The 56319-nt window shown below is 71.4% G+C and carries 53 protein-coding genes (1 of these 53 only partly in view); 17 read left to right on the plus strand and 36 right to left on the minus strand.

The genetic code is table 11. The features are described from left to right. The first annotated feature begins 174 nt into the window (after positions 1–174). Positions 175–1053: an alpha/beta fold hydrolase gene (locus ACZ4Z5_RS01855; protein WP_468255120.1), complete on the plus strand. Its 879-nt coding sequence runs from the start codon at positions 175–177 to the stop codon at positions 1051–1053. A gap of 46 nt (positions 1054–1099) precedes the next feature. Here ACZ4Z5_RS01855 and ACZ4Z5_RS01860 read toward each other — a convergent pair whose 3' ends face one another. Continuing rightward, entirely contained in the window at positions 1100–1990 is an 891-nt protein-coding gene (locus ACZ4Z5_RS01860; protein WP_468255123.1) for an NYN domain-containing protein, read from the minus strand. Between the two features lie 278 nt (positions 1991–2268). Here ACZ4Z5_RS01860 and ACZ4Z5_RS01865 point away from each other — a divergent pair, with 278 nt between their 5' ends. Then, entirely contained in the window at positions 2269–2421 is a 153-nt protein-coding gene (locus ACZ4Z5_RS01865; protein ID WP_468255126.1) for a hypothetical protein, read from the plus strand. Positions 2422–2528: 107 nt separating this feature from the next. Here the strand turns inward: ACZ4Z5_RS01865 and ACZ4Z5_RS01870 are convergent, their stop codons facing one another. The 4 genes from ACZ4Z5_RS01870 to ACZ4Z5_RS01885 form a co-directional block, all read right to left on the minus strand. Beyond that, on the minus strand, positions 2529–3134 hold the full coding sequence (locus tag ACZ4Z5_RS01870; protein WP_468255129.1) for a MarC family protein: 606 nt from the start codon (positions 3132–3134) through the stop codon (positions 2529–2531). A gap of 185 nt (positions 3135–3319) precedes the next feature. After that, positions 3320–4186: a PHP domain-containing protein gene (locus ACZ4Z5_RS01875; RefSeq protein ID WP_468255132.1), complete on the minus strand. Its 867-nt coding sequence runs from the start codon at positions 4184–4186 to the stop codon at positions 3320–3322. Between the two features lie 109 nt (positions 4187–4295). Then, a complete protein-coding gene (locus tag ACZ4Z5_RS01880; protein ID WP_468255135.1) occupies positions 4296–4931 on the minus strand; it encodes a DUF6758 family protein in 636 nt (211 codons plus the stop codon). A gap of 408 nt (positions 4932–5339) precedes the next feature. Continuing rightward, the gene (locus ACZ4Z5_RS01885) at positions 5340–5924 is read right to left on the minus strand and encodes a suppressor of fused domain protein (RefSeq protein ID WP_468255138.1); all 585 of its coding nucleotides are present in this window, start codon (positions 5922–5924) and stop codon (positions 5340–5342) included. Between the two features lie 458 nt (positions 5925–6382). Between ACZ4Z5_RS01885 and ACZ4Z5_RS01890 the strand changes: the two genes are divergently transcribed. Together ACZ4Z5_RS01890 and ACZ4Z5_RS01895 are read left to right on the plus strand one after the other, a co-directional pair. After that, a complete protein-coding gene (locus ACZ4Z5_RS01890) occupies positions 6383–7498 on the plus strand; it encodes a magnesium and cobalt transport protein CorA (protein ID WP_468255140.1) in 1116 nt (371 codons plus the stop codon). 124 nt (positions 7499–7622) lie between these two features. Then, on the plus strand, positions 7623–8132 hold the full coding sequence (locus ACZ4Z5_RS01895; RefSeq protein WP_468255143.1) for a hypothetical protein: 510 nt from the start codon (positions 7623–7625) through the stop codon (positions 8130–8132). 31 nt (positions 8133–8163) lie between these two features. Here the strand turns inward: ACZ4Z5_RS01895 and ACZ4Z5_RS01900 are convergent, their stop codons facing one another. Beyond that, the gene (locus ACZ4Z5_RS01900; protein ID WP_468255146.1) at positions 8164–8952 is read right to left on the minus strand and encodes a hypothetical protein; all 789 of its coding nucleotides are present in this window, start codon (positions 8950–8952) and stop codon (positions 8164–8166) included. A gap of 233 nt (positions 8953–9185) precedes the next feature. Here ACZ4Z5_RS01900 and ACZ4Z5_RS01905 point away from each other — a divergent pair, with 233 nt between their 5' ends. Genes ACZ4Z5_RS01905 through ACZ4Z5_RS01915 form a run of 3 tightly spaced genes read left to right on the plus strand, consistent with a single transcriptional unit; the run spans position 9186 to position 12210 of the window. Further along, positions 9186–10478: a magnesium transporter MgtE N-terminal domain-containing protein gene (locus ACZ4Z5_RS01905; RefSeq protein WP_468255149.1), complete on the plus strand. Its 1293-nt coding sequence runs from the start codon at positions 9186–9188 to the stop codon at positions 10476–10478. Then, positions 10471–11016 carry a DUF1003 domain-containing protein gene (locus ACZ4Z5_RS01910; RefSeq protein WP_468255152.1) on the plus strand — a complete coding sequence of 182 codons (546 nt, stop codon included), beginning with the start codon at positions 10471–10473 and terminating at the stop codon, positions 11014–11016. Before ACZ4Z5_RS01905 ends, ACZ4Z5_RS01910 begins: the two co-directional genes overlap by 8 nt. Before the next feature lie 42 nt (positions 11017–11058). Beyond that, on the plus strand, positions 11059–12210 hold the full coding sequence (locus tag ACZ4Z5_RS01915) for an Mrp/NBP35 family ATP-binding protein (protein WP_468255154.1): 1152 nt from the start codon (positions 11059–11061) through the stop codon (positions 12208–12210). 164 nt (positions 12211–12374) lie between these two features. On the opposite strand, the gene ACZ4Z5_RS01920 is transcribed toward ACZ4Z5_RS01915, so the two are convergent. From ACZ4Z5_RS01920 to sigE, 5 genes are all read right to left on the minus strand, one after another. Then, on the minus strand, positions 12375–13103 hold the full coding sequence (locus ACZ4Z5_RS01920; protein WP_468255157.1) for a hypothetical protein: 729 nt from the start codon (positions 13101–13103) through the stop codon (positions 12375–12377). A gap of 119 nt (positions 13104–13222) precedes the next feature. Further along, on the minus strand, positions 13223–13705 hold the full coding sequence (locus ACZ4Z5_RS01925; protein ID WP_468255160.1) for a sec-independent translocase: 483 nt from the start codon (positions 13703–13705) through the stop codon (positions 13223–13225). 100 nt (positions 13706–13805) lie between these two features. Then, positions 13806–15308 carry a S1C family serine protease gene (locus ACZ4Z5_RS01930; protein WP_468255535.1) on the minus strand — a complete coding sequence of 501 codons (1503 nt, stop codon included), beginning with the start codon at positions 15306–15308 and terminating at the stop codon, positions 13806–13808. A gap of 722 nt (positions 15309–16030) precedes the next feature. Beyond that, positions 16031–16906: an anti-sigma factor family protein gene (locus ACZ4Z5_RS01935; RefSeq protein WP_468255162.1), complete on the minus strand. Its 876-nt coding sequence runs from the start codon at positions 16904–16906 to the stop codon at positions 16031–16033. After that, entirely contained in the window at positions 16903–17664 is a 762-nt protein-coding gene (gene sigE / locus ACZ4Z5_RS01940; protein WP_468255165.1) for an RNA polymerase sigma factor SigE, read from the minus strand. Before sigE ends, ACZ4Z5_RS01935 begins: the two co-directional genes overlap by 4 nt. 165 nt (positions 17665–17829) lie before the next feature. On the opposite strand from sigE, the gene ACZ4Z5_RS01945 reads away from it, so the two are divergent. Then, entirely contained in the window at positions 17830–18495 is a 666-nt protein-coding gene (locus ACZ4Z5_RS01945; RefSeq protein ID WP_468255168.1) for an O-methyltransferase, read from the plus strand. A 211-nt stretch (positions 18496–18706) separates the two neighbouring features. On the opposite strand, the gene ACZ4Z5_RS01950 is transcribed toward ACZ4Z5_RS01945, so the two are convergent. Next, entirely contained in the window at positions 18707–18874 is a 168-nt protein-coding gene (locus ACZ4Z5_RS01950) for a DUF3117 domain-containing protein (RefSeq protein WP_003966491.1), read from the minus strand. 306 nt (positions 18875–19180) lie between these two features. Between ACZ4Z5_RS01950 and chcB the strand changes: the two genes are divergently transcribed. Next, on the plus strand, positions 19181–19984 hold the full coding sequence (gene chcB / locus ACZ4Z5_RS01955) for a 2-cyclohexenylcarbonyl CoA isomerase (protein ID WP_468255171.1): 804 nt from the start codon (positions 19181–19183) through the stop codon (positions 19982–19984). A gap of 84 nt (positions 19985–20068) precedes the next feature. Here the strand turns inward: chcB and ACZ4Z5_RS01960 are convergent, their stop codons facing one another. Further along, positions 20069–20647: a DNA-3-methyladenine glycosylase I gene (locus ACZ4Z5_RS01960; protein ID WP_468255173.1), complete on the minus strand. Its 579-nt coding sequence runs from the start codon at positions 20645–20647 to the stop codon at positions 20069–20071. Next, positions 20644–21108: a DivIVA domain-containing protein gene (locus ACZ4Z5_RS01965; protein ID WP_468255176.1), complete on the minus strand. Its 465-nt coding sequence runs from the start codon at positions 21106–21108 to the stop codon at positions 20644–20646. The genes ACZ4Z5_RS01960 and ACZ4Z5_RS01965 overlap by 4 nt, the downstream gene beginning before the upstream one ends. Positions 21109–21211: 103 nt before the next feature. On the opposite strand from ACZ4Z5_RS01965, the gene folP reads away from it, so the two are divergent. Next, positions 21212–22087 carry a dihydropteroate synthase gene (folP, locus tag ACZ4Z5_RS01970; protein WP_468255179.1) on the plus strand — a complete coding sequence of 292 codons (876 nt, stop codon included), beginning with the start codon at positions 21212–21214 and terminating at the stop codon, positions 22085–22087. Between the two features lie 375 nt (positions 22088–22462). On the opposite strand, the gene ACZ4Z5_RS01975 is transcribed toward folP, so the two are convergent. Then, entirely contained in the window at positions 22463–23215 is a 753-nt protein-coding gene (locus ACZ4Z5_RS01975; RefSeq protein ID WP_468255182.1) for an LOG family protein, read from the minus strand. Positions 23216–23348: 133 nt separating this feature from the next. Then, positions 23349–24428 (minus strand): succinyl-diaminopimelate desuccinylase, encoded by a 1080-nt coding sequence (gene dapE / locus ACZ4Z5_RS01980; RefSeq protein ID WP_468255184.1) that lies wholly within the window; start codon positions 24426–24428, stop codon positions 23349–23351. Between the two features lie 74 nt (positions 24429–24502). Here dapE and ACZ4Z5_RS01985 point away from each other — a divergent pair, with 74 nt between their 5' ends. Next, entirely contained in the window at positions 24503–25501 is a 999-nt protein-coding gene (locus ACZ4Z5_RS01985) for a hypothetical protein (protein WP_468255187.1), read from the plus strand. A gap of 686 nt (positions 25502–26187) precedes the next feature. Continuing rightward, positions 26188–26559, plus strand: a complete 372-nt coding sequence (locus ACZ4Z5_RS01990; protein WP_468255190.1) for an ATP-binding protein — start codon at positions 26188–26190, stop codon at positions 26557–26559. 171 nt (positions 26560–26730) lie between these two features. Here ACZ4Z5_RS01990 and dapC read toward each other — a convergent pair whose 3' ends face one another. Further along, on the minus strand, positions 26731–27831 hold the full coding sequence (gene dapC / locus ACZ4Z5_RS01995) for a succinyldiaminopimelate transaminase (protein ID WP_468255193.1): 1101 nt from the start codon (positions 27829–27831) through the stop codon (positions 26731–26733). A gap of 151 nt (positions 27832–27982) precedes the next feature. Continuing rightward, on the minus strand, positions 27983–28303 hold the full coding sequence (fdxA, locus tag ACZ4Z5_RS02000) for a ferredoxin (RefSeq protein ID WP_018561461.1): 321 nt from the start codon (positions 28301–28303) through the stop codon (positions 27983–27985). Between the two features lie 141 nt (positions 28304–28444). Here fdxA and ACZ4Z5_RS02005 point away from each other — a divergent pair, with 141 nt between their 5' ends. Next, positions 28445–29443, plus strand: a complete 999-nt coding sequence (locus ACZ4Z5_RS02005) for a GNAT family N-acetyltransferase (protein ID WP_468255196.1) — start codon at positions 28445–28447, stop codon at positions 29441–29443. Between the two features lie 17 nt (positions 29444–29460). Continuing rightward, a complete protein-coding gene (locus tag ACZ4Z5_RS02010) occupies positions 29461–30291 on the plus strand; it encodes a transglutaminase family protein (RefSeq protein ID WP_468255199.1) in 831 nt (276 codons plus the stop codon). A 136-nt stretch (positions 30292–30427) separates the two neighbouring features. Here ACZ4Z5_RS02010 and ACZ4Z5_RS02015 read toward each other — a convergent pair whose 3' ends face one another. The 5 genes from ACZ4Z5_RS02015 to ACZ4Z5_RS02035 form a co-directional block, all read right to left on the minus strand. Next, entirely contained in the window at positions 30428–31045 is a 618-nt protein-coding gene (locus tag ACZ4Z5_RS02015; RefSeq protein WP_468255202.1) for an LppU/SCO3897 family protein, read from the minus strand. 538 nt (positions 31046–31583) lie between these two features. Then, complete coding sequence (locus tag ACZ4Z5_RS02020; RefSeq protein ID WP_468255205.1) at positions 31584–33749, minus strand: peptidoglycan binding domain-containing protein; 2166 nt, start codon at positions 33747–33749, stop codon at positions 31584–31586. Positions 33750–33877: 128 nt separating this feature from the next. Then, the gene (locus tag ACZ4Z5_RS02025) at positions 33878–34258 is read right to left on the minus strand and encodes a DUF6113 family protein (RefSeq protein ID WP_468255208.1); all 381 of its coding nucleotides are present in this window, start codon (positions 34256–34258) and stop codon (positions 33878–33880) included. Continuing rightward, the gene (mshB, locus tag ACZ4Z5_RS02030) at positions 34255–35169 is read right to left on the minus strand and encodes an N-acetyl-1-D-myo-inositol-2-amino-2-deoxy-alpha-D-glucopyranoside deacetylase (RefSeq protein WP_468255211.1); all 915 of its coding nucleotides are present in this window, start codon (positions 35167–35169) and stop codon (positions 34255–34257) included. The genes ACZ4Z5_RS02025 and mshB overlap by 4 nt, the downstream gene beginning before the upstream one ends. Before the next feature lie 127 nt (positions 35170–35296). Beyond that, complete coding sequence (locus tag ACZ4Z5_RS02035) at positions 35297–35491, minus strand: hypothetical protein (protein ID WP_468255214.1); 195 nt, start codon at positions 35489–35491, stop codon at positions 35297–35299. 160 nt (positions 35492–35651) lie between these two features. Here ACZ4Z5_RS02035 and ACZ4Z5_RS02040 point away from each other — a divergent pair, with 160 nt between their 5' ends. Further along, on the plus strand, positions 35652–37769 hold the full coding sequence (locus ACZ4Z5_RS02040; RefSeq protein ID WP_468255217.1) for a S9 family peptidase: 2118 nt from the start codon (positions 35652–35654) through the stop codon (positions 37767–37769). 304 nt (positions 37770–38073) lie between these two features. Here the strand turns inward: ACZ4Z5_RS02040 and ACZ4Z5_RS02045 are convergent, their stop codons facing one another. From ACZ4Z5_RS02045 to ACZ4Z5_RS02070, 6 genes are all read right to left on the minus strand, one after another. After that, a complete protein-coding gene (locus ACZ4Z5_RS02045) occupies positions 38074–39174 on the minus strand; it encodes an ABC transporter ATP-binding protein (protein WP_468255220.1) in 1101 nt (366 codons plus the stop codon). Then, a complete protein-coding gene (locus ACZ4Z5_RS02050; protein WP_468255223.1) occupies positions 39167–40141 on the minus strand; it encodes an ABC transporter ATP-binding protein in 975 nt (324 codons plus the stop codon). The genes ACZ4Z5_RS02045 and ACZ4Z5_RS02050 overlap by 8 nt, the downstream gene beginning before the upstream one ends. 11 nt (positions 40142–40152) lie before the next feature. Continuing rightward, positions 40153–41154: an ABC transporter permease gene (locus tag ACZ4Z5_RS02055; protein WP_468255226.1), complete on the minus strand. Its 1002-nt coding sequence runs from the start codon at positions 41152–41154 to the stop codon at positions 40153–40155. Then, positions 41147–42070, minus strand: coding sequence for an ABC transporter permease (locus tag ACZ4Z5_RS02060; RefSeq protein WP_468255229.1), 924 nt, complete (start codon positions 42068–42070; stop codon positions 41147–41149). The genes ACZ4Z5_RS02055 and ACZ4Z5_RS02060 overlap by 8 nt, the downstream gene beginning before the upstream one ends. Positions 42071–42116: 46 nt before the next feature. Further along, complete coding sequence (locus ACZ4Z5_RS02065; protein WP_468255232.1) at positions 42117–43736, minus strand: peptide ABC transporter substrate-binding protein; 1620 nt, start codon at positions 43734–43736, stop codon at positions 42117–42119. 68 nt (positions 43737–43804) lie between these two features. Continuing rightward, positions 43805–44758, minus strand: a complete 954-nt coding sequence (locus ACZ4Z5_RS02070) for a GNAT family N-acetyltransferase (RefSeq protein ID WP_468255234.1) — start codon at positions 44756–44758, stop codon at positions 43805–43807. A gap of 89 nt (positions 44759–44847) precedes the next feature. Here ACZ4Z5_RS02070 and ACZ4Z5_RS02075 point away from each other — a divergent pair, with 89 nt between their 5' ends. Continuing rightward, positions 44848–45135, plus strand: coding sequence for a hypothetical protein (locus ACZ4Z5_RS02075; protein ID WP_468255237.1), 288 nt, complete (start codon positions 44848–44850; stop codon positions 45133–45135). Continuing rightward, positions 45132–45524: a PIN domain-containing protein gene (locus ACZ4Z5_RS02080; protein ID WP_468255240.1), complete on the plus strand. Its 393-nt coding sequence runs from the start codon at positions 45132–45134 to the stop codon at positions 45522–45524. Before ACZ4Z5_RS02075 ends, ACZ4Z5_RS02080 begins: the two co-directional genes overlap by 4 nt. Before the next feature lie 64 nt (positions 45525–45588). On the opposite strand, the gene ACZ4Z5_RS02085 is transcribed toward ACZ4Z5_RS02080, so the two are convergent. From ACZ4Z5_RS02085 to ACZ4Z5_RS02115, 7 genes are all read right to left on the minus strand, one after another. Beyond that, on the minus strand, positions 45589–46737 hold the full coding sequence (locus ACZ4Z5_RS02085) for an ABC transporter ATP-binding protein (RefSeq protein WP_468255243.1): 1149 nt from the start codon (positions 46735–46737) through the stop codon (positions 45589–45591). Next, positions 46730–47821, minus strand: coding sequence for an ABC transporter ATP-binding protein (locus tag ACZ4Z5_RS02090; protein WP_468255246.1), 1092 nt, complete (start codon positions 47819–47821; stop codon positions 46730–46732). Before ACZ4Z5_RS02090 ends, ACZ4Z5_RS02085 begins: the two co-directional genes overlap by 8 nt. A gap of 6 nt (positions 47822–47827) precedes the next feature. Further along, positions 47828–48751, minus strand: coding sequence for an ABC transporter permease (locus tag ACZ4Z5_RS02095; protein WP_468255249.1), 924 nt, complete (start codon positions 48749–48751; stop codon positions 47828–47830). A 24-nt stretch (positions 48752–48775) separates the two neighbouring features. Then, entirely contained in the window at positions 48776–49702 is a 927-nt protein-coding gene (locus ACZ4Z5_RS02100; protein ID WP_468255252.1) for an ABC transporter permease, read from the minus strand. A 194-nt stretch (positions 49703–49896) separates the two neighbouring features. Continuing rightward, positions 49897–51555, minus strand: coding sequence for a peptide ABC transporter substrate-binding protein (locus ACZ4Z5_RS02105; protein ID WP_468255255.1), 1659 nt, complete (start codon positions 51553–51555; stop codon positions 49897–49899). A 546-nt stretch (positions 51556–52101) separates the two neighbouring features. Then, positions 52102–54009, minus strand: a complete 1908-nt coding sequence (typA, locus tag ACZ4Z5_RS02110; RefSeq protein WP_468255259.1) for a translational GTPase TypA — start codon at positions 54007–54009, stop codon at positions 52102–52104. A gap of 384 nt (positions 54010–54393) precedes the next feature. Beyond that, on the minus strand, positions 54394–56319 hold the 3' portion of the coding sequence (locus tag ACZ4Z5_RS02115) for an ABC transporter substrate-binding protein (RefSeq protein WP_468255262.1). The gene runs 783 nt beyond the window's last position; only the last 1926 of its 2709 coding nucleotides appear in the window; its start codon lies off the right edge, out of view — the gene reads right to left on this strand; it ends in the stop codon at positions 54394–54396.

Here is a 56319-nt window from a genome sequence, read left to right on the forward strand (position 1 = left end):
GTCACCGAGACCGCCACCCAGGCCGCGGACACCGAGGCACCCGCCAAGCCCCGCCGCACCCGCGCGGTCAAGAAGACGGTCACCGAGACCGCCTGACCCGGCGACCGCACCGCTCGACGGCCCGTTCCCCACTCCGGGGACCGGGCCGTCGGCGTATGCGGTTACTCTCCAGTCATGAGCAAGCCCAGGTCCCTCGCCCTGCCGCCCGGTGCGCACGCCCACCGGCTGCACACGACGCGCGGCGAGTTCGCGGTGCTCGACACCCGCCCGCCGGAGGGTGCCCCGGTGCGCGGGACGGTGCTGCTGCTGCCCGGTTACACCGGCAGCAAGGAGGACTTCATCGCGCTGCTGGAACCGCTCGCCGCGGCGGGCTACCGGGCGGTCGCCGTGGACGGCCGCGGCCAGTACGAGACGCCGGGCGCGCCGGACCGCTCCGGGTACACCCAGCGCGCGCTCGCCATGGACGTCCTGGCCCAGGCCACGGCCCTGAGCGACGGACCGGTGCACCTGCTGGGCCATTCGTACGGCGGGCTGGTGGCGCGTTCCGCGGTACGGCTCGACCCCTCCCCGTTCCTGACGCTCACCCTGCTCGCTTCGGGTCCCGGCCGAGTGGCCGCTCCGCAACGGGTGCGGCTGCTCATGCTGCGGGCGGCCCTGCCGGTGCTGCGCAAGCAGTGGGTGTTCGGGGTGATGAGGTGGCTCGACAGCAGGGGCGACGCCGCGAAGCGGGAGGACGACCCGCTGGAGATCAGCCGCTTCCTGGAGCGCCGCTGGCTCGGCACCCAGGCCATGCAGCTGCGGGTCACGGGCCGGCATCTGCACCGCGAGCCGGACCGGACGGCGGGGCTGGCCTCGCTGCCGGTACCGCTGCACATCGTGTTCGGGGACCGGGAGACGGTCTGGTCGGTGACGGAGCTGGAGGCGATGGCGACCGGCGCGGGCGCGCACCGCACGGTGATCGCCGGGGCGGAGCACTCGCCGAACGTGTCGCACCCGGACGTCCTGACCGCGGCGCTGGTGGAGTTCTGGACCACGGCGCCGCACCCGGCCTGACGCCCGGCACCCGGCCTGACCGCGCGCGGCGCTCGGGAGTGTCCGGCTAACAGACCCTTTCGAGGTGCTGCCAGAAACCGTCCCGCAGGGCGATGCGGAGCTCCTCGTGGCCGCGCAGGGAGTGCCGGAGGAGCCGCTCGGCCTCGACGAGCAGGTCGTGGTCCACGGCAGGCGGGACGAAGGGCCTGCTCGGCAACAGCGCCGCGAGGGACTCCAGGCCGCGTGCGGCGATCCAGGTGGCGGCGATACGGGCGCCGACCGACCTGACCTCCTCGGAGGACGGGAGGGGCAGGGAGTCCGCGTCTGCCGGGAGGGCCGTACGGCGCGTGATGTAGGGCTCGCAGAACTCCAGGTCGAACATCCGGGTGCTGTCCGCCTCCCACAGCAGGGCCTCGGCCTGGTTGCTCCCGTCGGCCGCCTCGATGCCCCAGAGGTGGACCCGGGCGCCGTAGCCCTGGGCGGCCTCCACCGCCGGTACGAGGTCCTCGTCGCCGCCGACCAGTGCCGCGTCACTGATGGCCCGGTGCCGGGCGAGGGATTCGAGGTCGGTGCGGATGAGCGAGTCGACGCCCTTCTGCTGGTTGTTGGCGTTGAGGTTGCCCAGCCTGACCTTGACGTCGGGCAGTTCGGCTATCGCCTTCTGCTCCCTGGTGTGGATACGGAGCTTGGCGCCGTCGTACCAGTAGACGCGGAGCAGCCGGCTGTCGGCGAAGACGTGGCGGGCCGTGTCGATGAACGCGTCGATCAGGCCTTCGGCATCGAGGTCGAAGGCCTTGCGGTCCTCCGTGCCGACGACGAGGCGGCCGCCGGCCGCGTAGGCGTATCCCGCGTCGACGAAGATCGCGTGCATGGTCGCGGTCTTCGCGAGCATCCGCTGGAGCAGTTCGTTGGTGCGCTCCAGCCGGGCGTGCATCTCGGCCTCGTTCACGACGTCCATCCCGAATCCATTGTGTGCGCGACGGTGGGGCGGGCCACTCGGCGGCTCGTGAAGGCTTCGACGGGTCAAAAATTAGCCGATGAAAAATTTTCTTTAGCGTAGGGAATGTTTTCAGGGGACATCGCGTTGTGACCATACGGAACATGCGCCACCGTTGTGACGCAATCCACTCGTAACGGGCGGGCAACCGCTCGGAAGCAGCGCGGGAGCAGGCTTGGGACCTGCACTGGCCCGCACCAACAGTTCTCCGGCAGGAGGATCGGACGAAGGGAGAAGCCATGCGCTTCGAGATCATGCGCCTCAACGACATCGACGGCACCGCCGTCGACTCCACCGTCGTGGACGCCGCCTCCGTCAACCGGATAGTGCAGCAGGCCGCCGCCACGGGTCAGCGCATATACATCCGCCCGGCCGATTCCCCGGCCTCGTAGCCCGCGCAGCGTCGCGCCGGCCCACACACCACAGCGCCCCCACACGGAACACGTGCGGGGGCGCTGTCACTCCTTCGGCCCAGTCGCGGGGACGGCCGGGACCGGGCTCAGGCGGCGTCGATCACCTGCATCACCCCGTTGATGATCTGCTGGACCGCGATCGCCGAGAGCATCATGCCGGCGAGCCGGGTCACCAGCACCACCCCGCCGTCCTTGATGACCCGGATGATCACCAGCGAGTAGCGCATGGTCAGCCACAGCACCACGTGCATGGCGACGATCGCGGCCCAGACCGAGATCTGCGCGGAGGCGCTGTTGGCGTGCTGCACCGCGAGGATGACGGAGACGATCGCACCGGGGCCGGCGAGCAGCGGCATGCCGAGCGGTACGAGCGCCACGTTCACGTCCTTGGTCTGCTTGGGCTCGTCGGTCTTGCCGGTCAGCAGGTCGAGTGCGATGAGCAGCAGGAGCAGACCGCCTGCGATCATCAGCGCCGGCACCGAGACGTGCAGGTAGTCGAGGATCTGCTGGCCGAGGATGCCGAAGACCGTGATCACGCCGAACGCCACGGCGACGGCCTGCCCGGCCATCCGGCGCTGCACCTTGGCGGGGCGGCCGGCCGTGAGGCCCAGGAAGATCGGCGTGATTCCGGGCGGGTCCATGATGACGAAGAGTGTGAGGAAGAGGGAGCCGAACAGGGCGAAGTCGAGCACAGTGGGGCCTTGCGGGGTGAGGTGGTGCAGATGGGGTGTGGGCGGGCAACGCGGTGCCGCCGGGGCAGCCGTGAGGGGCTGAACGATGAAGGGAAAGGGGCCGGGCACGCCTCGGGGCCGACGGTAGGACGGCAGAGGGCCGACGGAGAGGGATCCTCGATCAGTCGGGCGGGCGACCGGTCCGGTCAGGCGTGGGCGGTTCCGCCGGTGCCGGGGACGGGGAACGCGCCGGTGGCCCGGCGGGTGATCTCGCCGTAGACCTCGGGGTCGGTGGTGTACTCACCGAGCCGACAGGTCTTGCGGGTGCCGTGGTAGTCGCTGGAGCCGGTGGTGAGGAGTCCGAGGTCCGCCGCGATGCCGCGCAGTCTGGCGCGGGCGGCCTCGTCGTGGTCCATGTGGTCCACCTCGACGCCGTCGAGACCGGCGGCGGCGAACTGGGCGATCTTCTCGTCGGGCACGGTCACGCCGCGCTTCGTGGCGAACGGGTGCGCGAAGACCGTGACGCCCCCGGCGGCCTTGACCAGGCGGATCGCCTCGAAGGGGTCGAGCTCGTGACGCGGGACGTACACGCGGCCGCCCTCGCCGAGCCATTCCGGGGTGAACGCGTCGGAGACGGTTCCGATGAGGCCGAGTTCGACGAGCGCGGAGGCCACGTGCGGGCGCCCCACCGATCCCTGCCCGGCTATGCGCGCGACCTGGTCCCAGGTGATCGGGACGCCCAGCTCCTGGAGCTTGGTCACCATGCCCTTGGCGCGCGGCACCCGGTCGTCGCGCACCAGTTCGCGTTCGCGCGCGAGCTCGGGCTCGGTCGGGTCGAAGAGGTAGGCCAGCAGGTGCATGCTGACGCCGTCGAGCCGGCAGGACAGCTCGGCGCCGGTGACCAGGGTGAGTCCCCCGGGGAGGGCGGCGATCGCCTCGGCGTAGCCGCCGACCGTGTCGTGGTCGGTCATCGCGATGACGTCCAGACCGGCGGCCGCGGCAGCGCGGACCAGCTCCGCAGGAGTGTCGGTACCGTCCGACGCCGTGGAGTGGGTGTGCAGATCGATGCGCACGACTCGGGACTCCAGGGCGGCTCGCGGGCGGACGGTGGGGACACCCCAGGATAACCGGGCGCCTCATACGCCCGTGGCCGGGGGCCCGGACCGCCCGGTGCCGTCTTCGTCACAGCAGGCGGGGGGTGAGCGCGCCGCAGGGCAGCAGTTCTATCTCGGCCCCGGCCTCCCTGAGGTCGGTGATGACCAGCTCGTCGTACAGCAGCAGTCCGGACTGCTCGGGCCAGACGACCGCCCACAGCCACAGTCCGCGCGCCTCGCCCGCGAAGACCGCGCGGTCGCCCGGGGCGCCGGCGACGTGCCAGAGCGGGGTGGGCCGGCCGCCGGCGATCACCTTGGCCTGCGGCGGTTTGCCGACGTCGATGTGCGGACCGGGGTCGGGCCCGTCGATCCCGGCGTAGCGCGCGCCGAGTCCGACGCCCAGCTCCTCGGCGATCAGCAGCAGTTCACCCATCCCGCCGAGCGGCCCCGGGCCGGAGCAGGCCACGACGGTGGCGCGGCCGCCGCTGCGGTCGTCGCCCGCGCAGCCGACACCGGTGAACAGCCAGCCGATCGGCAGCGGCCAGGGCATCCACACCGGCACCTTGGCGCGGTGCACCACCACACCCAGGGCCTCGACGCTGGGCGGCAGCACCGGCTGGAGCGGATGCACCGTGCCGTGCACATCGCACTGCCATGAGTCGGAGAAGAGGCCGGGCGCCCGGACCCGGCCACCGCACTTCGGGCAACTGGGTTCGCCCCTCATAGGGGTCAACGGTCCTACCCGGTCGACCTCCCGTCAAGGACGATCACCCGTCCGGAGGGTCGCGCTCCATCGTGCGCGCCACCGCGCACGCCGCCCGGGCCGGACCCGGTGCAACGGGCACTAGTTAGGAGTGCTAATCATTCGCCGGATGCCATCCCGCCGGGGACGCCGTCCGGGCCACCCCTCGGGCCCTTCCCGGGCCAACCTCCGGACCCGGATGCCATCCCGCCGGGGACGCCGTCCGGGCCACCCCTCGGGCCCTTCCCGGGCCAACCTCCGGACCCTTCCGCCCCCTGCCTCCGGCGCCCCGCCTCCAGCGAACCGAAACCGGCGGCAGCAAGCGAGACGGCCCCTGAACGCACGCCGGAATCGCCCCGGGGGCACCCCCGGGGCATCGGACGCCGGACGTCAGTCGAGGTTCACGGACCGGCGCAGCGGGTCGCGCAGGTCCGTCCCGTGCTCCAGCCAGCGCTCCTGCAACGCCTGTGCCCCATGCACCCGCTTCCACGCCGCCTCGTTTGCCGTCATGGGCAGCAGCGGCAGGAACCGCACCGGATCCATCGGCTCGTCCAGTTCCAGGTCCTCGACCAGACCGCCCGGCTCGGCGACCAGCACCGAGCCGAACGGAGCACCGGGCCACAGCGGTTCGCCCAGGTCGAGCGAGGCGCCGGGGGCCACGACCACACCCTCCACCTGAGGAGAGGCCGCGAGGACCGCGAGCGGCCGCAGCACCTTGTCCGTGTCCGCGAGCCCGGCGCGCACGGAGAGCACCAGTTCGGCACGCGGACCGCGCAGCGGGTCCGCGACCGTCGCCTGCGGATCGGTCATCGGATGAGCCGACATGCCGAGTGTGGCGTATCGCACAATGTCGCCGTCCACGGTCCGCAGCACCTCGATGCGGTCCGTACCGAGGAACGTCACTGCAGCACGCGCGTCCGGTTCGCCCAGAGTCGTGAGCAACCGGGCCTCGACCAAAGCGAGAACTTCTCCCATGCAGTGAGCATAGAAGCCGTATCGAAGGGGCAAAGTACGGGTTTGGCCTTCAGTCGGCTGATAGGCTTGACCACCTGACGGGGCGCCACGCCGAAGCGTTGTCGACGCCCCTGAGACGACATCCCCCACGGGGGACCGGCCGGAGGAGGTGGGGCTGCGATGGACCGAAGTCGGCCGTGCAGTACCAACCGCTCTTCCGTGCACTCGTTCTCTCTGTGACGTCCGTCATTCCCGGGCTGTTCCCACGGCTCCTTCCGGCCTCCCGCCGGTGTGAATCCGCGGGCCCCATGGCACTCGCACGACGGAAGAGCACCTCGCACTGCCCTCACCCGTGTCTGTAGCGAACGCCGTCACCGCGCGAGCGGTGCTCCCCGCTTTGCGGATGTACGTCACCGCGTACGTCCCCATTACGGGCGGCGCCACGACTCGCCGGCGGCCCCTCCGCGAAGGAGTACGCCATGTCGATGATCCGTGACCTGCGCGCAGCCGTGCGCCCGTCGCTGCGCAAGAGCAACACCCCGTACAACGACTACGACACCACCCGCGACCCCTCGGCGAGCAGTGCCGTGGTCGACTGCGCGGTCTACCGCGACGGCGTGCGGGTCCAGGACGACGCCTGTCTGACCCCGCGCGAGGCGATGCGCCGGGTGCGCGAAGGCGGCGGCTTCGCCTGGATCGGCCTGCACGAGCCGACCGAGGCCGAATTCTCCGGTATCGCCGCCGAGTTCGGGCTGCACCCGCTGGCCGTGGAGGACGCCGTGCACGCCCACCAGCGCCCCAAGCTGGAGCGGTACGACGACACGCTCTTCACCGTCTTCAAGACCATCCACTACGTCGAGCACGCCGAACTCACCGCCACCAGCGAGGTCGTGGAGTCCGGCGAGGTCATGTGCTTCACCGGCCCGGACTTCGTCATCACCGTCCGGCACGGCGGGCAGGGCTCGCTCCGGGCGCTGCGCAAGCGGCTCCAGGACGACCCCGAGCTGCTGGCCAAGGGCCCGTCGGCCGTGCTGCACGCCATCGCCGACCAGGTGGTGGACGGCTATCTGGCGGTCGCGGACGCGGTGCAGGACGATATCGACGAGGTCGAGATCGACGTCTTCTCGGCACCCGCCAAGGGTAGCCCGCGCGGCGTGGACGCCGGACGGATCTACCAGCTCAAGCGTGAGGTGCTGGAGTTCAAGCGCGCCGTGATGCCGCTGCTGCGCCCGATGCAGCTGCTCAGCGAGCGGCCGATGCGGCTTGTCGACCCGGACATCCAGAAGTACTTCCGGGACGTCGCCGACCACCTGGCCCGGGTCCAGGAGCAGGTCGTCGGCTTCGACGAACTGCTGAACTCGATCCTCCAGGCGAACATGGCCCAGGCGACCGTCGCGCAGAACGAGGACATGCGCAAGATCACGTCCTGGGCGGCGATCATCGCGGTCCCGACCGCGGTCTGCGGCATCTACGGCATGAACTTCGAGCACATGCCCGAGCTGCAGTGGAAGTACGGCTACCCGATGGTGCTGGGCGGCATCGCGGTGATCTGTCTGGCCATCCACCGCACGCTGAAGCGGAACGGCTGGCTCTAGCTCCGGAACGGCCGGCTTCAGCGGCCGGAGCAGCCGGCTCCACCGATCTGACGGCCCGCGGTGCCGGCTCCACGGGCGTCCGGCACCCGAAGGCGTGCCGGACGGGCCGGGCTATGGTGTGTGCATGACGCAGACGCTGCTCGAGCAGGCCCTCCTCGAGGAGGCCACCAAGAAGTCCGGCCTCATCTGGGTGCGGGGCACGGGCCCCGCCCGGTCGCTCTGGCACGCCTGGCACGACGGCGCCGTGCACGTCGTCGGAGACGGTCCCGGCGAGCAGCCGCTTCCCGGCCTCACCGCCGGCGGGACCGCCGAAGTGACGGTCCGCAGCAAGGACAAGGGCGGCCGGCTCATCACCTGGACGGCTGCCGTCACCGAACTCCCGGCGGGCTCCGAGGCCTGGGACGCCGCGGTCGCCGAGCTGAAGGGCAAGCGGCTGAACGCACCGGACGGCGAGCAGATGACCGAGCGCTGGGCACGGGAGTGCCGGGTGCTCCGCCTGGAACCCTCCGGGACGACCGCCGCGCTGCCCGACGGCTCGCTCGCCGAAGCCCCGCTGCCGAGCCCGGCGACCACCCGGCGCCCGATCCCCGCCGCGCTGCCGCGGCTGCTGCTGAAGCGCAAGCGCAAGGGCTGACCCGCAGCTCGGGTCCTGCCGATCCCGCGGCTCAGGTCTTGGGGAGCTGGCCGCCGTAGTCGACCGTCTCGCCCTTGGCCGGCGGGTTCAGCGGAAAGTCCTTGTCCCAGTCGGTCAGCTCCACCACGCCGCCGCCTCCGCCGCGCTCGAAACGCACCGGGTACGGGGTGCCCTCCAGCGAGACGTCGAGCGCTCCGCCCTGGCCGCCGCCGCCCGCGATCCGGATGGTGCGTACTCCGCTCACCTTGGCGTACTCGCCCTTGGACAGCTCTCCGTGCAGTCCGAGGAGCCCCTTGAGCAGCACTTCCTTCTCGGTGAAGCCGCGCAGCTGCTTGTAGGCGGAGTCGTCGGAGGGCACTTTCACGTACTTGTCGTCGAGCTTGCCCGCCGAGCCCGCACCGCCGGCGGCGCCTGCCCCGTTACCGCCGGTCCCGGCCCCGCTTCCTGAGCCGTCCTTGTGGCTCCAGAAGGCGGCGTCGGCCTTCATGTACATCGTGTCGCCGATGCGCAGCAGCTCGAACGTGGTGTTCTTCGACGTGACGGACCCCATGGCGCCACCGTCCTTCAGCCGCATGTCGAGCTTGTACGTGCCGCCCTTGGCGACCAGCGTCCCGGAGAGCCGGACCGACTTGGCGTCGTTCGCCGCCGCCTTCGCCTTGCCGTCGATCGCCGTGGCCGCGAGCTTGCCCACGCCGTTCGTGCCCGCGTCCGGGTCCTCGTCACCACCCCCGCACGCCGTCAGGACCGCCGTCAGTCCCACGCACAGGGCGACGGGGAACAGGGCCCGACGGGCCCGGACAGCCGGAGCGTAAGGGGTCACCAGCTACTGCCTCTCGTATACGAGTGGGGGGACGGCGTACGGCAGCGTACCCGGGCCTTCCAGCGGCATCCGCAGAGAGCCGGACGGACGCCTCGCCCGGGCGTACCGGACCGGTACGGGCTAGCCTGAACCAGTCCTAAAGCCTTATGCAGGGACAAAGCGCGAACGGGTCGGCAAGCGGACCACGGGCGGGACGTGGGCGGGGCTCGGCAGGCAGGAAGGAGGCGCGCGGCATGCCTGGAGGTGCCCCCCGGATCTTCGTCTCGCACCTCGCCGGAGTCGCGGTCTTCGATCCCAACGGCGACCAGGTCGGCCGGGTCCGTGATCTGGTCGCCATGCTCCGCCTCGGCCGCCGTCCGCCCCGGCTGCTCGGCATGGTCGTGGAGGTGGCCGGCCGGCGCCGGATCTTCCTGCCGATGACCCGGGTGACGGGCGTCGAGTCCGGACAGGTGATCACCACAGGCGTGGTGAACATGCGGCGCTTCGAGCAGCGTCCGACCGAGCGGCTGGTGCTCGGTGAGCTCCTCGACCGGCGGGTGCGTCTGGTGGACACCGGCGACGAGGTCACGGTCCTGGACGTGGCGATCCAGCAACTCCCGGCCCGCCGGGACTGGGAGATCGACAAGGTGTTCGTACGCCGTGGCAAAGGCGGTGTGCTGGGCCGCAAGGGGGAGCGGCTGACCGTCGACTGGTCGGCCGTCACCGGGTTCACGCTCGAGGAGGAGGCCCAGGGGGCGGAGAGCCTCGTCGCCACCTTCGAACGGCTCCGCCCCGCCGATGTCGCCAACGTCCTGCACAACCTCTCCCCCAAGCGGCGCGCCGAGGTGGCCGCGGCACTCGACGACGACCGGCTCGCGGACGTCCTGGAGGAACTGCCCGAGGACGACCAGATCGAGATCCTCGGCAAGCTCAAGCAGGAACGCGCGGCGGACGTGCTGGAGGCCATGGACCCGGACGACGCCGCCGACCTGCTGTCCGAACTCCCCGAGGACGAGCAGGAACGGCTGCTGGCGCTGATGCAGCCGGACGACGCGGCCGATGTACGACGCCTGCTGTCGTACGAGGAGCGCACGGCGGGCGGCCTGATGACGACCGAACCGATCGTGCTGCGGCCCGACGCCACCGTGGCGGACGCCCTGGCCCGGGTGCGGCAGCAGGACCTGTCCCCCGCACTGGCCGCACAGGTGTACGTCTGCCGTCCGCCGGAAGAGACGCCCACCGGCAAGTACCTGGGCACCGTGCACTTCCAGCGGCTGCTGCGGGAACCGCCGTTCACCCTCGTCAGCGCGATCGTCGAGCACGACCTGAGACCGCTGTCGCCGAGCACCGGTCTGCCCGAGGTGACGGCCTTCTTCGCCACGTACGACATGGTGGCGGCGCCCGTCGTGGACGACAGCGGGTCGCTGCTCGGCGCGGTCACCGTGGACGACGTACTCGACCACCTGCTGCCGCAGGACTGGCGCGAGGCCGAGTTCCACGGGCCCGCGCCGGCCGCCGGCGGCACCGGGAGGGCGCACGATGGCTGAGCGCACCGTGGAACGGCCGGCTCCCCCGCGGGTCAGACTTGACCAGCCGAGGGCGCCGCGGCGGATGGTGCTGCCCGAATGGGACGCGGAGGCGTTCGGCCGGCTCTCCGAGAAGATCGCCCGCTTCCTCGGGACCGGGCGGTTCATCGTCTGGATGACTGCCGTCGTCATCGTCTGGGTGATCTGGAACATCGCCGCGCCGGCGCCGCTGCGCTTCGACGAGTACCCGTTCATCTTCCTGACGCTGGCGCTGTCGCTCCAGGCCTCCTACGCCGCTCCGCTGATCCTGCTCGCCCAGAACCGCCAAGCCGACCGGGACCGGGTCAACCTGGAACAGGACAGGAGCCAGAACGAACGCTCCATCGCCGACACCGAGTACCTCACCCGGGAGATCGCGGCGCTGCGCATGGGGCTCGGCGAGGTCGCGACCCGGGACTGGATCCGCTCGGAGATCCAGGACCTGATCAAGGAGCTTGAGGAGCAGCGCGGTGTATTCCCGCGGGAGATCTCCTCACGGAGTGACGAAGCCGACCACTGAACGGCTTTCCGGGCGCGGGACCGGTCGCCGTACCATCTTCGTATGGCTACCGACACGTACGTCCCCACGCCGGACGCGGTGCGTGATGCACTCGCGACGGTGAACGACCCCGAGATCAACAAGCCGATCACCGATCTGGGCATGGTGAAATCGGTCGAGATCGGGGCCGACGGCGCGGTGGCCGTCACGGTCTACCTCACGGTCTCCGGCTGCCCGATGCGCGACACCATCACCCAGCGCGTCACGGACGCGGTGTCCAGGGTCGAGGGCGTGACGAGCGTCGCGGTCTCCCTCGACGTGATGAGCGATGAGCAGCGGCGGGAGCTCGCGGCCTCGCTGCGCGGCGGCCAGGCCGAGCGGGAGGTGCCCTTCGCCCGGCCCGGCTCGCTGACCCGCGTGTACGCGGTGGCCTCCGGCAAGGGCGGCGTCGGCAAGTCCTCGGTGACGGTCAATCTGGCCGCCGCCCTGGCCGCCGACGGGCTGAAGGTCGGTGTCGTCGACGCCGACATCTATGGCCACAGCGTGCCGCGCATGCTGGGCGCCGACGGACGTCCCACCCAGGTCGAGAACATGATCATGCCGCCGTCGGCGAACGGTGTGAAGGTCATCTCGATCGGCATGTTCACCCCGGGCAACGCTCCCGTGGTGTGGCGCGGCCCGATGCTGCACCGCGCCCTCCAGCAGTTCCTCGCCGACGTGTACTGGGGCGACCTGGACGTCCTGCTGCTCGACCTGCCCCCGGGCACCGGTGACATCGCCATCTCGGTCGCGCAGCTCGTGCCCAACGCCGAGATCCTCGTGGTCACCACCCCGCAGCAGGCCGCCGCCGAGGTCGCCGAGCGGGCCGGTTCCATCGCCGTCCAGACCCACCAGAAGATCGTCGGTGTCGTCGAGAACATGTCGGGCCTGCCGTGCCCGCACTGCGACGAGATGGTGGACGTCTTCGGCACCGGCGGCGGTGCGCTGGTCGCCGAGGGACTGTCCAGGACCACCGGCACCCAGGTGCCCGTGCTGGGGCAGATCCCGATCGACGTACGGCTCCGCCAGGGCGGCGACGAGGGCAAGCCCGTCGTGCTCTCCGACCCGGACTCCCCCGCGGGCGCCGCACTGCGCGCCATCGCCGGGAAGCTGGGCAGCCGGCAGCGCGGCCTGTCGGGCATGTCGCTCGGCATCACACCACGGAACAAGTTCTAGGACGTCACGGCCTTGGACGCGAAGGCGGCAGTACGCGGAAGGGGGCGGCCCGGTCGGGCCGCCCCCTTTTGCATGCCTTGAGCCGTGGCGGCCGGACCGGCTGATGGCCGGAGCTGTCGGACCGGACTGGACCGGCCGAACTGCCCCGGACCGGCCGGCCCGGGTCAGGCGTACGTCATGATGTCCTCGATCACCGTGAAGCCCAGACCGTACGCGCCCATGCCGCGGCCGTACGCGCCCAGGTGCACCCCGGTCCTGGTCGAGCCGGCGAGCACCCAGCCGAACTCGGATTCGCGGTAGTGGAACGGGGTGAGCACCCCGTCGACGGGGAGGGAGAGCGTCGACCAGTCGGGACCGTGCAGGTCGTCGGCGAGTTCCCAGGCGGTCTCGGTCTGCTGGTCCAGCCAGTCGCTGCGCAGGGCGTGGTCCAGCTGAGGAGGCCAGGTGCACGCCAGAAGCCCCGATCCGGCGAGCCAGGCCGCCGAGGAGACCGTAGTGGCGTCCAGGACGCCCGTGCCGTCGCCGGTGCGCCGGACCGGGTTGACCGGCACGGTCACGACGACCACGAAGCGTTCCCGCTCACTGCCGTCGGGTCTTATCGACGGCTCGTCGCCGTGGCAGGTGGAACCGTGCTGGACGGTACCGTCGGCCGCGGTGCCGACGTGCAGCAGCCGTCGCGGCCCGGTGAACGCCTCGTCCAGCCCGTACCAGGGGAAGGGCGCGCGCAGGTACCCGTCGACCGCGCCGCGCGGCGCGGGCTCGGCTCCGGCCGACACGTGATCCCCGTGTACCGGGCCGGGCACATCCACGGGCGCGTCCGCGGACGGCGCGGCGGTGGCCCCGGGGGCCGCGCCGCCCGTGCCGTGTGCTGCCGACGGACTGGTCGTCTCCATCTGGCCGGACGCCTCCTCGATCCAGGTCCCCGAACGGCCCGCCCCCCTCGGGCGTCCGTGCTTGCGGGACAGATGGAGGATAGCCACACCGGCCCGGCTCTTACCGGAATGCCCGGCTGTCAGGTGGCGTCGAAGTCGAACGGCGGCCGCTCAGGGCGGTCCGCCCCATCGGCCTTCTTCAGCAGGTCAGGGCCGGTGGGGCGGCCGTTGACACCACCCGTGACCGCCGCGGCGGCCACGCCGGCGGAACCGTCACTCGACGAGCCGTTCGCCGAACTGCTGTCGTGGGTCCGCACGGCGTCCGCGACGTCGTTCATCTCGGTCCGGAGGTCGAGGCTGCTGCGGATCTGCTTCAGGTCCTCGTTCTCCGTGAGCTGCTTGCGGATGAACGTCTTCGGGTTCAGGTCCTCGAACTCGAAGTCCTTGAACTCGGGCCCCAGCTCGGACCGGATGTCGTGCTTGGCGTTCTCCGAGAAGTCGCGGACCTTCCGTATGAAGCGGGAGACGTCCTGAATGACCTTGGGCAGCTTGTCCGGGCCGAAAACCAGTACGCCCAGGACCACGAGCGTCACCAGCTCGAGTGCGCCTATGTCATTGAACACCTTTGCTCCTTGTGTCGGGCCCCGCTCCACGGTACCCGCCGAATCTGTCGACGCGGTACCTTCACATGGCCGTCAGGTGCCGGTGGCGCGGGCACCCCGCTCATGTGCTGTGGGACGACCCCAGCGTCAGGGTGATGGTGCGTTCGGTACCGGACCGTTCCAGGGTCAGTCGGAGCCGGTCACCGGGGCGATGGGCACGGATCTTGACGATCAGTTCCTCGCCGTTGTGCACCCGCTGGCCGTCGACCTTGGTGATCACGTCGCCCGGCTCGATACCCGCCTTCGCCGCGGGACCGCCCGCGATCACCGGCGCCTTGCCGTCCGCGGCCTTGGCGCTGACGCGCGCCCCGTCGCCGGAGAACTTCATGTCGAGGGTCACTCCGATGACCGGATGCGTGGCCTTGCCGGTGTTGATGAGCTCTTCGGCGACGCGCTTGCCCTGGTTGATGGGGATCGCGAAGCCGAGGCCGATGCTGCCGCTCTGCCGGCCGCTGCCTTCGGGCCCCGCGGTGCCGTCGGCGGCCCGGATGGCGCTGTTGATGCCGATGACCCGCGCCTTGGAGTCCACCAGCGGCCCGCCCGAGTTGCCGGGGTTGATCGGGGCGTCGGTCTGCAACGCGTCGACATAGCTGATGTCGCTGCCGTCGCCCTTCTCCCCGCCCGCGGTGATCGGTCGCTCCTTGGCGCTGATGATGCCCGCGGTCACCGTGTTCTGGAGGTCGAACGGGGCGCCGATGGCGACGACCGGATCGCCGACGCGGACGTCGTCCGAGTTGCCCAGCGGCAGCGGCGTGAGCGCGGACACCCCCTTCACCCTGACCACGGCCAGGTCGTAGCCGCTGTCCTTGCCGACCAGCTCGGCGCGCGCGGTCTCGCCGCCGCTGAACGTGACGGATATCCGGCCGTCCGAGCCGGCCGGGGACACGACGTGGTTGTTGGTGAGGATGTGGCCCTGGTGGTCCAGGACGAACCCGGTGCCCGTGCCCTGCCGGCCGCCCCCGCTGACGTGCAGGGTCACGACGCTCGGCAGCGCGCTCGCCGCGATCCCCGCGACGCTGTCCGGGGCCCGGTCGGCGTTCTCGGCGGCCCTCTGCGGCAGCTCGACATGCCCGATCCCGCCGTTGCGCTCCACCCGGGCACCGACACCGCCGCCGATGACGCCCGCCACGAGGGCGATCAGTACGGCTCCGACGAGCAGCGCCCCGCGTCGTGCGCGTTTCGGCTGCGCGGTGGCGTCGGGGAGAGCGAGAGGCTGGCGCGGGGCACCCCACGGGTCGTACTGCTGCCACAGCGACCCCTGGGGCTGGGGCGCCGGGGACTGCTGGGTCTGCGGCGCCGGCTGCGGGGACTGCGGCGGCGGGCCTGCGGCCATCGGCCGCTGCACGGGCGGGGCCGGCGCCCAGGGGCCGGGCCTCCCGTACGGCGGAGTGTTGTACGGGTCGGGGTCGTGGAGCGGCCGCACCTCCCCGCCCCCGGGCCGGGGGCCCGGCACGACGGGGTGCGCAGGGGTCGGAGAGGTGATCGCATCGGCCGCGGGTGCGGCGGCGATTTCCGCGGCGGTTTCGGCGTGCGGAACGGCCGGAATGTCGACTTCGTCATGCACGGCCACAGTACGTACGTCGGACGCGGCAACCGCTCCGGCCGCGCTCTCGGTGCGCGGAACGGCCGGGACGGCATCGTCGTGGACCGAGCCGGCGACCGGCTCGGCCTGCACAGCGACAGGCGCAGCCACTCCGCCGTCGGACGCCGCCGGAGCCTCCGGGCCCTCGGTACGCGGGTCGGCGACGGGGACGGCGGGAACGGTCTCCTCCGCGTCCGGCGCCTGCCACCCGGCACCCGCCGACGGTATGCCTGACCCGCTCGCGACACCGCTCACCTCGGCCGTGCCCCTGGTACCGCTCGTCCCGCCGGACGCGGCATCCGCGGCGATTGACACCGTGCCGCTGCCGCCCTCATCGGGAGACGGAGCAGACGGGACGCCTCCCCCGCCGGACAGGGCCGGCGGGGCCGGCGGCGCGAGGGGATAGGCGTCGGGGGTTTCGTCCACCGCCGAGGAGGCCTGCACCTCCGTGCCCGCCGCCTCGGCGACGGAGACCGTATCCACGGAGGAGGCCTCATCCCTGCGGGACGCCGCCTCGCGGGGAGGGAGCGGGGCCGTCCGAGCCGGTTCTCCCGCTTCACGCCGGGCCGGCCGGCTCCACCACTTCGCCTTCGACCCCGTGGGCTTCCCCTCGACCATGTTCTCCCCACCACGTGCCCTCGTGCCCCCAGGGGGCACTCTTCCCTGGATTCAACCAGGTTGCGTCCAGGAGCGCAGGGGCCCGGTCAATGCCTGGGGGGAAGTGGGCGTCCGGCCGCCGAGGGCGTGGTGACCCCGCCCGGCTTGGGTGCCCGCGTGCTCGCGCTCTTGGCCGATGCCGGTGCCGGCGGGGTGAGGCCCGCGGGACGTATCAGCGGAGGCCGCAGCGGCCCGTTGAACACCGAGGTGATGAACGGCTGCGCCCCGGGGGCCAGGGGCGCGCCCGGCACGGTGGCCTCGCCGTTCTGCCGGCCCGCGGCGGAGAAGCCCCGGCGACGGTTCTCCGTCGACGTGGAGTTCCCCGCGGACGGCGCCCCCGTACGCAGTGGTGTGACGTTCCGTCCGGACGTCCCGCCCCGGGGGTTGCCGTCGACCGAGTCGAGCGGCAGCGCCGCGCCGAGCGCCATCGCGGCGAACGAGACCGCGCTGGCCGCGGCGAACGCGAACCTCCGGGTGCGCCGGCCCGGCCGCTCGCCGTCAGGGCGGCGTACGTCGTGGAAGGCGAAGCCCTCGGTCATCCCGGGGGGCAGTGCGGTGGCGTGCGGGCCTGCCGGGAGGTAGCCGAAGGTGGCCTCGGAGCGCAGCCCGAAGGTGCCGTTGCCGAAGGTTCCTCCGCCGAACGCGCCTCCTCCGCGGTGTTCGGCGGCGTCGCCCGGCCCCACGGGGCCTCCCGGCAGACCTTGGAGCCGGGCGAGGAGTCCTTCGGAGGGGGGCGGCGGTGCCGCCTCGGCGAACACACTCTTCAGCCGTCGCTGCGCGTCGGCCTCCGCCTTACACTTGGGGCAGGTCGCCAGATGGGCGAGCACCCGCTCCCGGTTGTCATGACTGAGCTCGCCGTCGACGAGGGCGGCGAGCCGGTCTCCCAGATGCTGCTCCGCTGGACTCGGACCTGTGACGTTCACGCCGTACCGCCCTCCCCCGCGACGGTGGCGAAAGCGCGGTGCTGGTGCTCGGCCCGCGCCTCGGGCGAGCGGTGCTGGAGAGCCTTGCGCAGGTGCGAGCGGCCGCGGTGGATCCGGCTGCGGACGGTGCCGAGCTTCACGCCCAGGGTCGCGGCGATCTCCTCGTACGACAGTCCCTCGATGTCGCAGAGCACCACGGCGGCGCGGAACTCGGGGGCGAGGGTGTCCAGGGCCTGCTGCACATCGGCGTCGAAGTGGGTGTCGTGGAAGGCCTGCTGGGGGGACGGCTCACGGCTCGGCAGCCGTTCCGCGGCGTCCTCGCCGAGCGCGTCGAAGCGGATCCGCTGACGGCGGCGGACCATGTCCAGGAACAGGTTCGTGGTGATGCGGTGCAGCCAGCCCTCGAAGGTGCCGGGCGTGTACGTCGACAGCGACCGGAAGACCCGCACGAAGACCTCCTGCGTGAGGTCCTCCGCGTCGTGCTGGTTGCCGGTGAGGCGGTAGGCGAGGCGGTAGACACGACCGCTGTGGGTGCTGACGATCTCCTCCCAGGTGGGGGGCGTCCACGCCTGGGCATCCGCGTCCGATGCGAAGGTCGCGGTGGTCACGGCGTCGGCGACGGTGGAGTCAGCGGTCTCGGTCACGGATTTCGGCTCGCCGGGAGGCCTGAAGAAGCGTCTGAGCACTCCTCCTCGGTCACCGGTCGCAGCCGCACCTCCCCTGTCGGCTCTGGTGGTGTCCAGTGGAGCCCCTACCATAGCCACCTCGCCCGTTAGCTCCGGATAAGAATCTTTACGAGTGATTGGGACCCGTTTCCCGCCCTGGTCCATGTGCGTCCCCCGCGTTCCCCGTGTGCTCCCCCCGACCCTCTTCAACGCTCAGTCCCATCTGCGGGTTCCCGGGTCCAGCGGATAAAGTCACCGTTGCGCCAATCAAGGGGACAGGAGACGGCCATTACCGCCAACCGGCAGACGAACTGGGCGTTCGCCGACGCCTTTGTCGCCGAGGACGACGCCGTGCGCTGGGCCCGCGACCGGGCCCTCGAGGCGGGCATCCCCTCGGTGTCGCCGGGGACCGGTGCGGCCCTGCGCCTGCTCGCCGCCACGACGGCCGCCAAGGCGGTCGCCGAGATCGGCACCGGCACCGGGGTCTCCGGTGTCTATCTGCTCCAGGGCATGCGTCCCGACGGGGTGCTGACCACCGTCGACCCGCAGCCGGAGCGCCAGCAGTTCGCCCGCCAGGCCTTCCGGGGCGCCGGTTTCGCCGGCAACCGCGCGCGCTTCATCCCCGGCCGCGCCCTGGACGTGCTGCCCCGACTCGCCGACGGCGGGTACGACCTGGTGTTCTGCGACGGCGACCGGCTGGAGTTCCTGGACTATCTCGCTGAATCGTTGCGCCTGCTGCGACCTGGGGGCCTGGTGTGCTTCGAGGGCGTCTTCGCGGAGGGCAGGACGGTCGACTCCGGCGTGCAGGCGGCGGAGGTCCTGCGCCTGCGGGAGCTGCTGCGGACCGTGCGGGAGAGCCCGGATCTCGTCGAGTTGCTGCTGCCGGTCGGTGACGGTCTGCTGTGCGCGGTGCGCCGCGGCTGAATCGGCACGCTTGCCCGCCGCCCCGGCGGTACGTCGTTCCGGGAGGTCCGTACACCGACCGGAGGCGGACGCGCTCCGGGCGGCCCCGTACCGGCGGCGTCCCCGTCCGTGGCGTCCCCGAGCTGCCCTGACCGGACACACCACTGCCCCGGGCGCGCCGCACAACGCACGCTTCCCGGGGCAGTGAGAGTGTGTGGATGGTCCTACGGACTCAGCCGACAACCTTCTTCAAGGCGTCGCCGAGCGCGTCGGCCTCGTCCGGAGTCAGCTCGACGACAAGTCGACCGCCGCCTTCGAGCGGAACGCGCATGACGATGCCCCGCCCCTCCTTGGTCACCTCGAGCGGGCCGTCGCCCGTCCGCGGCTTCATGGCCGCCATGCTCGTCCCCTTCCTGAAACCAGCTCATCGCAGCCGACAACCCAGGTGTCACCGGCATCGAACACATTGCTTCCAGGCCATTATCCCGCATGGCAGGACCCGATGACCAACATCGGCCTGCATCGCTTGCGCAACGCGCTTGAGCAAAACCACCCAATTCGGCGATCGGCCTGCGATACTTCGCCACCGCACGCCGCGCATCGGGTCGCGAATCTTTGACACAGGTCACATGTGCGCGGCCGATGATCTCCGCCATGCTGTGATCGGACGACGACAGCGGGACCAACCAACCGGAGGGGATCAGCCATGGCCGACACCGTGCTGTACGAGGTGGCCGACGGGCTCGCCACGATCACGATCAACCGCCCCGAGGCGATGAACGCCATGAACGTCGAGGCGAAGATCGCCCTGCGGGACGCGCTCCGGGCCGCTGCGGACGACGACGCGGTGCGCGCGGTGCTGCTCACCGCCGCCGGCGACCGTGCGTTCTGCGTCGGCCAGGACCTCAAGGAGCACATCGGGCTGCTCCTGGAGGCCCAGGAGCAGGGCGGCGGCAGCGTGATGAGCACGGTGAAGGAGCACTACAACCCCATCGTGCGGGCGATCGCCGAGATGCCGAAGCCGGTCGTGGCCGGGGTGAACGGCGTGGCGGCCGGTGCCGGCGCGGGCTTCGCGTTCGCCGCGGACTACCGGGTCGTCGCGGACACCGCGAAGTTCACGACGTCGTTCGCGGGTGTCGCGCTGACCGCCGACTCGGGCGTCTCGTGGACCCTGCCGCGGCTGATCGGCCGGAGCCGGGCCGCCGACCTGCTGCTCTTCCCCCGCTCGGTGTCCGCGCAGGAGGCGTACGAGCTGGGCATCGTCAACAAGCTGGTTCCGGCGGCGGACCTGGCCGCCGAGGCGGCGGCCGTGGCCCGCGTCCTCGCCGAGGGCCCGACCCTGGCCTACGCGGCGATCAAGGAGTCTCTGGACTACGGGGCGGACCACTCGCTGTCCGAGACCCTGGAGAAGGAGGACGAGCTCCAGAGCCGCGCCGGCGCGTCCGCGGACCACACCATCGCGGTCACGGCGTTCGTCACCAAGTCCAAGCCGGAGTTCACGGGTCGCTGACCCCAGCGGGCGCCCACCGGGTGCCCGACGGCCGCCCCCCACCGGGCACGCCCGCCCCGGGCCTCGGCCCTGGGCCCGGATGCGTCATCCGCGGGCGACGCAGTCCTTCAGATGGTCGTCGACCAGACCGCACGCCTGCATGAGGGCATACGCCGTGGTGGGGCCGATGAAGCGGAGGCCCCGCTTCTTGAGGTCCTTGGACAGGGCGACGGACTCCGGCGACACGGCGGGCACGTCGGCGAGGGTGACAGGCGCCGGGCGGCCCGCCGGGTCCGGGGCGTAGGACCAGATCAGCTCGTCGAGCTCGCCCGGGGACCAGTCGGCGAGGACCCTGGCGTTGGCGATGGTCGCCGTGATCTTGGCGCGGTTCCGGATGATTGCGGGGTCGACGAGGAGCCGTTCGGCGTCCTCGCCGGTGAAGGCGGCGACCGCCTCGATCCGGAAGTCGGCGAAGGCCCGTCGGAAGCCCTCGCGCCGCCGGAGGATGGTGATCCAGGACAGCCCGGACTGGAACGCCTCCAGGCACAGCCGCTCGTAGAGGGCGTCGTCACCGTGGACCGGGCGGCCCCATTCCGTGTCGTGGTACGTCACGTACTCCTCGGCGGACAGGCCCCAGGGGCAGCGCAGCCGTCCGTCGGGGCCCGGAACCGCTCCCCCGGTCACGGCTGCCGCCATCCGCCGTCGCCGGAATCGGCGCCGGGCTCCCGGCCCCGGCCGGGCTCCTGGCCGTACCCGTCCTCGGGGCCCTGCCGGTGGTCCGTTCCGCGGTCCCACTCGAAGCCGGGCGCCCGGCTCTTGCCGAGCTGCACGCCCGGGCGGTCCTGCGGGCCGGATACGCCCGCCAGCGCGGACTCCAGTTCGGCAATGCGCGCGTCCCGTTCCGCGAGCTCGGCGCCGAGCCGGCTCAGGACGTCGTCCACCTCCGCCATGCGGTAGCCGCGCGGCGCCATCGGCAGGCGCAGCGCCTCGAGGTCGGCCCGGCCGACGGGCCGGGTCTCGGGCAGGGCGTCCACGAGGCGCTGCGGCTCGGGCTCGGAGAGCACCGCTCCCTCGTGCCCACCCACCACGGCGAGCGTGACCGCGGCGACCACCACGACCATCGCGATCAGCAAGAACCAGAACACCACGCGTCTCCCCGCAACGAAACAGAATCCGTCCGGGTCCGATCGTGCCATGCGGCCGCTCCGGTTAAGGTCGCAGGCGACCCACAAGAGGAGGAAAGACGGGATGCACAGGCGTGGCCCGCTGCGGCTGGGACGGCGCGAGTTCGGCCCCCACGAGCCGGTGATCATGGCGATCGTGAACCGGACCCCCGACTCCTTCTACGACCGCGGCGCCACGTTCCACGACGAACCCGCCCTCGCCAGGGTGGAGCAGGCGGTCTCCGAGGGCGCCGCGATCATCGACATCGGCGGGGTCAAGGCCGGTCCCGGCGAGGAGGTGTCGGCCGAGGAGGAGGCACGCCGCACGGTCGGTTTCGTCGCCGAGGTGCGCCGCCGCCATCCGGACGTGGTGATCAGCGTCGACACCTGGCGGCACGAGGTCGGCGAGGCCGTGTGCGAGGCCGGCGCGGACCTGCTGAACGACGCGTGGGGCGGGGTGGACCCCCGGCTGGCCGAGGTCGCCGCGCGGTACGGCGCCGGACTGGTGTGCACGCACGCGGGCGGGGCCGAGCCCCGTACGCGCCCGCACCGCGTGGAGTACGAGGACGTGGTGGCGGACATCCTGCGGGTGACCGTGGGGCTGGCCGAGCGGGCCGCGGCGCTGGGGGTGCGCGGCGACGGCATCCTCATCGACCCGGGCCATGACTTCGGGAAGAACACCCGGCACAGTCTGGAGGCGACGCGCCGGCTCGGCGAGATGACCGCGACGGGATGGCCGGTGCTGGTGTCGCTGTCCAACAAGGACTTCGTGGGCGAGACGCTCGACCGGCCGGTGAAGGAGCGGCTGATCGGCACGCTCGCCACGACTGCGGTGTCGGCGTGGCTGGGCGCGCAGGTCTACCGGGTGCACGAGGTCGCGGAGACGCGGCAGGTGCTGGACATGGTGGCCTCGATCGCCGGCCATCGCCCGCCTGCGGTAGCCCGCCGCGGCCTGGCCTGAGACGGCCTCCGGACCGGTGGCCTGCCCCTGACCACCGGTCCGGAGCAGCGCCTCCGAAGCCGGTCCGTCCGCCGACCACGGCCCCGCCGGTACACCGCACGGGGCCGACGCTTCCGGCAGCCCGGCGCAACACCGCGGTACCGCACACGCCACCCCACCACACCCCGGACGGCAGGCCGGCCACGGCGACCCGGCGGACGCACGGGCGTCGGCGTCGGCCTCTGCGCACGGCTGCGCGGTACGCGCACGACCGTCGGCGCTCCCCCGGGCCCGGCGCCGCGCCGCAGTGCGGCCCGCGTAGGCGTCCGAACGCCGCAGGCGCCGCCGTACGCCGGGTGGCGCCTGCGGGCGGTCCGGCCGGACCGGTGCGGTCCGTCAGCGGCCGACCTCCTTGCTGACCAGCGCCACCGCCTCGTCGACGTCGTCCGTCACGTGGAAGAGCAGCAGGTCGCGGGGCAGGGCCTTGCCGCTGGCGACGACCGTGTCGCGCAGCCAGTCGACGAGGCCGCCCCAGTAGTCGGTGCCGAAGAGCACGATCGGGAAGCGGGTCACCTTGCGGGTCTGGACGAGGGTCAGTGCCTCGAAGAGTTCGTCGAGGGTGCCGAAGCCGCCCGGGAGGACCACGAACCCCTGCGCGTACTTCACGAACATCGTCTTCCGGACGAAGAAGTAGCGGAAGTTCACCCCGATGTCGACGTGCGGGTTCAGTCCCTGTTCGAAGGGCAGCTCGATGCCGAGGCCGACCGAGATGCCCCTGGCCTCCCGGGCGCCCCTGTTCGCCGCCTCCATCGCGCCGGGACCACCGCCGGTGATCACCGCGAAGCCGGCATCGACCAGTGCCTTGCCGAGCCTGACCCCGGCCTCGTACTCCGGGGAGCCCTCGGGAGTGCGGGCGGAACCGAAGACGCTGATCGCGCCGGGCAGTTCGGCGAGCGCGCCGAAGCCCTCCACGAACTCGGACTGGATGCGCATGACCCGCCATGGGTCGGTGTGGACCCAGTCGGAGTCGCCGACGGTGTCGAGGAGCCGCTGGTCCGCCGTACCGGGCTGCACCTGGCCCCTGCGGCGCAGCACCGGGCCGAGCCGCTGCTCCTCCGGCCTCCGTGCTCCCTCTTCGGGGTTGGCCATGCCGTGCTCCCTCCGCCGACGTTCAATGTTCCACGATCAGCCTAGGGCGACGAACGTTACCGATCTCCCAATTTCCGTGGGCGGTGAGCGGACACGACGGTTCCGGGACCTCCACGACGTGCCGGGCCGGGCATCAGGCGGTCAGCCAGGCGCGGAGCCGCTCCTCGGCGTGCCGGATCCGGGAGGTCTGCACGCGCTCGTCCCGCTTGTGGGCGAGCAGGGGGTCGCCGGGGCCGTAGTTGACGGCCGGCACCCCGAGGGCGCTGAAGCGGGAGACGTCGGTCCAGCCGAACTTGGGCCGGGCCTTTCCGCCGACGGCGGCCATGAAGGCGGCGGCGGCCGGGTGCGAGAGGCCGGGCAGGGCCGCACCCGAGTGGTCGTCGACGACGAATTCCGTGACTCCGCAGTCCGCGAAGACCTCGTGGACGTGGGCCATGGCCTCCTCCTCGCTGCGGTCGGGCGCGTAACGGAAGTTGACGACGACCGTGCAGGCGTCGGGGATGACGTTGCTCGCGACTCCGCCCTCGATCCGTACGGCGTTCAGGCCCTCGTGGTACTCCAGTCCGTCGATCACCGGCCGCCGCGGTTCGTAGCGGGCCAGCCGTTCCAGGATCGGCGCGGCGGCGTGAATGGCGTTCGACCCCATCCAGCTCCGCGCGGAGTGTGCCCGCTCACCCTCGGTGCGCAGCAGGACCCGAAGGGTTCCCTGGCATCCGCCCTCGACCTCGCCGTCGGAGGGCTCCAGGAGGACCGCGAAGTCACCCTCCAGCCAGTCGGGGTGGGCGTCCGCCACATGTCCGAGACCGTTGAGGTGGGCGGAGACCTCTTCGTTGTCGTAGAAGACGAAGGTGAGGTCGCGGTTGGGTTCGGGGACGGTCGCGGCGATCCTCAGCTGCACGGCCACCCCGGACTTCATGTCACAGGTGCCGCAGCCCCACAGCACGCCGTGCTCGTCGAGGCGGGAGGGGACGTTGTCCGCGATCGGCACTGTATCGATGTGCCCCGCGAGGATGATCCGTTCGGCACGTCCGAGGCCCGTGCGGGCCACGACGTTGTTGCCGTGCCGGTCGACGGTGAGGTGCGGGAGTGCGCGCAGCGCCTCCTCGATGGCGTCGGCCAGGGGCTTCTCACCTCCGCTCACCGAGGGGAGGTCCACCAGCTGCGCAGTCAGTGCCGCGGCGTCCTGGGTGAGGTCGAGAGAGGTGTCTGCCATGCACCAGACCCTAGCGAACCGGGCGTCAGGGGATCCGTACGGTCCGTTTTCCGGACTCCAGTACGGTGGGCCTCGTGTCCGAGCCCGACCTGTCTCCCCGCCGTGGCCGCCTCTTCCGTTTCGCGGCCGCGTTCGTCGTGCTGCTGGCGCTCGCCGCGTACGCGGCCGTCCAGTACGTGACCAGCAGACCGGGTGCGCCCCGGTGCATGGTGCAACCCGCCGAGGGGGACGGGGAGCCCTACGAGTTCTCCCTGGAGCAGGCGGAGAACGCGGCGACCATCTCCGCGGTCGGCACGACGCGGGGCATGCCGGAGCGGGCGGTCACCATCGCGCTCGCGACGGCGCTCCAGGAGTCCGCGCTGCGCAACATCCGGCACGGCGACCGGGACTCGCTGGGCCTGTTCCAGCAGCGCCCGTCGCAGGGCTGGGGCACGCCCGAGCAGATCATGGACCCGGTGTACTCGGCGGGCGAGTTCTACAAGCACCTGGACAAGGTGCCGGGCTATTCGCGGCTGCCGCTGACGGTCGCGGCGCAGCGGGTCCAGCGCAGTGGTTTCCCCCAGGCCTACGCCAAGCACGAGCCGGACGCGACGCTTCTGGCGGCGGCGCTGACCGGGCGGGCGCCGGCGGCACTGAGCTGCGTGACGGCGCCGGGTCAGGGCGCCGGGGACGTGGCCGAGGTACGGGAGAGCCTGGTGCGCGCCTTCGGCCGGGACGTGCTGCCGGCGGAGTCGGCGCAGCCCGGCTCGGCGGGCCCGCTGGGCTCGCCCGGCGCGGGCAGGACCGCCGCGCGTGAGCTGTCCGTGCCGGTCCCGGCAGCGGGCGCGGTCGGCGCGGCAGAGCCGGGACAGCGCGGCTGGGAGCTGGCGCACTGGGCGGTGGCGCAGGCGTCGGTGCTGCGGATCGAGCGTGTGGAGCACGCGGGCCGGGTGTGGACGGCGGAGGCCACGGGGGGCGGCTGGCATCGGCTGGCGGGCGGCGGGGACGCCTCGAAGACCCCTTCGTCGCAGTCCTCGCCTTCCGGCAGCCCGGCGTCCGGGGCCGGGACGGTCCGGATCGTCGTCGCGCAGTAGGCCCGGTCCCGCGGGGACCGTCTCCCCGCAACCACACCTGCCGGTCACCAAGGCTGCCGCGAGGAGAGAGCGCCACCCGGTCCGCCACGACCGTCGCGACCGCCGCGACGAGAGACCACTTCCCCGTCCGCCACGGCCGGCGGCAAGGAGAGACCACTCCTCGGTCCGCCACGATGGCCTGCGAGCAGAGGCCGCCTCCCGAAGCGACCGCTTCCCGAGGAGCCCTGCCCTCGGACCCCGCCCCGGCAGCCCCCCGCTCCCGGCCACCCCGCCTGTACCGAACCCGCCGCCCCGAGCCCACCCACGCGGACCCGGCGCAGCCGCGCCCTCTCCCGATCCCCGCCCCGGCGCCGCGTACCCCCGCGGTCGGCATCCTCCCCGAGGCCCACCCGGAAGGGGTGCGCAGACGTGCGGTCCGTCACCCGCGAGCGTCATCACCGGCGTGTCGGCGAGGCGGACGCGGCGGCTCGTGCCCCGCGTGCTGCCGAATCGTCAATCCCCTTGGGGACAAAGGGCCACGCCCCTCCGGGCCGCCACCGGAGAAGCCCCGTTCATCCCGGTTCGGACAGGGCCGATCAGGTGACGCATTACCCACTCTTTACCTTCGTGCTCCGCAACCTCCCGCACCCTCCGAGCGGTTGTCACTGCGTCCGATCGCCGGACAGTCAGACCATCTAAGGAGCACGATGTCCCTCCCCCTGACCCGCCGTATCGCCCGCGCCGCGCTTCTCATCGCGGCTGGTGCAGCGCCCGTGGTCGGTGCGGCCGGATCCGCCGGCGCCGCGGATCTGGCGCAGGCCCCGAACGTGGCCGGACTGACCTCGTTCGACACGGCCCCCGCCACCGACGCGGTGGACGGTGTCTCGGAGAAGGCCGCCGCCACCGCCAAGACGAACGACAAGACGGTGCGGGAGACCGTGAAGAAGACGGCCCCCCTCGCGCAGGAGACCGCAGGCAAGGCCGCGGCCACCGGTGGCGGTCTGCTGGGCGAAGCGGCCAAGGGTGCGACCGGCAACACCCTGCCCACCTCCGGCGTGGCCCTGCCGCTGAGCCACTGAGCCGTACACGGGGGCTGCCGGCCCGTACGCCGGGGCGGCAGGCGCGTACGACGGACGGCACGCCGGAAGGACGGCAGCCCTGACGAAGGGGGCCCGGGGAGTCACGCCGACGCGGTTGGTACCAACAGCGTGGGTCACACTCCCCGGGCCCCTTCCGTCGTTTCCCGTGCGCTACGGCGCGAGACGCTTCACCGCGGCGGCGACCCGCTCGTCGGTCGCGGTGAACGCGACCCGCACGAACCGCTCACCGGCCGCCCCGTAGAAGTCGCCCGGCGCGACCAGGATGCCGAGGTCCGCCAGGTGCGCGACGGTCTCCCAGCAGGGCTCGTCGCGGGTCGCCCACAGGTACAGGCTGGCCTCGCTGTGCTCGATCCGGAAGCCGTGCGCCACCAGCGCGTCGCGCAGGGCGGCGCGCCGGGCCGCGTACCGGGCGCGCTGCTCGGCCACGTGCTCGTCGTCGCCGAGGGCGGCGACCATCGCGGCCTGCACCGGGGCGGGCGTCATCATGCCGCCGTGCTTGCGGATCTGGAGCAGTTCGGAGAGCACCGCCGAGTCGCCCGCGAGGAACGCGCCGCGGTAGCCGGCGAGGTTGGACCGCTTGGACAGCGAGTGGACCGAGATCAGGCCCTTGTACGTGCCGCGGGAGACTTCCGGGTGCAGGACCGAGACCGGTTCGGCCTCCCAGCCCAGCTCCAGGTAGCACTCGTCGCTGACCACGAGCACACCGTTCTCGTCCGCCCACTCCACGATCCGGACCAGCTCGTCCTTGGCCAGGACCCGGCCGGTCGGGTTGGACGGCGAGTTCAGCCACAGCAGGGCCACCCGGTCCGGGTCGAGATCGGCGACCGGGTCGTCGTAGACGACCGGCTCGGCGCCCGCGAGACGGGCACCGACCTCGTACGTCGGGTAGGCGAGCCGCGGATACGCCACCTGGTCGCCGGGGCCCAGGCCGAGCTGGGTCGGCAGCCAGGCCACCAGTTCCTTGGAGCCGACCACGGGCAGCACATTGCGGTGGTCCAGCCCGCGTGCGCCGAGCCGCCGCTCCAGCCAGCCGACGATCGCGTCCCGCAGCTCGGGCGTGCCCCAGACCGTGGGATAACCGGGAGAGTCGGCGGCCGCCACGAGGGCTTCCCGGATCAGCGCGGGCACCGGGTCGACGGGCGTGCCGACGGACAGGTCGACGATGCCGTCGGGGTGGCCGGCCGCCGTCGCCTTGTAGGGCTCCAGCTTGTCCCAGGGGAAGACGGGGAGACGCGAGGAGACTGCGCTCACGAGCTGCTCACTTTCTCGTACGTACCGATCCGCCGCTGCCTGTACGCACCGGGGCCGGCGTCTGCCGGTGCCCGGCGCACGCACCGCAAACGGCTCGGTCCCGTACGGCGGCAGACCGTACGGGACCGATGCGGCATATGCGGACCGCTGCTTACTCGCCCTGGGGCGGCAGCGCGGCGATGAACGGGTGGTCGCGCTCGATCAGGCCGAGCTTGGAGGCACCACCGGGAGAGCCGAGCTCGTCGAAGAACTCGACGTTGGCCTTGTAGTAGTCCTTCCACTCCTCCGGGGTGTCGTCCTCGTAGAAGATCGCCTCCACCGGGCAGACCGGCTCACAGGCTCCACAGTCGACGCATTCGTCCGGGTGGATGTACAAGGACCGCTGGCCCTCGTAGATGCAGTCGACCGGGCACTCCTCGATGCACGCCTTGTCCTTGACGTCGACACAAGGCTGCGCGATGACGTAGGTCACGCTGTCGTTCCTCCTCGATAGGGCGCTGGCGGGCCTCCGTAGGCTCCGCCGCCTGGCGCGCGGGAGCGCGGCGTCGTCGATGCCCGAGATCTAGTATCTCCGTTCCGGGGCATGATCCGAACAGGAGGGGCGGACACAACTGTGGAATTCACTGCCGGCGGACGGTACGAAGTCCGTGTGACCCCGGCTGACGTGGGAAAACGTGTTTCCGTACGCAGCCTGACCAGCGCGGAAGCCGCAGCCCCGAAGTTCACGGACACCGTCGGGGTTCTCACATCATGGGACGCGGGAGTGCTCGACATCACACGAAAGGACGGCGAGCACGTCCGGATCGCGGAATCGTCCCTGGTCGCGGGCAAGGTGGTGCCCCCCGCCCCGGCGCGTCGCCGGGGTCCCGCCGCGACCTTCGAGGAGCTGGCGCGGGCCACCGCCCGTGCCTGGCCGCCGGTCGAGAGCGAGCGGCTCGGCGACTGGGAGCTGCGGGCCGCGGGCGGCTTCACCCGGCGGGCCAATTCGGTGCTGCCCCTCGGCGACCCGGGTGTGCCACTGGACGAGGCCCTGTCACGGATCCGCGCCTGGTACGCCGAACGGGGCCTTCCCGCGTACGTGCAGACGGCGACCGGCGCCGAGGGCACCCAGGAGGCCCTGTGCGCCGAGCTGGAGCGGCGCGGCTGGGTGCGCGAGGTGAGCGCGCAGGTGCGGATCGCCGCGCTGGCACCGATCGCGGACGCCGTCGCCAGCTCCGTGACGGACCGGGTGGTGCTGTCCCGCTCGTGCGACGAGCCGTGGATGCTGCGGTACGGGCGTACCGGCACGGTCGGCCCCGAGGTGGCGGCCGTGCTGGGCGGCGGCCCCTCGGTGTGGTTCGCGACCGTCCTCGAAGAAGGCGCGCCGGCTGCGATCGGCCGATGCGTGGTGGACGGCCGCTGGGCCGGGTTCATGGCCGTGGAGGTCGATCCCGCGCACCGCCGCCGCGGCCTCGCCACCGCCGTGATGGCCGCGCTCGCCCGGCGGGCTCTGGACGAGGGCGCCTCGGCCGCCTGGCTCCAGGTGGAGGCGGGGAACGGCGCGGCCCTCGCCCTCTACGACGGCATGGGCTTCGCGGCCCATCACGCCTACCACCACTTCCGATCACCGTGAGCGGGTACGAGGGCTGTATGGACAGGGGCAGTTCGCCGTGGCGGCGGCGTTTCGCCGAGGAGGCCCGCTCGGAGCGGCCGGACCTCGCGACGCTGTGCCTCCTGGTGGCCGCGGAGGCGGATCCGTCGTTCGAGGAGCGCGACCTCGACGAGGCGCAGATCGAACTGGACCGGCTGGCCGGGCTGCTGCCTTACGGTCTGAGCACCCCCGTCGCCTGGGCGCTCGCGCTCGCCGACCTGCTCGGCACCCGGTTCGCGTTCCGCGGCTCCCCCACGGACTACCAGCGGCTGGAGTCCTCGCTGCTGCCCCAGGTGCTGCGGCGCCGGCGCGGCCTGCCGATCCTGCTCTCGGTGGTCTGGATCGAGGTCGCCCGCCGGGCCGGCGCCCCGGTCCACGGCGTGGCGCTCCCGGGCCACTTCGTGGTGGGATTCGGCGCCCCCGAGGAACAGGTCCTGGCGGACCCCTTCGACGGCGGCCGGGTCCTGACGGGCCCCGACGCCGAGCTCCTCGTCGCGGGCGCCACGGGCCGTTCCCTCGAACCGTCGATGCTGGTCCCCGCCGATTCCCTCGACATCGTCCAGCGCATCCTCAACAACATCCGCGCCTGGGCCGCCGCCCGCCCCGAGCACACCGACGTCGCCCTGTGGGCCGTGGAGCTCTCGCTGCTGCTCCCCCGCCACCCGGCCCGCCTCCGCTACGAACACGCCCAGTTGCTCGTCCACCGCGGCGATTTCCTCGCGGGAGCGGAGGAACTGGAGGAGTACGCGGACGTGGTGGCCGCGGTCGAACCCGCCACGGCGGCGACCGTCCGCGAACGGGCGCGGGCGGCACGGGCGATGCTCAACTGACGGACGGGGGACCGGCGGACGAGGCAGACATACGCCGGCCGGCGGACGAGGCCCCGACGGACGCGGCACACGTGCACCGGGCCGGTGCACGAGGACGGTCGGCGGGGTGCGCCCGGGAGGGCCGGCCCTCGGGGTGTCAGCCCTTGTAGCGCGGGACCGGCTTGAGGCAGTACGTCAGGCCGTCCTCGGTGTCGGGCGCGCCGATCATGTAGGGGACGGTGGGGCAGTCGGGTTTGTCGACGACCGAGTAGGCCGCGTCGCTGTCGCCGCAGTCCACCTTCTCCGTTCCGTCGGACGGGCTCGATCCCGTGACACGCACGCAGTCGCCGACGGAGACCTTCTCCGCGCCGCTCACGAGCACACCGATGACCAGCAGGGTCACGAAGGGCACGACCAGCAGCATCACCGCCGACAGGGCCACCAGGGCCGGTGGGCGGGCGAGGACGCGCTTGCCGGGGTCGAGGGGCCGGTGGTGGGCGCCCACGGGCTCGGGGAGGTCCCGGAAGCGGGCGCGGACCCCGAGGTTGGCGAGGACCACGAACGGGGTGATGACGCACGACAGGGGTCCCCACCAGCCCTGCCACAGGGTTTTCGACTGCATCTCGCGGTAGATCGCCGTACCGCAGGTGCGGCAGAAGTTTCCCTGGCGCTTCAGGAAGCGCATCAGCACCAGCAGGCCCTGGTGTCCGCGGACCACGCCGTAGGCCGCCGGCTGGGCGCCGCAGATATGGCAGGTGAGGACCTGCTGCGCCATCGCGGGCTGCGTGGCGGGGGCGGCGGCCGTCGGGTACGTCTGGCCGTACGGCCCCGTGGCCGCGGGCTGGGACGGAACGGTCGGCCCGTACGGTCCGGGGGCCGCGGGCCGGGACGGGTACGCCGGGCCGTACGGTCCGGGGGCCGCGGACGGGTACGCCGGCCCGTAGGGTCCCGGCGGCGGCGAGGCGTACGGGCCCGGTCCCTGGGCGGACGGATGGGGGTACCCGTAGGGGCCCCGGCCGGGCTGCTGCGGCTGCGGCGGTATCGACACGGTGGTGGGAGCCGGCCCTTCTCGTAGGCGGTCCGCACCGGTTCCACTCGGTCGGGGACCGCGAGTTCCTGGATCGCCGTCGGCGGGTGGTCGCGGGACCGTCCCCTGAGACGGCCGGAGCGCGGACGGGGTTCCGGGTCGTCAGTGCGCGGCCCGGGTTCCGCGCAGTCAGCGCGCGACCGCGGGTTCCGGGTCGGTGGAGCCGTCCGCCGCACGCGCGACGGCGGGCCCGGAACAGGGTGTGTCCGGGCCCGCCGTACGTGCGTCAGCTGGGATCGAGCTCGATCACCTCGGTGCGCTCCGCGGGGGTCTTGCCGCGCAGCGCCGTCTGGAGGGCGCTCGCCACGTCGTCCGCGGAGACGGGGTGCTTCTTGCCGTCGCCCTTGGTGATCTCGATGCCGTCGAAGACGCCGTCGAGCAGTTCCGTGATCGCCTGCTTGTCGTAGACCTCGACCAGCTTGCCGTCGACCGCCTTCATGGAAAGGATCTTCGGCAGCGAGCGGGCCGGACCGAACTGGATCTGCTTGCCGCCCGCCTTGATCGTGACCAGGCCGGACATGGCCGGCTGGGCGAACTCGCGCATCGCCCGGTCCAGCTCGGCCTGGCCGACCGCCGGTTCACGGGTGGTGACGGGCAGCTCGACGGTGTTCGGCTTGCCGGTCTCGACCTGGGCGCGGTAGGCGTCCCGTACCGAGATCATCGACTGGCCCACGTCCAGCGTCTTGCCGGTCTTGCCGGGGACGGCGACGGCCTTGCCGGGGACGAACCGGATGGTGCCCTCGGTGGCCGTGCCCGACGTGCTCGCGAGCTCGGCGAGGGCGACACGGAGCTTCTCGTTGTCGACCGGGATCACCGGCTGCGCGGTCCGCTCGCCGCCGAACAGGGTGGAGATCACCGACACCGGGTTGTAGTCGCTGCCCGCGGCGCCGCGCACGGTGGCCTGGCCGTCCAGGGAGAGGCCCGCGTTCACGGGGCTCAGTTCGGCATTCTTGCCGTCGACCATGAGCTGGAGCGGCACGGTCGCGCGCTCGCCGAACGCCGCGTCGAGCTTCTTGACCGCTTCCGCCTTGGTGCCGCCGCCGATGTCGACGCCGAGCACCGTGGTGCCCTTGGGCACCTCGGAGTGGTTGAGGAGCAGTCCGGCTCCGTAGGCGACGCCGAGCAGGCCGAAGACGCCGGCGCCGAGGAGGACCATCTTGGAGCGGCCCTTCTTCGCGGGCGCGGACGGGGCCGCGGAGCGTGCCGGGGCCGGGGCGGCCGCCGGGCCGGGGGCCGGCACCCGCGGCGGGGCGTCGGTGCCGGAGGCGCCGGGCCCGGGCGGGAACGGGGAGCGGTGCTCCGGCGGCACCACGGGGATGCCGCTGGTCAGCGTGTCCCCGGAGACGCGGTCTGCCGGGTGGCCCGGCCCGCCGGGCGTGTACCGGCCGTCGGAGGGCGGCTGCGGGGTGAGTACGGCCGTGTCGTCGGACATCGCCAGCGCCTCGGGGACTCCCGGGATGCCGGTGATGGGCGCGCCGGTGTCGTCCGAGGGCCACAGCGAACCGGTGCCGGTGACCGGACCGGTCGTGGCGCCGGCCGGGGTCACCGGGCCGGGTGCGGGACGGTCGTCGGGCCCGGGGTGGGCGCCCGGGACGTTCCCGTCGCGGTACGGCGAGGGGGCGGGCCGGCCGCCCTGGGCCGGGAAGCCTCCGAGTCCGCCGTCGCCGTGGTCCGGGAGGCCGGGTGCCGGCTGCCCGACGCCCTGCGGGGCGGGAGCGCCGGTGGGCCGCACGCTGCCGGGGACGCCGGCCAGCCGGGGGCCGCCACCGGAGACACCGGGCATGCCCGGCCCTGCGGGCGCGCCGGAGCCGCCGGGGGGACCACCGGCGCCGACGGCCGGGCGGGGAGCCGACGGGCGGCCGGGGCCGCCCGGGGCCGCGCCGGGAGCGGAGCCGGTGGCCGCGCCGGGACCCGCTCCGGGACCCGACGGTGCGGGGCTCCCGGCGGCCGGCGGCTTGCGCGGCGCGAACCAGGAACTGGTCTTCTCCTCGGCGGGAGGCTGCGGAGCCTCCTCCCCGGGCGCCGGGTGCGCGGCGGCCGGGGCCTCGACGCGAGGCGTGGCACCGGTCCGCTCGGCGGAGGACTCCTCTGCGCGGGCGGCCTCGCCGGTCCCCTTCTCCGGCTTGCCGGAGTCGCCCATGGGCGTGCGCATGACGACCGGCGGAATGGGGCGCGACCCGGGGATGTTGATCCGGATCCGCGTGGTCAGCGTGGTCTCGGTCCTCTTCTCGTCCGGCACGGACGCGGTCGGCTCGCCGGACTCCTCCGGAGCATCCTGCGTCGGGTGCAGCGACGGGTACTCCCGGGTGCCGTACGGCGGCGTTCCCGAGGGGTACACGGCTCCGCCGCGCCCCTGGGGGCCGGAGGACGGACTGTCATTTTCACGACTCAAGGCAGGTTTCTCCCGGTTGGCTCCGCTGCCCGTGCTTGCTGCGTGCTGGTGCTTCGTCGGACGTCTCGGACAGCTCGGCGGCGCGCACCACCATACTGGCCGTCACGGACCGACATAAGTCGACTCCGTCACTTGCCGAGCGGAGCGGATTCCCCGCCGGGCTGCGGCACCCGCGGCATCGTGGCACAGATCACGCCGACGGCCATGCCCCCCAGCAGGTAGACATACGACGCCATTCCGGCACCGAACGCGAAGTCCCCTTCCGGGCGGGTGGTCGTGAGCAGCATGACGGCGAGCAGCCATCCGGCGGCCGGCACGGCGGCTCCGATCCTGGTCCCGGTCAGTTGCGTCCCTCCGTAGAAGAGGGACCCGGCACCACCCAGCGCCAGCACCAACCCGCCCGGGAACCAGGCTGCTTGGACGAGCGTCCCGGCCACACCGACGAGCAGGCCGAGGAGCAGGAGCGCGGCGTAGGCGACGATCCGGCGGGGATCGGGTGTGGCGTTCACGACACCTCCAGCCCGGCGAACAGATCGCGCTCCCGGCCACCGTCCCGGACACCCGGGGTACCGCGGACGAGTTCGTAGTACTCGGTTGTGAGGATCGGCTGTCCGAGGTCGTTGGAAAGTGCGAAGAACGGGCCTTCCACCGAAATCTGCGTGACGTGCGCGCGCATCGCGGCCGTCTTGGCAGCCGTGTAGGGCGTGCCGTCGATCTCCGCGGTGATCACGTCGTCTTCGACCACGCCGGGAATGTCCGACAGGTCGCCGATGTCCGGGAAGGAGACCCCGGAGGCCCGCAGCCGGGCGAAGCCCTCCTCCGCCACTGACCGCGGGACGCGGTTCCAGTAGATCTTCGCGACGGAGTGGGGAGCGCCGTGGCCGTGGGCGGGGTCGGCGGCGAGATCGGCGGCCCGCATGGCGACCCGGTGGGCCTGGATGTGGTCGGGGTGGCCGTAGCCGCCGTCCGGGTCGTACGTGACCAGGACCTGGGGGCGCACGGCACGGATCACCGCCACGAGGTGTCCCGCCGCCTCGTCGACGTCCGCGCCCCAGAAGGCCCCTTCGCGAGCGTTCTGCGGGGCGCCCATCATGCCGGAGTCGCGGTACCGGCCGGGCCCGCCGAGCGAGCGGTGGTCGGTGACGCCCAGCTCCGCCATGGCCGCGGCGAGTTCCCCGGCCCGGTGGGCTCCGAGGGTGTCGTCGCGGTCGGCGGCCAGGTGCGCGAGGGCGGGCGGGATCACCTCGCCCTCTTCCCCGAGGGTGCACGTCACCAGCGTGACGAGGGCACCCTCGGCCGCGTACTTGGCCATGGTGGCGCCGTTGTTGATCGACTCGTCGTCGGGGTGCGCGTGCACCAGGAGCAGACGACGGGCGGGGGCACCACCCGGGCGAAGCTCCGGGGGAGGAAGGTCCGTCATACGGGACAGCCTACGAGGAGTCCCGCCTGGGGGTTCCGGTGGATCACGGAGTACCGATCCACCGGGGTGCCCCGCGCCGGTCCACCGGGCATCCACCGGACGCCCCCAGGGGATGCGCCGGACACCCCTAGAACTTGAGGCCGCCGATCATCCCCGCCACGTTCGTGGTGAGTTGACTGATGGTGGGCGCGATCGACGAGCTGGCGAGGTAGAAGCCCAGCAGCATGCAGACCGCCGCGTGTCCCGCCTTCAGTCCTGCTTTCTTGACCAGCAGGAAGACGACGATCGCCAGCAGCACCACCGCCGAAATCGAGAGTGCCACGGCGGTCACCTCCAGTTTTACGGTCGGGAACGGGCAGTTGTAGGGCAGCACGGACCAGGTGGTTCATACCCACCCAGTGCTACGGATCATAACTATCCGTGCGAACGCATTGATCGGTGCACGGCAGCACGAGGGGCGCACGGCCGCTAGGTTCGGTTCCATGACGTCCACCGAACCCTCGTTTCCCAGGCAGTACGCCAGGACTCAGCGCTTCACCCTCGGCGCACCCCGCTCGTTCACCGTCTCGCCTGACGGGACGCGGGTGGTCTTCCTGCGGTCGGCATCGGGCACCGATCGCGCCAACAGCCTCCATGTCCTCGACCTCCGGGAGACCGCCGCCGAGCGCACGGTGGCCGATCCGGAGACGCTCCTCGGGGGTGCGGCCGAGCAGCTGTCCGCGGCGGAGCGGGCACGGCGCGAACGCAGCCGCGAGGGCTCGGCGGGCATCGTGGCCTACGCCGTGGACCGGGCCGTGGAGCTGGCCGCCTTCACCCTGTCCGGGCAGCTGTTCGCCGTGGAGCTCCGGGCCGGCACCGCGCGCGAACTGCCGGTGCCGGGACCGGTGCTGGACCCCCGCCCGTCGCCGGACGGGCGTCTGGTGGCCTACGTCGCCCAGGGTGCGCTGCGCGTCGTGGGCGCGGAGGGCGAGGACGACCGGGCGCTCGCGGAGCCGGAGGACGCCCATGTCACGTACGGGCTCGCGGAGTTCGTCGCCGCCGAGGAGATGGACCGGACGCGCGGCTTCTGGTGGTCGCCGGAGTCGGACCGGCTGCTGGTGGCGCGGGCGGACGACCGCGAGGTCGCGCGGTGGTGGATCGCCGACCCTGCGCACCCCTCCCGGGAGCCCGCCGAGGTGGCCTATCCGGCGGCGGGGTCGGCCAACGCCGAGGTGCGGCTGTTCGTCTGCGCGCTGGACGGCAGCCGGACGGAGGTGCACTGGGACCGGGTCCGCTACCCGTACCTGGCGCGGGTGCACTGGTCGGACGCAGGGGCCCCGCTGCTGCTGGTGCAGGCCAGGGACCAGCGGACCCAGCTGTGCCTCGGGGTGGACCCGGAGAGCGGCGCGACGCGCGTCGTGCACGCGGACGAGGACCCGGTGTGGCTGGATCTGTTCAACGGGGTACCCGCCTGGGACCCCGCGTCGCGGCTGGTACGGATCGCCGACGAGGGCGGTGCGCGGGTACTCACCGTCGGGGACCGGGCCCTCACCGGTCCGCAGCTGCAGGTGCGCGCGGTGCTCGACATCGGGGACAACGACGTCCTCGTGTCCGCGTCCGCCGGTGAGGCCGCCGCGGCGCCCGAGGTGGGCGAGATCCATGTGTACCGGGTCAACGAGCTGGGCGTGGAACGCGTCTCGGAGGGCGTCGGCGTGCACTCCGCGGTCCGCTGCGGCGATGTGACCGTCATGTCCTCGGCGACGCCGGAGAGCGGCCCGGTGGTCCGGGTGCTGCGGGAGGGCAAGCAGCTGGTCGTCGTGGCCGGTCACGCGGAGCGGCCGGTGCTGACGGCCCGGGTGCGGCTGCTGGAGGCGGGCGCGCGGCGGATCCCCTGCGCCGTGCTGCTGCCGACGGGCCATCGGGACGGTGACGGCCCGCTCCCGGTGCTGATGGACCCCTACGGCGGGCCGCACGGGCAGCGGGTGCTCGCCGCGCACCACGCGCACCTCACGTCCCAGTGGCTCGCCGACCAGGGCTTCGCGGTGGTCGTCGCCGACGGCCGGGGCGCTCCGGGCCGTTCCCCGGGCTGGGAGAAGGCGATCCGGGACGACTTCGCCCTCACCCTCGACGACCAGATCGAGGCGCTGCAGGGCCTCGCCGAGCAGGGCCTGCCGCTGGATCTGGGGCGGGTCGCGATCCGCGGCTGGTCGTTCGGCGGCTATCTCGCGGCGCTCGCGGTGCTGCGCAGGCCCGATGTCTTCCATGCCGCGGTCGCCGGCGCCCCGGTCACCGACTGGCGCCTGTACGACACCCACTACACCGAGCGCTATCTCGGCGACCCCCGGGAACGTCCGGAGGTGTACGCCGCCAACTCGCTCGTCGGGGAAGGCGGGTTGTGCCAGGTGGCGGAGCAGCGACGACCGTTGATGATCATCCATGGTCTGGCCGACGACAATGTGGTCGCAGCCCATACCTTGCGGCTCTCCTCGGCCCTGCTGGCTGCCGGACGCCCCCATGAAGTGCTGCCGCTTTCGGGCGTCACCCATATGACCCCTCAGGAGCAGGTGGCCGAGAACCTGCTGTTGCTGCAGGTGGACTTCCTCAAGCGGGCACTGGCCTGATCCGGGTGACCGGCCGGGATGGACTGTCGCCCGTCCCGGCCGGCTCTACGGCACCCGCACGGCCGTACACGGCTCAGCGTGGCCTGTCCGTATATCGGGACTGAGACAGTCAAGTTGCCTGCGTGTTAACGAGGTTGATGGGCTTTTGCCCCGTTCTCACGGCAGACCGGCCCTGAACCGGGCCCGATCCGGCCCTGATCAAACACCGTGACCGGCCCCGAACCGGCCCTGGTTCCGCACCGATCGTCCGCTGGACGGCCTGAACCAGCCCTGATCCACCCCCGGGCCCCGCCCGGCTCCCCCGCTACTCCTCCACGGACGGCGGAGCGACCTGGGGCGGCGGAGCGGCCTGGGGCGGCGACGAGGGCGGCGATCCCTGCTCCGCCGGCACCGCGTGCACCTCCTCGGCGAAATGGCACGCCGAATCGTGTCCGGCCGGACCCTCGGCCGGCCGGAACTGCGCCGGGACGGCCAGCGGCGGCACCTCGAGCTCGCACCGGAGCTGCGCCTTCCAGCAGCGCGTACGGAACCGGCAACCGGACGGCGGGTTCGCCGGGGACGGCACGTCACCGGTGAGGATGATCCTCGCCCGGTGCTCCCGTGCCTCCGGGTCGGGGACCGGAACGGCCGACAGCAGCGCCTGCGTGTAGGGGTGCGTCGGATGGTCGTAGATCTCGTCGTCCCTGCCGAGCTCCACGATCCGGCCCAGATACATCACGCCGACGCGGTCCGAGATGTGCCGCACGATCGACAGGTCGTGGGCGATGAACACATAGGACAGATGGAACTCGCCCTGCAGCCGCTCCATCAGATTGACGACCTGTGCCTGGACGGAGACGTCCAGCGCGGACACCGGTTCGTCAGCGACGATGATCTCGGGCCGGAGCGCCAGCCCGCGGGCGATGCCGATGCGCTGGCGCTGGCCGCCGGAGAACTGGTGCGGATAGCGGTTGACGTACTCCGGGTTGAGGCCGACGACGTCGAGGAGCTCCTGCACCCTGCGGCGCCGGTCGCCCTTCGGCGCCACCTCGGGGTGGATCTCGTACGGCTCCCCGATGATGTCCCCGACCGTCATCCGGGGGTTCAGCGAGGTGTACGGGTCCTGGAACACCATCTGGATGTTCCGGCGTACCGCCTTCAGGGCCCGGCCGGACAGCCGGGTGATGTCCTCGCCCTTGTAGCGGATCCGGCCGGCCGTGGGCCGTTCCAGCTGGACCAGCATCCTGGCGAGGGTGGACTTGCCGCAGCCCGACTCCCCCACGATGCCGAGCGTCTCACCGGCCGCGAGGTCGAGATCGACGCCGTCGACGGCCTTCACCGCGCCGATCTGCTTCTTGAAGAGGATGCCGCGGGTCAGCGGATAGTGCTTGACCAGATCGCGCACCTCGAGGATCGCCTCACCCATGGAGTGCCTCCTCCCAGAAGTGGCAGGCGCTCCTGCGGTCGCCGGACACCTCGTACAGCGGCGGCGCCTCGGTCCGGCAGCGGTCCCGGGCGAGCGGGCAGCGCGGGTTGAACGCGCATCCGGGCGGGATCCGCGTCAGGTTGGGTGGGAGGCCCTTGATGGCGTACAGCTCCCGGCCCTTGCGGTCCAGGCGCGGAATGGAGGCCAGCAGGCCCTTGGTGTACGGGTGGGCGGGGGCCCGGTAGATGTCGTGGACCGGGGCGGTCTCGACGATGCGGCCCGCGTACATGACGGCGATCCGGTCCGCCACGTCGGCGACGACCCCGAGGTCGTGGGTGATCAGGATCAGCCCCATGTGGTACTCGCGCTGCAGCTCCGCGAGGAGCTCCATGACCTGGGCCTGGACGGTCACGTCGAGTGCGGTCGTCGGTTCGTCGGCGATGATCAGCGCGGGTTCGAGGGCCATCGCCATGGCGATCATGATGCGCTGCCGCATACCGCCGGAGAACTGGTGCGGGTACTGGCCGACGCGCTCCTTCGCGGCCGGGATGCGGACCCGGTCCATGAGGTCGACGGCCCGGGCCCTCGCCTCCTTCCGGGACATGCCACGGTGCACCACGAACATCTCGCCGAGCTGTTCGCCCACGGTCAGCACCGGGTTGAGGGCGGACAGGGCGTCCTGGAAGATCATCGCCATCTCGGCACCCCGGACCCTGCGCCGTTCCTCCTCCTTGAGGGGCAGCAGGTCGCGGCCCCGGAAGCGGACCTCGCCGCCGGTGATCCGTCCCGGAGGGATGTCGAGGATGCCCATGACGGCCTGGGCGGTGACGGACTTTCCCGACCCGGACTCGCCCAGCACGGCGAGCGTCTCGCCCTCGCCGACCGCGTACGAGACGCCGTTGACGGCCTTGGCGACACCGTCGCGGGTGCGGAACTCGACGTGCAGGTCCTTCACTTCGAGCAGCATGCGGTGCCTCCTCAGCGCAGCTTGGGGTCGAGGGCGTCGCGCACCGCGTCGCCGAGCATGATGAAGGCGAGCACCGTGACCGCCAGCGCGCCGGCCGGCCACAGCATCATGTGCGGGGCGTTGCGGATGTACGGGGAGGCGGCGGAGATGTCGATGCCCCAGGAGACGGTGGGCGGTTTCAGGCCGACACCGAGGTACGAGAGCGTCGCCTCCAGGGAGATGTACGTGCCGAGCGCGATGGTCGCGACGACGATGACCGGCGCGACGGCGTTGGGTGTGATGTGGCGCAGCAGGATGCGCGTGTTGGACGCTCCGAGGGCCCGCGCCGCCTGGACGTAGTCGTTCTGCTTGGCGGTGATCACGGAACCGCGGCCGATCCGGGCGACCTGGGGCCAGCCCAGCAGCACCATGAAGCCGATCACCGGCCAGACGGTGGAGCTGGTCACCACCGACAGGAAGACCAGGCCGCCCAGGACCACCGGGATGCCGAAGAAGATGTCGGTGAACCGGGACAGGACGCTGTCCGCGAACCCGTCGTAGAAGCCGGCGACCGCCCCCAGTGCGGAGCCGAGCAGCGCGACCCCGAGGGTGGCGCACACGCCGACGGTGACGGAGGTGCGGGCGCCGTAGACGACTCGGGTGTAGACGTCGCAGCCCTGGCCGTCGAAGCCGAAGGGGTGGCCGGGCTGGGAGCCCTCCTGGGCCTTGCCCAGGTCGCACTGGAGGGGATTGCCGCTCGCGATCAGCGAGGGCCAGACCGAGATGACCACCAGGAAGAGGATCACCAGGCCGGAGACGACGAAGACGGGGTTGCGCCGCAGGTCGTGCCAGGCGTCCGACCACAGGCTGCGGGGCCGCGCCTCGGGCCCGGTGCCCTCCGGACCGGTGCCCTCGGGACCGCCGGGACCGGTCGAGGAATCCGGCTCCAGCGTCTCCCCCTCGCTCGTCGCGAGGTCCATCGGGCCGCCCATCCCGGTGGGGGCGATCGCCCCGTCCTGCGACTGCTCAGGCATAGCGGATCCTCGGGTCGAGTACGGCGTACAGGAGGTCGACCAGCAGGTTCGCCAGGAGGAACACCAGGACGAGGACGGTCACGAAGCCCACGACGGTCTGGCTGTTCTGCCGCACGATGCCCTGGTAGAGCTGGTAGCCGACGCCGTGGATGTTGAAGATCCGCTCGGTGACGATGGCACCGCCCATCAGCGCTCCGATGTCCGTGCCGATGAAGGTGACCACCGGGATCAAGGAGTTGCGCATCAGGTGCCGGGTGGTGACCCGGCGACGCGGGAGGCCCTTGGCGATGGCGGTGCGGATGTAGTCGGCGCGGCGGTTCTCGGCGATCGACGTCCTGGTCAGGCGGGTGACGTAGGCGAGGGAGACGGACGCGAGGACAAGACCGGGCACGATCAGTTCGTTCAGCGGAGCGGCCGGGGAGACTGCCGGGTCGATCCAGCCCCACTCCACGCCGAGGAGCAGTTGGAGCAGCAGTCCGGTGACGAAGGTGGGGACGGAGATGACCACCAGGGTCATCATCAGGACTCCGGTGTCGACGGGGCGGCCGCGGCGAAGGCCGGTGACCACCCCGAGGGTGATGCCGATGACGATCTCGAAGAAGATCGCGACGAGAGTGAGCCGGATGGTGACCGGGAAGGCACTGGCCATGAGTTCGGTGACCGGCTGGCCGTTGAAGGCGGTGCCGAAGTCACCGGTGAAGACGCTGCCCATGTAGGTCAGGTATTGCTGCCACACGGGCTTGTCGAGTCCGAACTCCTTGCGGAGCTGGGCGGCGGTCGCGGGGTCGCACTGCCGGTCGCCGCAGAGGCCCGCGACGGGGTCGCCCATCACGTTCACCATCAGGAAGATCAGCAGTGTGGTGCCGAAGAAGACCGGGATCATCTGCAGCAGACGCCGGATCACATACCGTCCCATCGCGGGCCTCCTCGGTCTCCTGGGTCGACCTCCCGGCGCCGGTGCGTCACTTCACCTGGATCTCGTTGTAGACGGGGACGCTGAACGGGTTCAGCGACACGTTGCTGATGCGGTCCGAGTAGCCGGCGCTGCCGTTCTGGTACCAGAGCGGGATGGCGGCCATCTGGTCGCGGACGACCTCCTCGGCCTGCTGGAACGTCTTCACGGCCTTGGCCGTGTCGGTCTCGGCGTTCGCCCGGTCGACGAGCTCGTCGAAGGTGGCGTTGGACCACTTGCCGTCGTTGGAGGAGGCGTTGGTGTAGTACAGCGGCTGCAGGAAGTTCTGGATCAGCGGGTAGTCCATCTGCCAGCCGGCCCGGAACGGCCCGGGCATCTTGTGCTGTCCGATCTGGTTGCGGAAGTCGGCGAAGGTGCCGACCGGGTTGCCCACGCAGGACCGGGCGCTGCCGAGGACGTTGTTGATGCTGTTGCAGACCGCCTCGACCCATTCGCGGTGCGAGCCGGCGTCGGCGTTGAAGCTGATCCTCAGCCGGCCGCCGGGGATGCCGCCGCCCTCGCTGATCAGCTTCTTGGCCTGGGCGGGGTCGTACTCGCAGGCCGCGCCGCACAGGCCCGCCTTGTATCCGCCGTCGACGCCGAGTACCGGGGAGGTCCAGTCGGTGGCCGGGGTGCGGGTGTTCTGGAAGATCGTCTCGGTGATCTGCTTGCGGTTGATCGCCATCGACAGTCCGGTGCGGACCTTCTCCAGACCGGGCTTGTTCCAGGCGGGGTCGTAGTACGGGAAGACCAGGGTCTGGATGATGCCGGCGGGGGTGTTGATGTAGCGGCCGCCCAGGTCGGCCTGCACGTTCTTGAGCTGTGCGGCGGGGACGTCGTCGACGAGGTCGAGGTTGCCGGCGGTGAGGTCCGTGTAGGCGGTGTTGTTGTCGGTGTAGACCCTGAGGTCCACCCCTTCGTTCCTGGCCTTGTCGTCGCCCGGGTAGTCGGCCCACTTCCGCAGCGACATCTGGGAGCCCTTGACGTAGGAGTCCACGGTGTAGGGGCCGTTGCCGACGGGCTTGGACAGCCACGCCTCGTGGTCCTCGAAGAACGCCCTGGGGAGCGGGGCGAAGGCGGCGTAGCCCAGGGTGTCGGGGAAGGTGGAGAACTTCTGGTTGAGCCTGACGGTGAAGGTCAGCGGGCCGGTCGTCTTCAGGCCGGAGAGCGTCGCGGCCTTGGGCGGCCCCGACTCGGGATGGACCTGGTCGTAGCCCTCGATGTAGCCGAAGAAGTAGGCGTTCTTCTGGTTGTTCTTCAGGTGGGCGCCGTAGTTCCAGGCGTCGACGAAGGACTGGGCGGTGACCTTCTCGCCATTGGAGAAGGTCCAGCCGTCCTTCACGGTGACGGCGAACTGGACGGAGTCGCTCGTCTCGATCTTCTCGGCGAGCATGTTCTCGGCCGCGCCGGTCTTCGGGTCGTACCGGATGAGGCCCCGGAAGATCATGTCCAGGACCTTGCCGCCCTGGACCTCGTTGGTGTTGGCCGGTTCGAGCGGGTTCTGCGGATCGCCCCAGGACGAGCTGACGACTCCCGGCGTGCCGCCGGTGGCGCCGCCGCCGCAGGCCGTCACCGGGAGGGCGACCGCCATCGCGACCGCGGCCCACCTGACGTGCGTCGCTCCGCGCATGGAGTGCCTCCCGGGTCCCAGCTCTCGTCTGGGCCCAATATCACCCCATCAGGGAGCTTGTCGCACTCCTATCGCGCCCGAGTGGCCGCTATGCCAGCCGGAAGGACGATCTCCCAGGTGTCCACGGCGTAGTGCGGCGTCATGCCGTGCGCCTCGTACAGCGCCAGCGCCCCCGTCTCGTTCTCGATGTCCACGCCCAGTCCGATGGTGTCCCGGCCGCGCGCGGCGTACGTGCCGAACGCGAACCGGAGCAGATGGCCGCCGAGCCCCCGCCCGCGGTACGCCTTGCGCACCCCGACGTTCCGGATCCAGCCCATGGCCTCGCGGTCGTCGCGGGTGAACAGCACCCCCACGTCGCCCTCGCCGGCCAGTGCGGCGATCCACAGGAGCGACCAGTCGACCCGGGCCCCGCCCACGTCCTCCAGCCACTTCTCGTAGCCGCGCTCGTGGTGGTCGAAGTGCTCGGCGAAGGTCTCCTCGAGCAGCGCGTGTGCGAGCCGCCGGTCGGCCTCCTCGCGGCAGTCCCGCAGCGTCAGCCCGGGGAGCGGCCCGGGGACCGGGTCGGTGTCCTGCGACACCGGCCGTGTCATGACCTGGTACCGGCGGACGGTCCGCCAGCCGCGGCCGGTCAGCAGCGCGGTGTCGATCGTGGGCCGCACGTTGAGGTGCAGCCTCAGGACGGCCCGGTCGGCTCCGTCCTCCGCAGCCTGCTCCGCGGCCCGCTCCTCCATCCGCTCCAGCACCCGCACCGCGGCGGCGGAGTGCCCGGGCAGCACGTAGTGGTCGGCCGCGATGTGGCCGTCGTCCGAGTCCCTCCACACCACGCCGTAGCACACCGGCTCCTCGCCGTCGAACGCCAGCCAGGTGTCCCGGGCGAGGTCCATCTCGCTGTGCGTCAGATCGGCCTCGACCTCCGCGAGCACGGTGTCGGCCCGGCCGATCTCGAGGACGTCGACGGCGTTCATCAGCGCGTGCACGGCGGGCACGTCTGCCAGGCCGACGGGGCGGAGAGTGAGAGACATGCGGCCACTGTCCGTGCGGGGACGGGAGGGACGCAAAGGGTTTTCTCCCACGGTATACCTACGGTGTACTCGCGGTGTACCGTTCCGGTATGGCCGATTCCACCATCAAAGTCCCGCAGGCGACCCGCGACCACCTCGCCGCGCTCGCCAAGGAGCGGGGAACGACGATAGGAGCGCTGGTCGCCGCACTGGCCGCGGAACAGCTGACCACCGACCAGACCCGGGCACGTGTCGACGAGGCACGGCGGATCCTGCGCGAGCGGATGCACGTCGACCTCACGGACGCGGAGTTCGAGGCGACGCCGCACGCATTGGACCGCGTCTACGAAATCGCCGCGCAGAAGGCCCGGGAAGCGCTGCGAGGCAACGCCGCGTGATCATTCTGGACACCAGCGCGGTACTCGCGCTCGCCCAGGGGCACCGCGGACTGGCGCGTGTCGCGGACAACGCCGCGGCCTCCCCGTTCCGGCATCTGCTCGTGCCCGCCCTCTGCCTGCTGGAGGCGGAGGTGAGGGACGCCGGTTCGGCCATGAACGTGCTCGCCTTGCCCGGCCTCGACGTCGAGGCCCTCGACACGGTCGCGGCCGCCACCGTGGGGACCATGGTGCGCGACGGGCTCGGCGGACCGGACACCTGCCACGCCCTCTACGCCTCCTTGCCCAGTGCCACGCGCCCCATGACCGACCTCATCCTCACCGCACGGGAGGACGACTACCCACCGGGCACCATCACCGTCGACATCGACGACGAACGCCTGGACGACTGAGCCCGCACCAACGGCGGCAGCCCCGCGCACCGGAGTGCGCGGGGCTGCCTGCAGGGACTACGGGTCACGACGCGTGGACGACGTCCTTCTCCTCGGCGAAGTGGCACGCCGACTCGTGCGCGGCCGGGGAGTCCGAGCCCTGGAAGCGCTCCGGGATCGCCAGCAGCGGCACCTCGGTGGAGCACTTGTCCTGAGCCTTCCAGCACCGGGTGCGGAAGCGGCAGCCGGACGGCGGGTTCGCCGGCGACGGGACATCACCGGTGAGGATGATCCGGTCGCGGCCCTCGCGGGCCTCCGGGTCGGGGACCGGGACGGCCGACAGCAGCGCCTGGGTGTAGGGGTGTGTCGGGTGGTCGTAGATCTGCGCGTCCGTACCGATCTCGGCCATCTTGCCGAGGTACATCACGCCGACGCGGTCGGAGATGTGCCGGACGATCGACAGGTCGTGCGCGATGAAGATGTAGGAGAGGTTGAACTCGTCCTGGAGCTTCTCCATCAGGTTGATGACCTGTGCCTGGACCGACACGTCCAGCGCGGACACCGGCTCGTCGCAGATGATGATCTCCGGGTTGAGCGCGAGGCCGCGGGCGATGCCGATGCGCTGGCGCTGACCGCCGGAGAACTGGTGCGGGTACCGGTTGATGTACTCCGGGTTGAGACCGACGACGTCCAGCAGCTCCTGCACCTTGCGGCGCCGGTCGCCCTTCGGGGCCACCTCGGGGTGGATCTCGAAGGTCTCGCCGATGATGTCGCCGACCGTCATCCGCGGGTTCAGCGAGGTGTACGGGTCCTGGAACACCATCTGGATGTTCCGGCGGACGGCCTTCAGGGCCTTGCCGGACAGCTTGGTGATGTCCTGGCCCTTGTAGAAGATCTCGCCGGAGGTCGCGGTCTCCAGCATCATCAGCAGCTTGGCCACGGTCGACTTGCCGCAGCCGGACTCGCCGACGATGCCGAGGGTCTCGCCCTGGTAGAGGTCGAAGGAGACCCCGTCCACGGCCTTGACCGCGCCGACCTGACGCTTGAAGAAGATGCCCTGGGTCAGCGGGAAGTGCTTGACCAGGTTGCGCACCTGGAGGATCGGCTCACCGCGCTCGACCGGCGCCTCGATGGCGGCGACGGCCTCGTCGACGGTGGCGGCGTCGACCGTCTCGATCTCGGAGACGTTCGGAGTGGCGTCCACGGCCTCGTCGTCCTTCTTCAGCTCAGCCATGGATCGTCTCCTTCCAGAAGTGGCAGGCGCTGCCGCGGCCGGCCAGCTCGGTGCCGTCCTGCTCGGTCACCGGGTGCAGCGTCGGGATCTCCGTGCGGCAGATGTCGTCCGCCTTGGGGCAGCGCGGGTTGAACGCGCAACCGGTGGGGATGCGGAGCAGGTTGGGCGGCAGTCCCTTGATCGCGAAGAGCTCCTGGCCCTTCTGGTCCAGGCGCGGGATCGAGTCCAGCAGACCACGGGTGTACGGGTGCGCGGGGCGCTTGTACAGCTCGTGGATCGGCGAGGTCTCGACGATCCGGCCCGCGTACATCACGGCGATCTTGTCCGCGACGTCGGCGACCACGCCGAGGTCGTGGGTGATCAGGATGAGACCCATGTTGTACTCGCGCTGCAGGTCCGCGAGCAGGTCCATGACCTGGGCCTGGACCGTCACGTCGAGCGCGGTGGTCGGCTCGTCCGCGATGATCAGGTCCGGCTCCAGGGCCAGCGCCATGGCGATCATGATGCGCTGGCGCATACCGCCGGAGAACTGGTGCGGGTAGTCGTCGACGCGCGCGGCCGCGGCCGGGATCTTCACCCGGTCCATCAGCTCGATCGCCTTCTTCTTGGCGTCCTTCTTGGACATGCCCTGGTGCACCCGGAACATCTCGCTGAGCTGGTTGCCCACCGAGTAGACCGGGTTCAGCGAGGACAGCGCGTCCTGGAAGATCATCGCCATCTTGGCGCCCCGCAACTTACGGCGCTCCTCCTCCGGCATCTGGAGGATGTCCTTGCCGTGGAAGCGCACCTCGCCCTGGGTGACCTTTCCGGGCGGGCTGTCCAGGATGCCCATGACGGCCTGCGCCGTCACGGACTTGCCGGAGCCGGACTCGCCGAGCACGGCGAGGGTCTCGCCGGCGTTGACGCTGTAGCTCACGCCGTTGACGGCCTTGGCGACCCCGTCACGGGTCTTGAACTCGACATGGAGGTTGTCGACCTCCAGCAGCGGCACGCCGGGCCCGCTGCCCGTGTCCGTCCCGCTCAGAATCTCCGACGTCGTCACGCCGTCACCTTCGTCCTGCTTGCTGATGTTGTCCTGGGGCATCGGGGGTCACCGGAGCTTCGGGTCGAGCGCGTCACGCAGGCCGTCGCCGACGAAGGCGAAGCCGAGCACGGTGATCACGACGAACAGGCTGGGGAACATCCACAGATGGTCCTCGACGCCGATGAACTTCTGGCCGTCGTTGAGCATGTTGCCCCACTCCGGAACGTCGACGGGGACGCCGACGCCCAGGAAGGACAGGGCGGCCACACCGATGATCGCGGTGCCCACGTTGAAGGTGGCGTACACCAGGACCGCGGTCAGCGAGTTGGGCAGGATGTGCTTCCGGATGATGCGCAGCCGGCTGGAGCCCAGGGCCCTGGCGGCGTGCACGTAGTCCATCTCGCGCACCGACAGGATCGAACTGCGCAGCAGTCGGGAGACCGTCGCCCAGGAGAAGATCGCGAGCGAGATGATGACCGGAGTGATGCCGCGGCCGGTCACCAGGATGATGACGATGGCGCCGATCAGCAGCGGGAAGGCGAGGAAGACGTCGGCGACACGCATGATGAAGGTGTCGACGAAGCCGCCGAAGGTGCCGGCCAGGGCACCGAGGATCACGCCGATCAGCACGGCGAAGAAGATCGAGGCGAGGCCGACGAGCACCGCGATCCGGGCGCCGGCGATGAGCCGGCTGAAGACGTCGCGGCCCAGGGCGTCGGTGCCCATCCAGTGCTCCGCGCCGGGGCCGGCGAGGGTGTTCTCCAGGTCCTGATCCAGCGGGTCGTACGGGGCGATCATGTCGCCGAACGCCGCGGTCAGGAAGAGCACGACGATGATGCCGAGACCGAGGACGGCCAGCTTGTTCTGGACGAAGCGGTGGCGGATCTCGCCCCACTGGGTGATGTTGGCGGGAGCGGGCTCCGCGGCGACGGCCGGCTGGGCCTCGGTGGCCTCGTCCGCCGCCGTCGGGCTCTTGACGAGCTCAGACATGAGAGGGGTCCTCCTTCGGGCGGGTCAGTTGAGGCGGATACGCGGGTCGAGGGCCGCGTAGAGCAGGTCCACGAGCATGCTCAGCAGGACGAAGATGGCGACGCTGTACGTCACCACGCCGACCACGATCGGGTTGTTCTGCTGCTGCACCGCCTGGACCAGCGCCAGACCGACACCGTCCCAGTTGAAGACCGCCTCGGTGATCAGGGCGCCGCCGAGCAGCGCACCGAAGGAGATGCCGAGGTAGGTGACGACCGGGATCACCGAATTGCGCAGCACGTGCTTGAACAGCACCTGCCGGCGCGGAAGTCCCTTGGCCACCGCGGTCTTGATGTAGTCGGCGCGCAGCACCTCCAGCATCGTGCCGCGGGTGAGGCGGGCCACGAAGGCGATGTCCACGAGGGCGAGGGTGGCGGCCGGGAGGATCATGCCGTCGAAGTCGTCGCCCGCGAGGAACGGGAACCAGCCCAGTTCGAGGACGAAGAGCTTCTTCAGCAGGAGGCCGATGACGAACGTCGGGAAGCCGACGGCCAGTGTGGTGATGAAGGTCGTCGACATGTCCCAGATGCTGTATCTGAACAATGCGGCGACCACGCCGACGGCCATGCCGAACACCGTCACGAGGACGATGGCCATCACGGCCAGCTTGGCGGTGTTCTCCAGCTTCGGCGCGAGGATCTCGGAGACCGGGCGACGCTGCTGGTAGTCCTCGCCCAGGTCGCCGACCGCGACCTTCTTCACGTAGTTCACGTACTGCTCGGGCAGTGACTTGTCGAGTCCGTAGCGTTCACGGAGCTCCTTGACCACTGCGGGATCACGAGCCTTGTCGCTGCCTGCGATGGATCCCACGGGGTCACCGGGGAGCACGAACAGACAAGCGAACAGGACCATGGTCGCGCCGATCAGGACGATGACCATCTGCCCGAGGCGACGGGCGACGTACCTTCCCATGTTCTGCCTCTCTACCTGGCCGCTTCTGGGTGCAGCGGCCTCCCGGCCCATGAACGGGCCGGGCTATACGGCGTGCGGGGAGAACCCGCGGAGTGTGAGGGGTGCCGTAAGTGAACGGCCCTGGCGTGGGGCTGCGGCCCCCGGAGACTCCGGGGGCCGCGGCTCACATCTGACGGTTCATCCGCCGGACGCTCTTACTTCTTGAGGGAGATCTCCTCGAAGATCGGGTCCTCACCGAAGTCGATGTCGTCCAGGCCGTTGAACTTGTCGGTCGCCATGAGACGGAACTGGGTACGGTTGAACATCGGGATCAGCGCCTGGTCGTCCAGGGCGATCTTCTCGGCCTGCTGGTAGAGCTTGGTGCGGGCCGCCTCGTCCTTGGTGGCACGGGCCTGGTCGATCAGCTTGTCGAAGGCCGGGTTGTTGTAACGGGCGCGGTTGTCACCCATCACCTTCCCGTTCTCGTCCTTCGACATCGACTTCGAGTGCAGCAGCGGGAAGAGGAAGTTGTCCGGGGTCGGGTAGTCCGCGCCCCAGGCGAAGCGGAACAGACCGCTGGCCTTCGGAGCCTGCTGGTCCTCCAGCACGCCCGGGAAGTCCTTGCCGGCCAGCTTGACCTTGACGCCCAGGACGTCCTCGATCTGCTTCGCGGTGGCCTGGATCCACTCCTCGTGACCCGCACCGGTGTTGAAGCCCAGGGAGATCTCGGTGCCCGGCTTCAGGCCGGCCTTGGCCGCGAGCTCCTTGGCCTTCGCCTTGTCCTGCTTGATGCAGCTACCGCAGATGTCCTTCTGGTAGGCGCTCGGGAAGGACGGCGGCACGATGCTGGTGGACGGGACCTGGAAGCCCTGGAAGACACCCTTGGCGATCGCCTGGCGGTCGATCGCGTAGGAGATCGCCTGGCGGGCCTCCTTGCTGTTCAGCGGGGCGCTGTCACCGACCGGCAGGATGTAGTTCATGCCGCTGGTGTCCTTGGTGAACCACTTGCCCTGCGGCTTGAAGGTGGTCTCCGCGACCTTCAGCTGCGGGGTCGGGATGTGGGCGTAGTCGAACTGCCCGGCCTGGAAGCCCTCGTACTCGAGCTGCTGCGCGTTGTTGTCGTTGAGCAGCTTGATCTCGACCTTGTCGAGCTTGGCCTTCTGCAGCGTGTAGTCGTCGTTGCGGACGAGCACGATCTGCTTGTTGTGCTCCCACTTGCCCGACATCTTGAACGGGCCGTTGCCGATGGGGGCCTCGCCGAACGCCTTGTCCTCGGCACCGACCTTGGCGACCTTCGGGACCGGGGCGTACACGCCGTGCGCGGTCTTGAGGTTGAACTCGCAGTCCGGGGCGCTCAGGGCGACCTTGATGGTGCTGGCGTCCGGGGTGGTCACACCGGCGAAGGTGGTGGTTTTGCCTGCCTGGAGCTCGTCGTAGCCCTTGATGCCGGCGAAGTGGTAGGACACGTCGGAGGCGGCGGCCTTGTGCGACGAACGGGTCCATCCGCGGGCGAACGCCTCGGCGTCCACGGCCTCACCGTTGGTGAACTTGGTGCCGGTCTTGACCTTGAAGGTCCACTCGGTGCACTGGTCGTTCGGGGTGGCCGACTCGGCCAGCGCCGGAACGGCCTTGCCGTCCGGGGTGTTCTTGAACAGACCGACGAACAGGGCCTTGGCCACGGCGATGCCGGTGGACTCGTGCGCCAGGCCGGGGTCGATGGTGTCCGGCTCGGTGCTGCCCATGCGGAACGTTCCGCCGGCAACACCCTTGCCCTCGGTGTCCTTGCCACCGTCATTGCCGCCACCACAGGCGGTCGCGGCCAGGGCGACGACTATCGCGCCCACGACCCACTTGGCGCTCTTGGCACCGCGCATGGGTTCCTCCTCAAGAGTTGTCACTACGAGAAGGGCACAGAAAACATCGCCGACACCCCTGACGGCGAAGCCTCGATGTACCCCGAGTGTGTGCTCGTGAGTCGGCGCTCCCCACAGCGCTTGACCCATTGACCCGAGCTCAATGAAGCCAACTATTGAGTACGTTCGAGCCGTAAACCACACCTAAAGAGTCTCGGTTTGACAACATCACCCGAGCCCAGAAGCCCGAAATCCGGACAAAGAGACCGCAGACAGACACGCGCGAAACGGACTGTTAATACAGGTTCCGGTGATCAACGTCCGGAACCCGGACGCTCGGGGCGGTAAATGGGCTTGACGGACGTCACGCAATCCCACTCGCGGGCAGGCGGCCCGTGTGACGCGCGTAGCACGCCGTCGACTCTCCACTGTCTCACAGACGATCACCCGGGTACGCGGGACTGCAACTCCCTGCACGGGCACGGCGGGTCAAGAAGGAAGCCGGAACGGCCGGTCCCCCGCAGTGTCCTGCGGGGGACCGGCCGTTCAGAGCTCCGCCCAGCCGGCTCAGCCGTGCTTGGCGCGGGACGCGGCGCGGGCGCGCTCGCGGGCGTCCAGGTTGACCTTGCGGATACGAACCGCCTCCGGGGTCACCTCGACGCACTCGTCGTCACGGCAGAACTCCAGGGACTGCTCCAGGGAGAGCTTCCGCGGCGGGACGATCGACTCGGACACGTCGGCCGTGGACGACCGCATGTTGGTGAGCTTCTTCTCCTTGGTGATGTTGACGTCCATGTCGTCGGAGCGGGAGTTCTCACCGACGATCATGCCCTCGTACACCTCGGTGCCGGGCTCCACGAAGAGGACGCCGCGCTCCTGGAGGTTGGTCATGGCGAAGGCCGTGACCGCGCCGGACCGGTCCGCGACCAGCGAGCCGTTGTTACGGGTCTGCAGGTTGCCGAACCACGGCTCGTGGCCCTCGTGGATGGAGTGGGCGATACCGGTGCCGCGGGTCTGCGTCAGGAACTCCGTACGGAAGCCGATGAGGCCACGGGACGGGACGACGAACTCCATACGCACCCAGCCGGACCCGTGGTTGGACATGTTGTCCATCCGGCCCTTGCGGACGCCCATGAGCTGCGTGACGGCGCCCATGTGCTCCTCGGGCACGTCGACGGTCATCCGCTCGACCGGCTCGTGGACCTTGCCGTCGACCTCCTTGGTGACCACCTGGGGCTTGCCGATCGTCAGCTCGAAGCCCTCCCGGCGCATGGTCTCCACGAGGATGGCCAGCGCCAGCTCACCACGGCCCTGGACCTCCCAGGCGTCGGGACGCTCGGTCTCCAGGACACGCAGCGAGACGTTGCCGATCAGCTCGCGGTCCAGCCGGTCCTTGACCTGACGCGCGGTCACCTTGCGGTCCTTGACCGCGGCCTTGTTGTCGGCACCCTTGCCGGTGCCGCCCCGGCCGACCAGCGGCGAGGTGTTGGTGCCGATGGTCATGGAGATCGCGGGCTCGTCCACCGTGATCAGCGGGAGGGCGACCGGGTTCTCCGGGTCGGCCAGCGTCTCACCGATCATGATCTCGGGGATGCCGGCGACGGCGCAGATGTCACCCGGGCCCGCCTTCTCGGCCGGCTTGCGGGTGAGCGCCTCGGTCATCATCAGCTCGGAGATGCGGACGTTCTGGACGGATCCGTCGCGCTTCATCCAGGCGACGGTCTGGCCCTTCTTCAGCTCGCCCTGCTGGACGCGCAGCAGCGCGATACGGCCGAGGAAGTTGTCCGCGTCGAGGTTGGTGACATGGGCCTGGAGCGGGGCACCGTCGTCGTACACGGGCGCGGGGATGTGCTCCAGGATGGTGGAGAAGAACGGCTCCAGGTTCTCGCTGTCGGCCGGGACGGTGCCGTCCTCCGGCTTGGTCAGCGAGGCGATGCCGTCACGGCCGCAGGCGTAGACGATCGGGAACTCGATCTGGTCCTCGTCGGCGTCCAGGTCCAGGAACAGGTCGTACGTCTCGTTGACGACCTCGTCGATCCGGGAGTCCGGGCGGTCCGTCTTGTTGATGCAGAGGATGACCGGCATGCGGCGCTGGAGGGCCTTGCGCAGCACGAAGCGGGTCTGCGGCAGCGGGCCCTCGGAGGCGTCCACGAGCAGCACGACGCCGTCGACCATCGACAGACCGCGCTCGACCTCGCCACCGAAGTCGGCGTGGCCGGGGGTGTCGATGATGTTGATGGTGATCGGGGCCCCGCCGTCCTTGGGGTGGTACTTCACCGCCGTGTTCTTGGCGAGGATCGTGATGCCCTTCTCACGCTCCAGGTCGTTCGAGTCCATGACTCGGTCGTCCACGGAGTCGAGCTGGTGGGCGGCGAAGGCGCCCGCCTGCTTGAGCATGGCGTCGACGATGGTCGTCTTGCCGTGGTCGACGTGGGCGACGATGGCGACGTTACGGATGTCGTGGCGCGTGGGCATGCTGGCTTGCGCTTCTCTCGGATCGTGGGATCAGGCGTCTTCGGTCCTCGTACGCCCCGCCGGGCTCGGACACGCCACGGCTCCTCCCATGGTACGGGGCCGTCCGTGTGAAGGACGTCCCCGGCCCGTGGGAGTGATCTGATCCACTGTTGATGCGCTGGTCGCACGCATCGGTATCTGCCCGGGTCAAAGGCAGCACGACCTTGCCCGCCGGATGCGCCGGCAGGCAAGGAAATTGAGTTGTTTCTGAGGTTGCCGCCCGGACGTTCCCAGCCGGAGCCGCCCCGCCCGGACATTCCTGCCCGGACATTCCCGCCCGGCCCTTCCGGTCCCGCGGCTGCCGTGCCGGTCCCACCGCCGCCGGCCCGGCGTTCCGCGTGGCCGCTACCGCGTACCGGCCGAGGCGGTGGCGCCCGCGGTGGCGGTGGCGGTGGCGTTCTGCGCTCCGCGCGCGCCGGGCTTGGCGAAGCCGATGTCCTGGTAGCGGGGGGCGCCGAAGCCGAACGCCCCGGCATTGACCAGGTTCTGCTTGGCGGCGACCAGCTGGGGCCGCTGGTAGAGGGGGATGGAACCGGCCGCGGCCCAGATCCTGGCGTCGGCCTGCTTGATCAGCTCGCGCGCCTGCTTCTCGTCCAGCTCGCCGATCGCCTGGTCGAAGAGCTGGTCGATCCGGTCCGTGCCGACGCGCGAGTAGTTCTGCTCCACGAGCAGCGAGCCGTCGGCGGCGGGCCGGGGCTTGACGAAGATCGGCCGGGCGTCGGTCGCCGGGTAGGCGGAGGCCGGCCAGGAGTAGAGGGCCAGGTCGAACTGGCCGGAGGCGATGTGGTCGCGGAAGAAGCTCTCGTCCTCGACCTTGATGATCTCCGTGGCGATCCCGATGCCGTCGAGCATCTCGGCGATCCTGTCGCCGACCAGGCGCAGGGACTCCGAGCCGGGGCCGGCGGGGAGCACGAAGCGCAGGGTGAGCGGCTTGCCGTCCTTGCCGAGCGCACCGCCCGCCTCGGCCGCCACCGGCGAGGGGGAGGCCGGCGCGGCGGTGCCCTGCGGGGCGTAGGCGCCTGCGAGCCCGCTCTCGGGGCGGAGTGCGTCGGCCCTGGTGCCCTCCAGAGCGGCCGCCTGGTGCAGCACGGCGGCGCTCTGCACCGCGGCGGCGGTGGCGGGGGCGAGGACGTGGGTGGCGCGCCCGCCGGTGGATCCCGTGCCCAGGCCGACTACGTGCCCGCCGTCGTCGCCGCGGTCGCGCTCACCGGGCGCCTTGTTGTCGGCCGTCGGCGCCGGAACGGGGAGGACGGACACCGTGGACCGTCCGGACGGCGACGGGGCCACCGCGGGGGGTGCCGGTGCCGAGGCGGCCGGCGCCGCCTTTCCGGACGCGGAGTGGCCGGGCACGGGCTGCCCGGGGGCCCCATTCCCGGATCCCGGCACCGCCTGGCCGGACACGGCCCGGCCCGGCTGGGCCTGCCCCGAGGCGCCGGCACTCGGCACCGCCCGGCTCGGCGTCCCCTGGCCGGACGCCTCCTGGCCCGGCACGCCCCGGCCGGGCGCTCCGGCGCCCGACGCGGCCTGGCCCGGCACTGCCTGGCCGGACGCCTGCCCCGGCTTGCCCTGGGCCGACGCCTGGGCCGACGCCTGGCCCGGCGCCGGCCGGCCGGATGCCGTCGTGCTCGTCGTCGCGGCGCCCGCGGCGGGCGAACCCGATGCCTGCGCCGACCCGCTGGAGTGCGGGGTGCTGCCGGCCTTGACCCCGGCCTGCTCCTGCTGGGCACCTCGTGTGGTCCAGCCCGCCTCGGCGAGCAGGGCCAGGGCCTGTTCGGTGTCCGGCCGGCCGAGCGCCGCGCTGTTGTCGGCGTACGCGGCCTGCCCGGCGAGGGCGACATGGCTGCCGACCGGACCGGCCGGCAGCCCCAGGGGCTTCAGCACCGCTTCGGCGAGCGCCTTGCGGTCGAGCGCACGGGCCACTGCACGGCGCACCCGTTCGTCGGCGAGCGGACCGGAGCTCCCGTTCAGCGCGAGCTGGGTGTAGGCGGGCTCCAGTGACTTGCGCACCTGGAAACCGCGGAGGTTGTTCTGCTCGATCGCGAAGTTCTCCGCGTACTCCTCCGCGTACTCCTCGGCGAATTCGTCGGTGTACTCCTCCGGATAACCCTCGGGGTACCCCTCCTCCTCGTAGGCACCGGCGGCTCCCGGGCCGGCCGCGCCCTTGTTCTTCGCGGCCCTGGTGATGCGGTCCGCGTCGGCGGGGCCGATCTCCGCGAGGTCGACGGCGTCGGCGGCGAGGGCCTCCACCCGTTCGTCGCGCGGTACGGCCCG

This window comes from Streptomyces sp. NPDC030222 (assembly GCF_055573115.1).

Coding starts and splice junctions, on each gene's coding strand:
- ACZ4Z5_RS01855 (WP_468255120.1), top strand. CDS start 175: ATGAGCAAGCCCAGGTCCCTCGCCCTGCCGCCCGGTGCGCACGCCCAC.
- ACZ4Z5_RS01860 (WP_468255123.1), bottom strand. CDS start 1,990: ATGGACGTCGTGAACGAGGCCGAGATGCACGCCCGGCTGGAGCGCACC.
- ACZ4Z5_RS01865 (WP_468255126.1), top strand. CDS start 2,269: ATGCGCTTCGAGATCATGCGCCTCAACGACATCGACGGCACCGCCGTC.
- ACZ4Z5_RS01880 (WP_468255135.1), bottom strand. CDS start 4,931: ATGAGGGGCGAACCCAGTTGCCCGAAGTGCGGTGGCCGGGTCCGGGCG.
- ACZ4Z5_RS01885 (WP_468255138.1), bottom strand. CDS start 5,924: ATGGGAGAAGTTCTCGCTTTGGTCGAGGCCCGGTTGCTCACGACTCTG.
- ACZ4Z5_RS01890 (WP_468255140.1), top strand. CDS start 6,383: ATGTCGATGATCCGTGACCTGCGCGCAGCCGTGCGCCCGTCGCTGCGC.
- ACZ4Z5_RS01895 (WP_468255143.1), top strand. CDS start 7,623: ATGACGCAGACGCTGCTCGAGCAGGCCCTCCTCGAGGAGGCCACCAAG.
- ACZ4Z5_RS01905 (WP_468255149.1), top strand. CDS start 9,186: ATGCCTGGAGGTGCCCCCCGGATCTTCGTCTCGCACCTCGCCGGAGTC.
- ACZ4Z5_RS01910 (WP_468255152.1), top strand. CDS start 10,471: ATGGCTGAGCGCACCGTGGAACGGCCGGCTCCCCCGCGGGTCAGACTT.
- ACZ4Z5_RS01915 (WP_468255154.1), top strand. CDS start 11,059: ATGGCTACCGACACGTACGTCCCCACGCCGGACGCGGTGCGTGATGCA.
- ACZ4Z5_RS01920 (WP_468255157.1), bottom strand. CDS start 13,103: ATGGAGACGACCAGTCCGTCGGCAGCACACGGCACGGGCGGCGCGGCC.
- sigE (WP_468255165.1), bottom strand. CDS start 17,664: ATGGTAGGGGCTCCACTGGACACCACCAGAGCCGACAGGGGAGGTGCG.
- ACZ4Z5_RS01950 (WP_003966491.1), bottom strand. CDS start 18,874: ATGGCGGCCATGAAGCCGCGGACGGGCGACGGCCCGCTCGAGGTGACC.
- chcB (WP_468255171.1), top strand. CDS start 19,181: ATGGCCGACACCGTGCTGTACGAGGTGGCCGACGGGCTCGCCACGATC.
- folP (WP_468255179.1), top strand. CDS start 21,212: ATGCACAGGCGTGGCCCGCTGCGGCTGGGACGGCGCGAGTTCGGCCCC.
- ACZ4Z5_RS01975 (WP_468255182.1), bottom strand. CDS start 23,215: ATGGCCAACCCCGAAGAGGGAGCACGGAGGCCGGAGGAGCAGCGGCTC.
- dapE (WP_468255184.1), bottom strand. CDS start 24,428: ATGGCAGACACCTCTCTCGACCTCACCCAGGACGCCGCGGCACTGACT.
- ACZ4Z5_RS01990 (WP_468255190.1), top strand. CDS start 26,188: ATGTCCCTCCCCCTGACCCGCCGTATCGCCCGCGCCGCGCTTCTCATC.
- ACZ4Z5_RS02010 (WP_468255199.1), top strand. CDS start 29,461: ATGGACAGGGGCAGTTCGCCGTGGCGGCGGCGTTTCGCCGAGGAGGCC.
- ACZ4Z5_RS02015 (WP_468255202.1), bottom strand. CDS start 31,045: ATGGCGCAGCAGGTCCTCACCTGCCATATCTGCGGCGCCCAGCCGGCG.
- mshB (WP_468255211.1), bottom strand. CDS start 35,169: ATGACGGACCTTCCTCCCCCGGAGCTTCGCCCGGGTGGTGCCCCCGCC.
- ACZ4Z5_RS02040 (WP_468255217.1), top strand. CDS start 35,652: ATGACGTCCACCGAACCCTCGTTTCCCAGGCAGTACGCCAGGACTCAG.
- ACZ4Z5_RS02045 (WP_468255220.1), bottom strand. CDS start 39,174: ATGGGTGAGGCGATCCTCGAGGTGCGCGATCTGGTCAAGCACTATCCG.
- ACZ4Z5_RS02050 (WP_468255223.1), bottom strand. CDS start 40,141: ATGCTGCTCGAAGTGAAGGACCTGCACGTCGAGTTCCGCACCCGCGAC.
- ACZ4Z5_RS02055 (WP_468255226.1), bottom strand. CDS start 41,154: ATGCCTGAGCAGTCGCAGGACGGGGCGATCGCCCCCACCGGGATGGGC.
- ACZ4Z5_RS02060 (WP_468255229.1), bottom strand. CDS start 42,070: ATGGGACGGTATGTGATCCGGCGTCTGCTGCAGATGATCCCGGTCTTC.
- ACZ4Z5_RS02065 (WP_468255232.1), bottom strand. CDS start 43,736: ATGCGCGGAGCGACGCACGTCAGGTGGGCCGCGGTCGCGATGGCGGTC.
- ACZ4Z5_RS02070 (WP_468255234.1), bottom strand. CDS start 44,758: ATGTCTCTCACTCTCCGCCCCGTCGGCCTGGCAGACGTGCCCGCCGTG.
- ACZ4Z5_RS02075 (WP_468255237.1), top strand. CDS start 44,848: ATGGCCGATTCCACCATCAAAGTCCCGCAGGCGACCCGCGACCACCTC.
- ACZ4Z5_RS02085 (WP_468255243.1), bottom strand. CDS start 46,737: ATGGCTGAGCTGAAGAAGGACGACGAGGCCGTGGACGCCACTCCGAAC.
- ACZ4Z5_RS02090 (WP_468255246.1), bottom strand. CDS start 47,821: ATGCCCCAGGACAACATCAGCAAGCAGGACGAAGGTGACGGCGTGACG.
- ACZ4Z5_RS02095 (WP_468255249.1), bottom strand. CDS start 48,751: ATGTCTGAGCTCGTCAAGAGCCCGACGGCGGCGGACGAGGCCACCGAG.
- ACZ4Z5_RS02100 (WP_468255252.1), bottom strand. CDS start 49,702: ATGGGAAGGTACGTCGCCCGTCGCCTCGGGCAGATGGTCATCGTCCTG.
- ACZ4Z5_RS02105 (WP_468255255.1), bottom strand. CDS start 51,555: ATGCGCGGTGCCAAGAGCGCCAAGTGGGTCGTGGGCGCGATAGTCGTC.
- typA (WP_468255259.1), bottom strand. CDS start 54,009: ATGCCCACGCGCCACGACATCCGTAACGTCGCCATCGTCGCCCACGTC.